Origin of the sequence: Thalassospira lucentensis, from assembly GCF_032921865.1 — a bacterium.
Lineage (GTDB): Bacteria > Pseudomonadota > Alphaproteobacteria > Rhodospirillales > Thalassospiraceae > Thalassospira > Thalassospira lucentensis_A.
Map to the genome: position 1 here is coordinate 4,192,501 of NZ_CP136684.1, position 56,678 is coordinate 4,249,178.

At 54.7% G+C, this 56,678-nt stretch carries 52 protein-coding genes, 3 tRNA genes and 1 pseudogene (1 of these 56 running past the window's edge); 24 read left to right on the forward strand and 32 right to left on the reverse strand.

All coding sequences use genetic code 11. From position 1 onward, the window contains the following. The first annotated feature begins 271 nt into the window (after positions 1-271). On the forward strand, positions 272-721 hold the full coding sequence (locus R1T41_RS20260) for a hypothetical protein (RefSeq protein ID WP_231858228.1): 450 nt from the start codon (positions 272-274) through the stop codon (positions 719-721). 78 nt (positions 722-799) lie between these two features. On the opposite strand, the gene upp is transcribed toward R1T41_RS20260, so the two are convergent. Together upp and R1T41_RS20270 are read right to left on the reverse strand one after the other, a co-directional pair. After that, entirely contained in the window at positions 800-1,450 is a 651-nt protein-coding gene (gene upp / locus R1T41_RS20265) for a uracil phosphoribosyltransferase (protein WP_062951457.1), read from the reverse strand. Positions 1,451-1,718: 268 nt separating this feature from the next. Beyond that, positions 1,719-2,747, reverse strand: coding sequence for an SPOR domain-containing protein (locus tag R1T41_RS20270; protein ID WP_317338847.1), 1,029 nt, complete (start codon positions 2,745-2,747; stop codon positions 1,719-1,721). Between the two features lie 690 nt (positions 2,748-3,437). Between R1T41_RS20270 and R1T41_RS20275 the strand changes: the two genes are divergently transcribed. Continuing rightward, positions 3,438-5,723, forward strand: a complete 2,286-nt coding sequence (locus tag R1T41_RS20275) for a methyl-accepting chemotaxis protein (RefSeq protein WP_317338849.1) — start codon at positions 3,438-3,440, stop codon at positions 5,721-5,723. Between the two features lie 100 nt (positions 5,724-5,823). Here R1T41_RS20275 and R1T41_RS20280 read toward each other — a convergent pair whose 3' ends face one another. Next, the gene (locus R1T41_RS20280; RefSeq protein WP_317338851.1) at positions 5,824-6,972 is read right to left on the reverse strand and encodes an alpha-hydroxy acid oxidase; all 1,149 of its coding nucleotides are present in this window, start codon (positions 6,970-6,972) and stop codon (positions 5,824-5,826) included. Between the two features lie 4 nt (positions 6,973-6,976). Next, positions 6,977-7,594, reverse strand: coding sequence for a helix-turn-helix domain-containing protein (locus R1T41_RS20285; RefSeq protein ID WP_114111882.1), 618 nt, complete (start codon positions 7,592-7,594; stop codon positions 6,977-6,979). Positions 7,595-8,000: 406 nt separating this feature from the next. Here R1T41_RS20285 and R1T41_RS20290 point away from each other — a divergent pair, with 406 nt between their 5' ends. The 5 genes from R1T41_RS20290 to R1T41_RS20310 all read left to right on the forward strand — a co-directional run bounded on the left by R1T41_RS20290 (position 8,001) and on the right by R1T41_RS20310 (position 13,387). After that, positions 8,001-9,035: a TRAP transporter substrate-binding protein gene (locus R1T41_RS20290; RefSeq protein WP_114111876.1), complete on the forward strand. Its 1,035-nt coding sequence runs from the start codon at positions 8,001-8,003 to the stop codon at positions 9,033-9,035. Between the two features lie 133 nt (positions 9,036-9,168). Continuing rightward, positions 9,169-9,687 carry a TRAP transporter small permease gene (locus R1T41_RS20295; protein WP_114111875.1) on the forward strand — a complete coding sequence of 173 codons (519 nt, stop codon included), beginning with the start codon at positions 9,169-9,171 and terminating at the stop codon, positions 9,685-9,687. Positions 9,688-9,695: 8 nt separating this feature from the next. Continuing rightward, positions 9,696-11,000 carry a TRAP transporter large permease gene (locus R1T41_RS20300; RefSeq protein WP_114111874.1) on the forward strand — a complete coding sequence of 435 codons (1,305 nt, stop codon included), beginning with the start codon at positions 9,696-9,698 and terminating at the stop codon, positions 10,998-11,000. Between the two features lie 30 nt (positions 11,001-11,030). After that, a complete protein-coding gene (gene dapA, locus R1T41_RS20305; protein ID WP_317338854.1) occupies positions 11,031-11,930 on the forward strand; it encodes a 4-hydroxy-tetrahydrodipicolinate synthase in 900 nt (299 codons plus the stop codon). 83 nt (positions 11,931-12,013) lie between these two features. Further along, complete coding sequence (locus R1T41_RS20310; protein ID WP_317341600.1) at positions 12,014-13,387, forward strand: FAD-binding oxidoreductase; 1,374 nt, start codon at positions 12,014-12,016, stop codon at positions 13,385-13,387. Positions 13,388-13,455: 68 nt separating this feature from the next. Here R1T41_RS20310 and pepN read toward each other — a convergent pair whose 3' ends face one another. Further along, complete coding sequence (gene pepN, locus R1T41_RS20315) at positions 13,456-16,083, reverse strand: aminopeptidase N (RefSeq protein ID WP_317338857.1); 2,628 nt, start codon at positions 16,081-16,083, stop codon at positions 13,456-13,458. A 419-nt stretch (positions 16,084-16,502) separates the two neighbouring features. Here pepN and R1T41_RS20320 point away from each other — a divergent pair, with 419 nt between their 5' ends. From R1T41_RS20320 to R1T41_RS20340, 5 genes are all read left to right on the forward strand, one after another. Beyond that, the gene (locus R1T41_RS20320; RefSeq protein ID WP_317338858.1) at positions 16,503-17,174 is read left to right on the forward strand and encodes a response regulator transcription factor; all 672 of its coding nucleotides are present in this window, start codon (positions 16,503-16,505) and stop codon (positions 17,172-17,174) included. Between the two features lie 129 nt (positions 17,175-17,303). Then, positions 17,304-17,822 carry a hypothetical protein gene (locus tag R1T41_RS20325; protein WP_317338860.1) on the forward strand — a complete coding sequence of 173 codons (519 nt, stop codon included), beginning with the start codon at positions 17,304-17,306 and terminating at the stop codon, positions 17,820-17,822. A gap of 119 nt (positions 17,823-17,941) precedes the next feature. After that, on the forward strand, positions 17,942-19,111 hold the full coding sequence (locus tag R1T41_RS20330; RefSeq protein WP_317338862.1) for an AI-2E family transporter: 1,170 nt from the start codon (positions 17,942-17,944) through the stop codon (positions 19,109-19,111). Positions 19,112-19,243: 132 nt separating this feature from the next. Beyond that, a complete protein-coding gene (locus R1T41_RS20335; RefSeq protein ID WP_317338864.1) occupies positions 19,244-20,041 on the forward strand; it encodes an outer membrane protein in 798 nt (265 codons plus the stop codon). A 61-nt stretch (positions 20,042-20,102) separates the two neighbouring features. Continuing rightward, entirely contained in the window at positions 20,103-20,936 is an 834-nt protein-coding gene (locus R1T41_RS20340; protein WP_317338866.1) for an AraC family transcriptional regulator, read from the forward strand. Between the two features lie 12 nt (positions 20,937-20,948). Here R1T41_RS20340 and R1T41_RS20345 read toward each other — a convergent pair whose 3' ends face one another. Next, positions 20,949-22,004, reverse strand: a complete 1,056-nt coding sequence (locus tag R1T41_RS20345) for a sulfotransferase (protein ID WP_317338867.1) — start codon at positions 22,002-22,004, stop codon at positions 20,949-20,951. Between the two features lie 134 nt (positions 22,005-22,138). On the opposite strand from R1T41_RS20345, the gene R1T41_RS20350 reads away from it, so the two are divergent. After that, complete coding sequence (locus R1T41_RS20350; RefSeq protein WP_317338870.1) at positions 22,139-22,753, forward strand: LysE family translocator; 615 nt, start codon at positions 22,139-22,141, stop codon at positions 22,751-22,753. Between the two features lie 45 nt (positions 22,754-22,798). Here the strand turns inward: R1T41_RS20350 and R1T41_RS20355 are convergent, their stop codons facing one another. The 3 genes from R1T41_RS20355 to R1T41_RS20365 all read right to left on the reverse strand — a co-directional run bounded on the left by R1T41_RS20355 (position 22,799) and on the right by R1T41_RS20365 (position 28,396). After that, a complete protein-coding gene (locus tag R1T41_RS20355; protein WP_317338873.1) occupies positions 22,799-23,560 on the reverse strand; it encodes a hypothetical protein in 762 nt (253 codons plus the stop codon). A 197-nt stretch (positions 23,561-23,757) separates the two neighbouring features. Next, positions 23,758-23,910 (reverse strand): hypothetical protein, encoded by a 153-nt coding sequence (locus R1T41_RS20360; RefSeq protein WP_317338875.1) that lies wholly within the window; start codon positions 23,908-23,910, stop codon positions 23,758-23,760. A gap of 508 nt (positions 23,911-24,418) precedes the next feature. Then, positions 24,419-28,396, reverse strand: a complete 3,978-nt coding sequence (locus R1T41_RS20365) for a NahK/ErcS family hybrid sensor histidine kinase/response regulator (protein ID WP_317338877.1) — start codon at positions 28,394-28,396, stop codon at positions 24,419-24,421. Between the two features lie 134 nt (positions 28,397-28,530). Here R1T41_RS20365 and R1T41_RS20370 point away from each other — a divergent pair, with 134 nt between their 5' ends. Next, positions 28,531-28,923 (forward strand): hypothetical protein, encoded by a 393-nt coding sequence (locus tag R1T41_RS20370; RefSeq protein WP_062951433.1) that lies wholly within the window; start codon positions 28,531-28,533, stop codon positions 28,921-28,923. Between the two features lie 100 nt (positions 28,924-29,023). On the opposite strand, the gene R1T41_RS20375 is transcribed toward R1T41_RS20370, so the two are convergent. From R1T41_RS20375 to R1T41_RS20385, 3 genes are all read right to left on the reverse strand, one after another. Beyond that, positions 29,024-30,118, reverse strand: a complete 1,095-nt coding sequence (locus R1T41_RS20375; protein WP_062951431.1) for a TRAP transporter substrate-binding protein — start codon at positions 30,116-30,118, stop codon at positions 29,024-29,026. Between the two features lie 253 nt (positions 30,119-30,371). Then, positions 30,372-31,466: a TRAP transporter substrate-binding protein gene (locus tag R1T41_RS20380; protein ID WP_317338880.1), complete on the reverse strand. Its 1,095-nt coding sequence runs from the start codon at positions 31,464-31,466 to the stop codon at positions 30,372-30,374. Positions 31,467-31,607: 141 nt separating this feature from the next. Then, positions 31,608-32,084 carry a hypothetical protein gene (locus R1T41_RS20385; protein WP_062959843.1) on the reverse strand — a complete coding sequence of 159 codons (477 nt, stop codon included), beginning with the start codon at positions 32,082-32,084 and terminating at the stop codon, positions 31,608-31,610. A gap of 289 nt (positions 32,085-32,373) precedes the next feature. Between R1T41_RS20385 and R1T41_RS21970 the strand changes: the two are divergent. Further along, positions 32,374-32,829, forward strand: a pseudogene (locus tag R1T41_RS21970) (protoglobin domain-containing protein); the annotation flags it as partial. Here R1T41_RS21970 and R1T41_RS21975 read toward each other — a convergent pair. Then, positions 32,826-33,074: an SCO family protein gene (locus R1T41_RS21975; protein WP_411045568.1), complete on the reverse strand. Its 249-nt coding sequence runs from the start codon at positions 33,072-33,074 to the stop codon at positions 32,826-32,828. The pseudogene R1T41_RS21970 and the gene R1T41_RS21975 sit on opposite strands and share 4 nt — an antisense overlap. Between R1T41_RS21975 and R1T41_RS21980 the strand changes: the two genes are divergently transcribed. Continuing rightward, on the forward strand, positions 32,968-33,699 hold the full coding sequence (locus tag R1T41_RS21980) for a methyl-accepting chemotaxis protein (protein ID WP_363928461.1): 732 nt from the start codon (positions 32,968-32,970) through the stop codon (positions 33,697-33,699). The genes R1T41_RS21975 and R1T41_RS21980 overlap by 107 nt on opposite strands. An 11-nt stretch (positions 33,700-33,710) precedes the next feature. On the opposite strand, the gene R1T41_RS20395 is transcribed toward R1T41_RS21980, so the two are convergent. After that, positions 33,711-34,718 carry an AraC family transcriptional regulator gene (locus R1T41_RS20395; protein ID WP_317338883.1) on the reverse strand — a complete coding sequence of 336 codons (1,008 nt, stop codon included), beginning with the start codon at positions 34,716-34,718 and terminating at the stop codon, positions 33,711-33,713. Between the two features lie 163 nt (positions 34,719-34,881). Between R1T41_RS20395 and R1T41_RS20400 the strand changes: the two genes are divergently transcribed. The 3 genes from R1T41_RS20400 (at position 34,882) to R1T41_RS20410 (ending at position 38,525) form a co-directional block, all read left to right on the forward strand. Then, entirely contained in the window at positions 34,882-36,927 is a 2,046-nt protein-coding gene (locus R1T41_RS20400) for a TonB-dependent receptor domain-containing protein (protein ID WP_317338885.1), read from the forward strand. A 120-nt stretch (positions 36,928-37,047) separates the two neighbouring features. Continuing rightward, positions 37,048-38,184 (forward strand): ABC transporter substrate-binding protein, encoded by a 1,137-nt coding sequence (locus R1T41_RS20405; RefSeq protein ID WP_317338887.1) that lies wholly within the window; start codon positions 37,048-37,050, stop codon positions 38,182-38,184. Positions 38,185-38,234: 50 nt separating this feature from the next. Beyond that, positions 38,235-38,525: a DUF2218 domain-containing protein gene (locus R1T41_RS20410; RefSeq protein WP_062959830.1), complete on the forward strand. Its 291-nt coding sequence runs from the start codon at positions 38,235-38,237 to the stop codon at positions 38,523-38,525. Between the two features lie 69 nt (positions 38,526-38,594). Here the strand turns inward: R1T41_RS20410 and R1T41_RS20415 are convergent, their stop codons facing one another. The 10 genes from R1T41_RS20415 to R1T41_RS20460 all read right to left on the reverse strand — a co-directional run bounded on the left by R1T41_RS20415 (position 38,595) and on the right by R1T41_RS20460 (position 47,135). Further along, complete coding sequence (locus R1T41_RS20415; RefSeq protein WP_062959829.1) at positions 38,595-39,536, reverse strand: energy transducer TonB; 942 nt, start codon at positions 39,534-39,536, stop codon at positions 38,595-38,597. 3 nt (positions 39,537-39,539) lie between these two features. Next, positions 39,540-39,956 (reverse strand): ExbD/TolR family protein, encoded by a 417-nt coding sequence (locus R1T41_RS20420; RefSeq protein WP_097052300.1) that lies wholly within the window; start codon positions 39,954-39,956, stop codon positions 39,540-39,542. Continuing rightward, the gene (locus R1T41_RS20425) at positions 39,953-40,342 is read right to left on the reverse strand and encodes an ExbD/TolR family protein (RefSeq protein WP_062959827.1); all 390 of its coding nucleotides are present in this window, start codon (positions 40,340-40,342) and stop codon (positions 39,953-39,955) included. Before R1T41_RS20425 ends, R1T41_RS20420 begins: the two co-directional genes overlap by 4 nt. Positions 40,343-40,368: 26 nt before the next feature. Continuing rightward, positions 40,369-41,247, reverse strand: a complete 879-nt coding sequence (locus tag R1T41_RS20430) for a MotA/TolQ/ExbB proton channel family protein (RefSeq protein WP_062951409.1) — start codon at positions 41,245-41,247, stop codon at positions 40,369-40,371. A gap of 265 nt (positions 41,248-41,512) precedes the next feature. Continuing rightward, a tRNA-Lys gene (locus R1T41_RS20435) sits at positions 41,513-41,588 on the reverse strand. Between the two features lie 231 nt (positions 41,589-41,819). Then, positions 41,820-41,895: transfer RNA gene (locus R1T41_RS20440), tRNA-Lys, on the reverse strand. 152 nt (positions 41,896-42,047) lie between these two features. Beyond that, positions 42,048-42,578, reverse strand: coding sequence for a peptidylprolyl isomerase (locus R1T41_RS20445; protein WP_062959412.1), 531 nt, complete (start codon positions 42,576-42,578; stop codon positions 42,048-42,050). A gap of 61 nt (positions 42,579-42,639) precedes the next feature. Further along, positions 42,640-43,167, reverse strand: a complete 528-nt coding sequence (coaD, locus tag R1T41_RS20450) for a pantetheine-phosphate adenylyltransferase (RefSeq protein WP_317338893.1) — start codon at positions 43,165-43,167, stop codon at positions 42,640-42,642. 12 nt (positions 43,168-43,179) lie between these two features. Then, positions 43,180-45,981, reverse strand: coding sequence for a DNA gyrase subunit A (gene gyrA, locus R1T41_RS20455; protein ID WP_317338895.1), 2,802 nt, complete (start codon positions 45,979-45,981; stop codon positions 43,180-43,182). Between the two features lie 191 nt (positions 45,982-46,172). Further along, positions 46,173-47,135: a DMT family transporter gene (locus tag R1T41_RS20460; protein ID WP_317338897.1), complete on the reverse strand. Its 963-nt coding sequence runs from the start codon at positions 47,133-47,135 to the stop codon at positions 46,173-46,175. Between the two features lie 312 nt (positions 47,136-47,447). Between R1T41_RS20460 and R1T41_RS20465 the strand changes: the two genes are divergently transcribed. Continuing rightward, positions 47,448-47,666, forward strand: coding sequence for a hypothetical protein (locus tag R1T41_RS20465; RefSeq protein WP_142994519.1), 219 nt, complete (start codon positions 47,448-47,450; stop codon positions 47,664-47,666). Positions 47,667-47,684: 18 nt separating this feature from the next. On the opposite strand, the gene R1T41_RS20470 is transcribed toward R1T41_RS20465, so the two are convergent. Next, positions 47,685-48,071: a DUF547 domain-containing protein gene (locus tag R1T41_RS20470; protein ID WP_317341601.1), complete on the reverse strand. Its 387-nt coding sequence runs from the start codon at positions 48,069-48,071 to the stop codon at positions 47,685-47,687. Next, the gene (locus R1T41_RS20475; protein ID WP_317338901.1) at positions 48,064-48,528 is read right to left on the reverse strand and encodes a DUF547 domain-containing protein; all 465 of its coding nucleotides are present in this window, start codon (positions 48,526-48,528) and stop codon (positions 48,064-48,066) included. Before R1T41_RS20475 ends, R1T41_RS20470 begins: the two co-directional genes overlap by 8 nt. Positions 48,529-48,666: 138 nt before the next feature. Here R1T41_RS20475 and R1T41_RS20480 point away from each other — a divergent pair, with 138 nt between their 5' ends. Next, positions 48,667-49,461: a putative metalloprotease CJM1_0395 family protein gene (locus tag R1T41_RS20480; RefSeq protein WP_317338903.1), complete on the forward strand. Its 795-nt coding sequence runs from the start codon at positions 48,667-48,669 to the stop codon at positions 49,459-49,461. A 70-nt stretch (positions 49,462-49,531) separates the two neighbouring features. On the opposite strand, the gene pyrC is transcribed toward R1T41_RS20480, so the two are convergent. Next, complete coding sequence (gene pyrC / locus R1T41_RS20485) at positions 49,532-50,587, reverse strand: dihydroorotase (protein WP_317338905.1); 1,056 nt, start codon at positions 50,585-50,587, stop codon at positions 49,532-49,534. A 136-nt stretch (positions 50,588-50,723) separates the two neighbouring features. After that, positions 50,724-50,800: transfer RNA gene (locus R1T41_RS20490), tRNA-His, on the reverse strand. A gap of 318 nt (positions 50,801-51,118) precedes the next feature. Here R1T41_RS20490 and R1T41_RS20495 point away from each other — a divergent pair. Beyond that, positions 51,119-52,120: a Gfo/Idh/MocA family oxidoreductase gene (locus R1T41_RS20495; RefSeq protein WP_317338907.1), complete on the forward strand. Its 1,002-nt coding sequence runs from the start codon at positions 51,119-51,121 to the stop codon at positions 52,118-52,120. 81 nt (positions 52,121-52,201) lie between these two features. On the opposite strand, the gene R1T41_RS20500 is transcribed toward R1T41_RS20495, so the two are convergent. After that, positions 52,202-52,438, reverse strand: coding sequence for a 4-oxalocrotonate tautomerase family protein (locus R1T41_RS20500; protein WP_317338909.1), 237 nt, complete (start codon positions 52,436-52,438; stop codon positions 52,202-52,204). A gap of 52 nt (positions 52,439-52,490) precedes the next feature. Further along, entirely contained in the window at positions 52,491-53,204 is a 714-nt protein-coding gene (locus R1T41_RS20505) for an SDR family oxidoreductase (RefSeq protein WP_317338911.1), read from the reverse strand. Between the two features lie 169 nt (positions 53,205-53,373). Between R1T41_RS20505 and R1T41_RS20510 the strand changes: the two genes are divergently transcribed. After that, positions 53,374-54,300 carry a LysR family transcriptional regulator gene (locus R1T41_RS20510; RefSeq protein WP_317338912.1) on the forward strand — a complete coding sequence of 309 codons (927 nt, stop codon included), beginning with the start codon at positions 53,374-53,376 and terminating at the stop codon, positions 54,298-54,300. Between the two features lie 12 nt (positions 54,301-54,312). Here R1T41_RS20510 and R1T41_RS20515 read toward each other — a convergent pair whose 3' ends face one another. Then, positions 54,313-55,179, reverse strand: a complete 867-nt coding sequence (locus tag R1T41_RS20515) for a LysR family transcriptional regulator (protein ID WP_317338913.1) — start codon at positions 55,177-55,179, stop codon at positions 54,313-54,315. Between the two features lie 116 nt (positions 55,180-55,295). Here R1T41_RS20515 and R1T41_RS20520 point away from each other — a divergent pair, with 116 nt between their 5' ends. Further along, complete coding sequence (locus R1T41_RS20520; RefSeq protein ID WP_317338915.1) at positions 55,296-55,634, forward strand: rhodanese-like domain-containing protein; 339 nt, start codon at positions 55,296-55,298, stop codon at positions 55,632-55,634. Positions 55,635-55,714: 80 nt separating this feature from the next. Here R1T41_RS20520 and R1T41_RS20525 read toward each other — a convergent pair whose 3' ends face one another. Then, positions 55,715-56,678 carry the 3' portion of an aminotransferase gene (locus R1T41_RS20525; protein WP_317338916.1) on the reverse strand. 209 nt of this gene lie beyond the right edge of the window, so only the last 964 of its 1,173 coding nucleotides appear in the window; its start codon lies beyond the right edge, outside the window — the gene reads right to left on this strand; it ends in the stop codon at positions 55,715-55,717.

Here is a 56,678-nt window from a genome sequence, read left to right on the forward strand (position 1 = left end):
CGATCCGCTTCATTGATCCCGATCAGATGATCGATGGCAATTTTGATGCTTTATATATGGTGTGTGCGGTGCAATGATCGCGTGTCAGCGATAGAACCGGCATCAATGCCCGGACAATGAAATTGCCATAAAACCGGACGGGATACGCAATATTGCCAATTGGCCTTTGAAAAGATGGACAAAAGGCAATATGTGAACCTTTCTTTTACATAATGACCTGATTATGGGGCGAGATAACAGTGCCTGAACGGCATTAGGGGACCGAAGGAAGATGATGAGACTGCGACATTCATTTATTTGTGCAGCCGCACTTGCAAGCCTTGCGCTTGCCGGGTGCTCCGGTTCGAACCTTGTTCCGAATACCGCATCAGGTGGCGGCTCCGACAGCAAGGGCGGCGGTCAGCCGATCCCGTCCTTTACCCAGTTCACCGATATTCCGATGCCATCCAATTCATCCCTGGATATGGATCGCAGCATCATTTTCGGGGCATCCGATGCCTGGCATGGCCGCCTCGTGATGAATTCCGGTGGCACACCCGCCCAGATGTATGACTTCTATGAACGCGAAATGCCTAATTTCGGCTGGAGCAAGGTCACCGTCGTGCGTGCCGATATTTCGGTCATGGTCTATGACCGCGAAAGCCGCGTTGCGACCATCAAGCTGCAGGGCGGATCCTTTGCCGGATCGACGGTGGATATCACGGTATCGCCCAAAGGCTGATTACAGCCTGACCTGAAAAAGACCAAACAAAAAGGGCGCCCGATGGCGCCCTTTCGTATTTTGATATCGCAATATTAATCAGCGGGTGCCAAACAGACGGTCCCCGGCATCGCCAAGGCCTGGCACGATATAGGCCTTTTCATTGAGCTTCTCGTCAAGGCCCGCGGTATAGACCGGCACGTTCGGATGCGCATCATGGAAGACTTTCACCCCTTCGGGGGCTGCGACCAGCGCCATGAAACGAATGTCTTCGTCCTTAACGCCATATTTGTTCAGCGTATCAATCGCCGCCACTGCCGAGTTGCCGGTTGCCAGCATCGGGTCAACCAGAATGAAGGTACGGCCTTCGACTTCGGGCAGCTTCACCAGATATTCGACTGGCATGTGGGTTTCGGGATCACGATACAGGCCGATATGGCCGATGCGCGCGGAGGGCATCAGTTCGATCAGGCCATCGGCCATGCCAAGACCGGCGCGCAGGATCGGCACAACGGCCAGTTTGCGGCCCTGGATCATCGGCGCCTTCATCGGGCAGATCGGGGTGACGATGTCTTCATAGCTGACCGGCAATTCGCGGGTGATCTCGTAGCCCATCAGCAGCGCAATTTCCTTCAGCAGCTGGCGGAAGGTCTTGGTCGAGGTATCGACCTTGCGCATATGCGTCAGTTTGTGCTGGATCAGCGGGTGATCGAGAATATGAAGATTGGGAAAATCGTTCTGTGTGGTCATGTTTCTGCCAACCATCCTGATGTGCAAAGCGGCCCGCGTGGCACGTCACGGCTTTGCTTTCCGAAAAACTCTGGCGTACCGCCTAAAGCCTTTGCCCTGTGAAGGCAAGTAGAATGCCGCAAAGACGGCGCAAAAACAAACCCGTTCATCAGAAAACGGAAAGGGCCGATGCAGCATCTGCACCGGCCCCGGTATCGTATCTTGCGACACTATATATATGTGTCAGTTGACTTCGCGATCATTGGGTTCGGCCCGGACCGGGAAACCTTCAAGATTTCTGGTCCTTTTTGACCGCAACCGCCTTGTCGCGTGCTTCCTTCATGGTCGTGTATCTGCCAACCCGGACATAATACCAGGTGGCATCACCTTCCGGACCACGGGCAACAACCGCAACCTCAAGGCCAAGCTTGCGCAGTTCCTCGGCGCGCTGGCTGGCATTTTCATGCACCTTGAAGGCACCGACCTGAACCGAAAATGGTGCCGCCGCCCCCGAAGAGGCTGCTTTCGCGGTAGATGTCGCAGCTGGTTCGGGCTTTTCCGGAACGGCCGCGGTTTCAGCCGGGGCCGCCGGGGCCTCTGTCGCGGGCGGTGCGGTTTCGGCCGCGTCCGATGACTTGATTTCCGGTGCCTGCAATTTGCGCGGGGCATTTGCCGTCTGCTCGGCACGGGCCGCGGCCTTTTCGGCGTCACTCATTTCCGGGGCAGCCGGGGCTGCCGGCGTCGTGGTATCGCTTTCGGCATCTCCCGTATCCTCGGCGGCCGATGCATCACCATTTTCCGTGGCATCAGAAGAACCATCGCCCTCAAGGGCCGCACTGCGTTCGGCGATCAGGTCACCGACCGGATCATCTGTTACCGGGGCTGCCGGGGCAGACGGTGTTGCAGATGGCGTTGCCGTCCCCGATGCACCGCCCGGAATATTGCCGGTCGTTCCAGTCTCGGGCAAGGCTGTCGATCCCGCCGGTTCTTCCGGCAGGGTTGCAAGAATTTCCGCCTGTCCGGCCGGTTTTTCATTGGCTGCCATCTGTTCGTCAGGGTCCATGAACAGCCCTGCGCCGACCAGCATGCCGACAAAGAACAAGACCAGACCGAGCATGCCGGCACCGGTTGCGAGACCCAGTAAGGTTTTGCGATCCATTTCTGCTATCCGCCCATTTTGTGACTGTCGATGACGCCCGCCGTCCTCGCCATGGCCATTGCGGCCATAAATAAACGCCGGTAAGGGCGCGTCTTTCTGCGGTTCCGGTTTCGGGTCCGCATGCAAATCGGTGCGGTTGTTTTCGTCTTCGCCAGCCATTTTTTGCCGGTCCTTTACGACTGATTACCTGTAAATATCGTGGGCATCCGTCATGGTGATGTCACACCATCACGGGCTACCCTGCTTCTTTTAGGGCACAGGCCGTTTATAAAACGCTAAAAACATGCGTGCCTGTCGCGCCTCGATATGCAGATTGCGGATGTCATGAAACTTTGGCGATTTCAAAGCACGGATGTCACAAACCCGGCATGCAGGACAAAAAAAGGGAGGCTGGTATATAGCCCGGAATTGTCCCGCACAATTTCCGGATACCAGCCCCCTCGAGTGAGAGAGATCGACCTTCGGGGAGAGAGAGTCCCGAAGAACAGTGATCATCAGGTACGCCATGTGAGCCTGATGACCCGTCGCAAACGACGTTGCCGTCTGCATTTGACAAACACAGTCATAGAGCATCAAAAAACTAATTGCAAACGATTATCACACACATTCGCAAATTTTTTTGTGTTTTTTCAATAGCCCCTGAAAATCATGGGGATTTTCAAACCCTCATGGCGGTTTCAATCCCATATATAAAATACTGTATACCGCGAAAAACATGGGCTTGGCGGCAACAGCGCTATTGTGTTTGCTCCCAAGCTCTGTTTGGATCAGTGCAATTGCCCTTAAAGAGGCTAACCGGGGAACGAAGCACCAAAAGAACCATAAAAAACTGGCTCTGGAGTGTAATGAATGACGGGAGATAAAGCCGCGAAGACGGCTATTGCAGGGGGTGCCACGGGCCTCCTGACGTTACGGCGTATTCTGCTCGTAACAGGTTTGCTTTTATCGGGTGCAGTCACATGGATGTTGCTGTGGACCGGGGATACCTATCGAAACTTTGCCGTCGAGACGCTGAACAATTCGGTCGGCGGCACAGTAAATTTCTTTGTCCGTTCACGCGTCGCACAGGATTACGCAGACAAGGTCACGCCGATTGTCAATGAATGGTCGCGCCTTGGCAGTCTGGTCAAAAGCTATCAGGATAACGATCAGGCCCGCATGAAGGCCGAACTTAACATCCTTTCCAATGCCAGCCAGGTCGTTCAGGGCGAACTGGTTCTGGTCGAAACCATCGCCTATGACGCCGATTTCAACCAGCTTGCGACCTCGGATGCCAATCTGGGTGCCAGTGTGACCGATGACCCGGCGGTCATGGATTACCTTAAAACACGCGACAAGGCCGATGCCCGCAAACCGGTGACCTATATGTGGGCAACCCCAACCGGCAAACCGGTTTTCAGCACCATTGTTCCGGTTGGCGGTTTTCGCGCCGTCGGCTTTATGGAAGTCATCACCGATCCGCTGCCGACCCTGGCCGGGATCGGCAAGGTCCTGGGCGGCAATTTCCGCATTCTGGGCAGCGACGGCAATGTGCTGTTTGAAAGCCTTGAAGACGGGGATGCCAGCGAAGGCGGCGAAGCCCTGGCCCCAACGGCCGATAGCGATGCCCCGGCAGAGGCAGAAGCAAAACCGGTCGAAACAGCGGGCGGCACCCATCGTGCCACCGTCGATATTTCGGTTGGAAACGGCCGGGGCGGTGTCTGGGCGACCGCCACGTTTGACCGCGACATTACCGACTTCTATTCCCAGACCGACGATCTTCGAACGCTGTCGATCGAAATTCTTGTGGCCGTTCTTCTGGTCGGCTGGATCGCTGGCTGGATATTGCTTCGGACCACGGTATTTCGCAATCTGCGCGCCTTTGCCGGGGCGATGACATCGATCTCGAACGGGGACACCAATGTCCGTCTGCCCCGTGTCGGGTCCGATGAAATCGGTGAAATGCGCAAGGCCCTTGTCGGCCTGCGTGAAGCTGTGCGTCAGGCGATGATCCTGCAAAACATGGTCGAAAACACCCCGACCATGACGGCCCTGATCACGCCTGAAGGCGAACTGACATATCTTAATGCCAGTGCGCAAACCTATGTCGGTGGTGATGCCAGATCGGTTTCGGGCGATTTCCTCAAGGTCGGTGCGGAATTCCAGAAACGGCTTTCCAATCCGGCCAACCTGCCCTTTACCGAGGTGGTCCAGACCGAACGCGATCACCTTGAACTTCTGGCAGCCCCGGTGCGCGACAAGGACAATGTCCTTCTGGGCACCATGCTGGCCTGGAACGTGGTGACCGAACGCGAAGAAAGCCGCATCGCGGTTACCGAAATGATGGCCGAGGTCGCCCGCGTTGCGCAATCGGTCACCGAACAGTCCGAAGGGCTTCTTGGCCTTGCCCGTGATCTGACCAGCCAGTCGGAAAACACGGTCGATCAGTCGGGCAGCGCGCTTGACGTCTCGCGCGAGGCGGCAAGCAACACCCAGAACGTCGCCACCGCGGTCGAGGAACTGTCATCCTCCATCGCGGAAATCAACCGTCAGGCAACAGAGGCCGCAGACGTGACCAACCGGGCACGCACCGAGGCCGAAGAAAGCCAGCGCAATATCGTCTCGCTTGAGAAGGCAAGCTCGGAAATCGGATCGATCATTGATCTGATCAACGATATCGCGCATCGCACCAAGCTTCTGTCGCTAAACGCGACCATCGAAGCCGAACGTGCGGGCGAACTGGGGCGCGGCTTTGCCGTTGTCGCAAACGAGGTCAAATCGCTTGCCGATCAGACCGCGAGTGCGACCGGCCAGATCGGCGATCTGACTACTGCAATCCAGCAGGAAGTCCAGAAAGCCGCCCATTCCATCAGCACGGTGGGCGACGTTATTCATCAGGTCAACGACATCCAGTCGACCATCACCCATTCGGTGGATGAACAGCGCCGTGCCACCAGCGAGATTTCGGAAAACGTGCAGCGCATTGCATCGGGGGCCGGATCGATGGATCAGATGATCCGGTTTGTGAATGACGGTGCGCAAAGCACGGGCCGCTCGGCCCATGACCTCAACACCGCCAGCCGCGAACTTTCCGACATGGCGCGCAATCTTTCCGAACGTATGAAGGAATTCAGCGAACGGATGAAACTGACCTGATCAAAGCCTCGTTCAAACAGGCGACGACACAAAAAGGCGGCACATTACGTGCCGCCTTTTTTCATTTGCATCAATCGGTTTTGCCGCACCACCTGCCCCATCAGGCAATGGCGTTTTCTTTGAAATCTTCCACACGGCCAATACCGGCAAAGATCAGGTTGCTTTGCATTTCATCAAGAAGCATCGCAAGGACATCTATCGCCCCCTGCTCTCCGCCAGCGGCAAGGCCATAAAGCGGCAACCGGCCAATCAGAACCGAACGGCTGCCCAGCGCCAGATATTTAAGAACGTCACTGCCGCGACGAACGCCACTATCGGCCATAATTTCAAGCCTGCCACCGACTTTGGCCACAATTTCCGGAAGAACCGTCGCCGGTGCTGGCGCAAGATCAAAGTTCCGCCCGCCATGCGCCGACACCACAATGCCATCGGCACCGATCTGGGCGGCACGTTCGGCATCAACCGTCGACAATATGCCTTTAAGGACAAGCCGCCCCTGCCAGCGATCCCGGATTTCCGCAATGTCATCCCAGCGGAGCGTCTTTTCGATTTTGACATCGTCCGCCACCGTTTGGCTGGTAATCGCAGTTTGGTATTCAGGTGGGTAATGCGCATAGCTCGGCATGCCCGTCGTCGTCAGATACCGCAACATGACCGAACATAACCAGCCCGGATGACGCAGCACATCGGAAATGCCACGCACGGTTGGGACAAAGGGAATGGCAAATCCGTTACGCTGGTTATAGTCACGCTTGGGCCCCTGCGGCGTATCAACCGTCACAATCAGGGTTTCCGCATTGCAGCCCTGTGCCCGATCCAGCAAACTCCACGTCAAGGCCCGGTTCTGCCAGACATAAAGCTGAAGCCACAATTCCGCATCGGGCGCCCCTTTGCGAATGTCTTCGATCGTCATCACGGACTGGGTCGAAACACAGAAAGGTATGCCGAACGTTCCGGCTGCCCGGGCAAGCTTCGCCTCCCCGTCATGCGACACCAGACCGGCCAAAGCTGTCGGCGCAATGATCAGCGGGCAGGAATATCGGCGATCAAACAGCAAAACCGACAGGTCCACATTGTCATGCCCCGCCAGAACAGCCTGTTGCAATTTAATACGGTCAAGGGATTGGCGGATATCGGCCATGGCCAGTTCGGCCTCGGTCCCGCGATCGATATATTCAAACAGCCCTTTGGGAAGCCGTTTGCGCGCTACCGCACGATAATCGTCACCATTCAATAACCCTGCTACCATGCGATCAACTCGTCAGAACCCACAGGACAACCGCTTCTTCCGGGCCACTTCGGGTCCAGACATGCTCTGCACTGGCGTCGTAATACATCGAATCGCCTTCGTGAAGCTCCAGCGGTTCATAGATTTTGCTGTGCACGATGACCGTTCCGCTCAGCACGGTCATGAAAATCTCGGCATCCGTCTTGGGCCAGACATCGTATTCCTCGACATCTCTGGCAACGACACGGGTTTTGATCGGCGTCATGCGCTTGTTTTTCAGATCAGAACACAGAAGCTTGTTATCGCAGCTTCCCGAAAGGTGGGGTTTACCTTCGTTCGCGCGTGTAACACTTCGACGTCCCAACAGGGATGGCTGTTCATCCGGATCAGCCAGAAGGCTGATGACATCCATACCAAAACCCCTCGCGATCCGCTGGATCGTCGAGATGGTCGGCGACAGTTCGCTACGTTCAATCTTTGAGAAAGCGGATGCCGAAATCCCCGAAGCCTTGCTGGCATCCTGTAATGTCCAGTTGCGCGCCTTGCGCAATTGATGCAATCGCGGACCAAACGCATCAGGCCTGTCACCCGATGAACTCGTCTGTCGGCGGTTGGACTGGAAATCTTCCAGATCGACGTTCATGCCTTGATATTCCCCTTGTTCATAATCAATGCCCTTTCGTGTCAGAAGCAGCTGCCTGTTGAACAACCGAAGCCTGAACACCCCCTTCGCTTTTTACAGCATCAGTAGCATATACCATATCGGAAAATATGCCACATTTGACAAAAAATATACTATAGGAAATTTTTTGTCGTATTTTATTGACTTCGATCGTATCGGATATATTCTGATTTGACCGGATGCATCCGAACCACGCGAAAACTCTCGCCCAAACTTCGCTGCACAACCTTTCGCGATGCATCCGGTACTAAACCGGCTTTGCGACAATGAAGAAATTCAGCGCAACTGACCAAAAATCTTATCAGGGAATACCAGGCCGACACCGAAGTACCATTGCTCTGTGCGCTACCTGGTATAAGGAGAAAAAATGACCATCACTCGAAAGCTTCGGCATGTCACCCTCGCCGCCACCGTTGGCCTGAGTGCATTATTTTCCATGTCTGCGCATGCACAAACCATCGTCAAATTCGCCCATGTAGACGGCGAAGGCGACTTGCTTGAAAATCCCTATTGGGCCTTTACCGAAGTTTTTGACAACGTCCTTCAGACCCAGTCCGGCGGCCGTTTCAAACTTGAAGTTTATCCGAACGGCCAGCTTGGCGATCTTGAATCCCTTGCCGAACAGAATGCCATCGGTCTGGTTGACATGGTTGGCGGTCTTAATGCCGGGCACCTCGCCGCGTACTATCCGCCCGCACAGATCCTTGAAATGCCCTATACCTTCCCGACCACCGAAGTCGCGCGCAAGGTTCTGAACGAGGGCCCGTTTGGTAAAAAACTCTCGGACATGATTGCCGAAGGCAGCGGTGTGCGCGTGCTGAGCTATCTGACCGGCGCATTCCGCAACTTCTCGAACTCGGTCCGTCCGATCCACACCCCCGAAGACATGAAGGGCCTGAAAATCCGGACCCAGACCGTCCCGCTGCATATGGAAATGGTCAAGGCACTGGGTGCCTCCCCGACCCCGATCGCATGGGCCGAACTTTATAGCGCCCTGCAGACCGGCGTTGTCGATGGTCAGGAAAACGCGCCTTACACCATGCTTCTGACCAATCTTCAGGAAGTCCAGAAGTACTACACGCTTGATCACCACCTGATCAACATGCCGCTCATCACCATTAATGATGACTTCTATCAGGGGCTAAGCGACGAAGACAAAGCGATCTTCGACAATGCGGCCGCCAAGGCAACCTTTGCGATGCTGGGCATTATCGAAGCCAAGGAATCACAGGACCTCAAGGTCATTCGTGACGCTGGCGTCGAGATTTATCAGCCGACCCCGGAAGAGTTCCAGAAATTCGTCGATGCCACCAAACAGCCGATCCGTGCTTTCATGGAAGAAAAGGTTGGGGCTGAATTGATCGACGAACTCGAATCTGCGGTCAAAGAAGCACAGAAATAATATGTCAGAACCCGGCTGTTTTTCAGCCGGGTCTTATGCGTTTCTGCCTGTTGCGCGAATTGCGCCCGCTCATTCGCACGGCATTCCGTGATCCGTGTTTCTCTTTCAGACACGATCCGAAAAAGGATCCATCATGCTTCAGACCCTCGATAATTTCTCATCGATTGTCGCCCGTATAACCTCGGTCGCAGCCCGGCTGATGCTCGCATCCGTCGCGGTTATCCTGTTCATACAGGTCGTTTTGCGGTTTGGCTTCAACTTCTCCCTGCCCTGGCCCGAAGAAGCCGCACGCTTCCTGATGGTCTGGGTGGTGATGCTGGGCGGCAGTCTGCTTGTCCGTGACGAACAGCTTGTCTGCGTTGACTTCTTTGACAGCTTCTGGCCGCGCCGCTGGCTGGGTTACCGCAACGCTTTCTTCCGTCTGCTGCTCGCACTGCTGCTGGGCGTGCTTCTGGTCAAAGGGATTGATTCCGCCATCTTCGGTCTGCGGCGCACGTCTGCAGCACTGAACCTGTCATGGTTCTGGATCTATCTTTCGGTCCCGGTAGGTGCCGCCCTGATGCTGTTTCACATGGTCATCCTTGCCATTCGCGACCTCCTGAGAGGCCCCGACACCGAGCAGGAAGCCTCACTTCTGCGTGCCGAGCTCTAGGGGTTATTATGGATTACGCACTTCTTACCATGATCGGGTTGCTGCTACTGCTGATGTTCCTTGGCAGCCCCGTGATCTTTGCGATTGGCTTTGCCGGCCTTTCCTATTTCTTCGTCAAGCCTGGCATGGTCGACATGCTTCACATGTATTCGCATAAATTCTTCACTGGGATGGATGTGTTTATCTGGCTCTCGATCCCGCTTTTCATCATAGCCGGTGAAATCATGACATCGGTCGGCATGACAGAACGGCTGGTGCAGTTCTCCCGCCTTCTGGTCGGTCGCTGGCGCGGCGGACTGGCCTATGTCAACGTTGTCGGCTCCATGATGTTTTCGGGCGTGTCCGGCTCGGCACTGGCCGATATCTCGGCCCTTGGCCCTGTCGAAATCGACATGATGAAAAAGGATGGATACCGCGCGGACTTTGCCGCCGCTGTCACCGTCAGCTCGGCCATTCAGGGGCCGATCATTCCGCCCTCGATCCCACTAATCATTTTCTCAAGCCTGACCAACACATCGGTTGCGGCCCTGTTCCTTGGCGGGGCTGTGCCCGGCGCAATGATGGGGATCGCCCAGATCATCGTCATCTATTTCATCGCGCGCAAAAACAACTTCCCCGCCAACCCGATCAAGGCCCTGACGCTGGCGCTTGCATTCAAGATTTTCTACAACGCGTTCTGGGCGCTGTTCATGCCGCTGATCATTATCGGCGGGATCATTTCGGGCATCTTCACCGCGACCGAGGCCGCCTCAATCGCCGTTGCCTATGCCATTCTGGTCGGCATCTGTGCCTATCGCACCCTGTCTCTCAAACAGATATGGGACATTCTTGATCGCGCGGTCCGCACGTCGGCTTCGGTCTATCTGATTGTCGGCTTTGCCAGTGTGATCAGCTGGATTCTGGCAACCGAACGTGTGCCGTCCGAACTGACCATGCTGGTTGAAACGCTTGATATGCAGCCCTGGATGCTGCTGCTGTGCCTGAACGTCTTTTTCCTGATCAATGGACTTTGGATCGGGGATTCCGTTCAGTTGCTTCTGTTTGCCCCGCTTTTCACCCCGATCGTGGCTGCCATGGGTGTCGACCCGGTACAATTCGGTGTCATCATGGTGGTTAACGTGATGATCGGGCTCATGACACCTCCTTACGGACTGGGACTTTACCTTGGCTCGGCCATAAGCGGCCAACCGCTTGCCGCGATTGTCCGCAAAAGCTTCCCGTTCCTGATTTCCAATATCGTCGTTCTGTTGATCGTAACCTACGTGCCTGCTGTCTCCCTGACGCTGCCGCGCATGTTCGGTTTCCTGAACTGATCGCCACCACCCGAAAGACACGAGACTGAAATGACTCTTACAAAAAACGATATCTCCGGCCTTTACACCGCGATTGTCACCCCGTTCAAAAGTGACAAATCCATTGATCACAAGGCACTTGCCGACCTTGTCACCCGGCAGCTTGCTGCGGGTGCAACCGGCATCGTTCCGATTGGCGGTACGGGTGAATATCCGGCCCTATCGCGCGAAGAACGCAAGGACATCGTAAAAACCTGTGTCGATGCCGCCGGAACCGCCCCGGTCATTCCGGGCGTTCTTTCCACCGGCTTCCCCGACGCCGTCGAAGCTGGCAGGGACTTCGCAAAAGTCGGGGCTGCCGGGGTCATGACCGTGACCCCCTATTACGCGGCCGGTACCCAGGACGGCATGCGCGAATATTTTGCCAATTATCGCAACGAAGTTGGCGTCCCGGTTCTGCTTTATGAAATCCCCCGCCGCACAACCGTCTCAACCAAGGCCGAAACCATTCAGGCAATGGCCGAAGACGGTTCGATCATCGGCATGAAATGTTCAAACTATGACATGCCGGAATTCATCAAGACGATGAAACTGGCCGGTGATAAAATGGCTATTCTCAGCGGCGAAGAACCGCTGTTTGCCACCCATGTAACCCTTGGTGCCAAGGGCGGTGTTCTGGCATCCGCAAACGTCTATCCGAAAATCTGGATCGAGATTTTCAACCTTGCGCGTAACGGCAAACTGCACGAGGCGCTTAACCTTCAGAAGCAGCTCGATAACGCAATCGATGCCATTTTCCGCGAAACCAACCCGGGCCCCTTGAAAAAATACATGGAAATGGCCGGACAGCCGGTTGGCGGTGTGCGCCTGCCCCTTGAAGACCCGTCGGAAGTCACGATCAAGGCGCTGAAATCCGCCTTTGATACCGCTTCTCTTGCCAATGTAGCCTGATCTCTTCTTACCAAGGACCTGCCATGATTAATCGTCTGCACCAAATCCTCGGCGATAAAGGTTTGATCACCGATCCAAAGGATATGCACCCTTATCTGATAGATTGGCGTGATCGAAGGAAAGGCAAAGCCCTGTGCGTTGCCCTTCCAGCCAATGTCGAGGAGGTCTCCCGGACGATGAAAGTGGCGGCCGAGGAAGGACAGCCTGTATTCCCCCTCGGGGGGAATACAGGCCTCTGCTACGGCGGCGTCCCCGAAAGCCCCGCGGATGACAAACCGGGCATCGTCATCAGCCTGCAACGCATGAAGCAGATCCGCGAATTTGACGCGGCGGCAAATATCGTCACCGTCGATGCCGGCGTCATCCTTGCCGACCTTCATGAAAAGAGTAAGCCCTACAAACGCCAGTTCCCGCTCTATCTCGGCAGCGAAGGCAGTGCGCAGATCGGTGGCCTGATCTCGACCAATGCCGGGGGTACCGGCGTTGTCAAATATGGCCCGATGCGTGATCTCGTCTGCGGGATCGAGGTTGTTCTGGCCGACGGCCGAATTCTAAGCGATCTTGAGGGGCTCAAGAAAAACAATACCGGCTATGACCTCAAACATCTGTTCATCGGGGCTGAAGGCACACTTGGCATTGTCACCGGTGCGGCATTGCGCCTGCATCCGGAAAACACCAATGATGCGCATGCCTGGGTTTCGGTGGATTCCCCCGAAACCGCCGTCCGCCTGTTTACCGAATTTCAGGATAAATGCGGCCCCTACATCGAAGCCTTCGAACTCGTTTCCGGCACCGAAATTGACGCGGTTGTCCGCCACATTGACCGCATCCGCGTACCTTTCGATACCGTTCCCGACTGGTCTCTGATGATCGAACTGACTGCAACCGATCCATCGGTCGATCTGAACGGCATCTTTGAAGAGGTTCTTGGCGAAAACCTTGAAAACGGATCGGTCCTTGATGCCTTCATCGCCAGCAACGCCCAGCAGGCCGAACAGATATGGCACGTCCGCCATTCCGTGACCGAGGCCAACAAGCTCGAAGGCATGGGACTTGTCCACGATGTTGCGGTACGCGTCTCAAAGGTCCCGGCCTTCATCGCCAGGGCCAAGGAAGTCACTGCCGAAAAATTCCCGATGGCAACCCCGCTTCTGGTCAACCATCTGGGCGACGGCAATGTGCATTACATCCTGATGTTCCCGCATGATTACTGGAACCAGCTTTCCGATCCCGAACAGGTCATGCATGACGTCCAAAGCTGTGTTCACGACATCGCCGCAAGCTTCGGCGGGACCTTCAGCGCCGAACACGGCGTTGGCCGCAAGCTGACCGATGAACTCGAACGCCTGTGCGATCCGCTGCGCTATGAACTGATGATCGGCATCAAAAAAAGCCTTGATCCGGAAAACAGGATGAATCCCGGCGTTCTTTTCAGGAATCTGACCACAGGCTGCTAAATACCAGTCCAAAACAAAAAAGGCGGCACCTCACGTGCCGCCTTTTTCATTACATATCGAACCGCGTCTTAACTTGCCCGCGATTTCGATGCGATTTCATACAGATCGCGCGAAATATCCGGCTTGGCGAGGATACGATCAAGCGCTTCCTTCATCAGGTCGGCCCGCGCCTCGTCATATTTCGCCCATTTGCCAAGCGGCGCACAAAGACGCGCCGCAACCTGCGGGTTGATATCGTCAAGTTCGATCAGGCGGTCGGTATAAAACGCATATCCGCTGCCATCCGCTGCATGGAAGTGCCGCGGGTTGGCCATGGCGAACGCGCCGATAAGCGATCTGACCTTGTTCGGATTGCGCATGGTGAAGAGCGGATGGCTCATAAGGTCCTTCACGCGTGCCAGCGTATCATCGCGCGATGACATCGCCTGAAGCCCGAACCATTTATCCATCACCACGGTATCCTTGCCAAAGCGCGCCTCGAAATCGGCAAGCGCTTCGGCCCGGCCCGGATGATCCAGATGGTTCAGCACCGAAAGCGCTGCCATCCGATCCGTCATGTTATCCGCCGTGCGATATTGCTCGGCCGCCAGATCGGCAAATTCGCCCTCGCCGCTTGCGACCAGATAGGAAAGTGCGGTTGCGCGCAAGGCCCGCTGCCCGGCCGATTCCGCATCCGGGGTAAAGGCCACGTTTGACGCGTTCTGGTGATAGGCATTGTCAAATTCAGCCCGCAAATCCGATCCGATCCGTTTGCGCAGCGCGTTGCGCACCTGATGGATCGCGTCCGGGTTGGCGGGTTTGCGCTGCTCGGAAAGAAATTCTTCCCCCGGCAGGACAAGCGCATCGGCGCGAAACGCCTTATCCAACCCGTCATTGATCAGGGTCGCACGCATCGCCGCCACAAATTCGGTCACATCGCCCAATGCCGCGTCCGCATCGCCACCATTCTTTTCAAATTCGGCAATGGCTGAAAGCATCAACGCGGTCGCGTATTTCTGCCCCGCTTCCCAGCGATTGAACGCATCGCTGTCATGCCCCATCAGGAACACAAGCTCCTCATGCGGCTGCTCGGTCGCGACATTCACCGGGGCGGAAAAACCACGGTTGAACGAAACCACCGGCACCTGATCGATATTGTCAAACACGAATTCCTGCTCGGCCTCGGTCAGTTGCACGGTGCGCGAAACAAGTTCCTTGCCATCCCGGCCCAGAAGCCCAATCGCGATTGGCATATGAAGTGCAACCTTGTCGGGCTGCCCCGGTGTCGGTTCGGTTTTCTGCGCAACTGTCAGGTGGAACTGCTTGGTATCCGCATCATGTTCGCCATGCCAGCTAAGGCTCGGCGTGCCTGCCTGCGAATACCAGATTTTAAGCTGGCTCAGGTCAACATCATTGGCATCTTCCATCGCCTTGGCAAAATCATCGCAGGTCACCGCCTGCCCGTCATGCCGGTCGAAATAAAGATCAATCCCCTTGCGATAGCCATCTGCGCCTAAAAGGGTATGCATCATGCGGATAAGCTCCGCCCCCTTTTCATAGACCGTCGCGGTATAGAAATTGTTGATTTCCATATAGCTGTCCGGGCGGACGGGGTGGGCCAACGGCCCGCCATCTTCGGGGAACTGGCGCGCACGAAGCTGCGCGACGTCCTTGATACGCTGCACCGGGCGGGATCGCTGATCGGCGGAAAATTCCTGATCGCGGAAAACCGTCAGGCCTTCCTTAAGCGATAACTGGAACCAGTCCCGACACGTCACCCGGTTGCCCGACCAGTTGTGGAAATATTCATGCGCAACAATCAATTCGATCAGTTCATAATCCGTATCGGTCGCGGTATCGGGCTTGGCCAGGATGTATTTGGCGTTAAACACATTCAGGCTCTTGTTTTCCATCGCCCCCATATTGAAGTCGGAAACCGCGACGATGTTGAACAGGTCCAGATCGTATTCAAGGCCATAGACCTCTTCATCCCACTTCATCGACCGTTTCAGGCTGTCCATCGCGTAATCGCAACGGTCCTCATTGCCATGTTCGACAAAAATGCGCAGCGCCACATCACGACCCGACATGGTCTTGAAGCTGTCCTCAACACAGGCCAAGTCCCCCGCCACCAGCGCAAAAAGGTAACTCGGCTTCGGGAACGGGTCTTCCCACACCGCAAAGTGCCGGTTGCCGTCAAGATCACCGCTATCAATCAGATTGCCGTTTGAGAGCAAAACCGGGCAGTTCGCCTTGTCGGCACGGATCGTGACCTTATAGGTCGCCATCACATCCGGGCGATCCGGGAAATAGGTAATGCGCCGGAACCCTTCCGCCTCGCACTGCGTGCAGAACGCGCTTTGCGACACATAAAGCCCTTCAAGCCGCGTATTGGCGACGGGCGAGATCTGGGTTTCGATATCAACAACAAAAGTGTCGCCCGGCGCGGTAAAGCTAAGCCCCGATTTATCGACATTATATTCATCAACGCCAAGCTTGCGATCATCAACCGCAATCGAAACCAGTTTCATGTCTTCGCCGTCAAGATGGACCATGTCACCGCCGCCGGTCCCGCGAACAGGATTCGCGTGAACAAACAGCCGCGATTTCACATTTGTGACATCCCGATCAAGCTCGAATACCAGTTCGACCTTCTCGATCAGAAAGGCCGGTGCGGTGTAATCTTCGCGGCGAATGACTTGCGGTTGATCAGACATCAGATGGTCCTTTTTCCCTTGGTCTGCGCGGCGTTGCCGGTGATTGTATAAAATCGCGAATGCTGCAATGCGGCGCAGTTCTTCAAAACTGAATTTCGTTCATTAACCCAACAGATAAGGTAAATTTCACTTTCGGACAAATGCAGAGTTTACGAGCCCGATTTTAGTCGTCATAATCATCAGTGGTGGCGCGAGGGGGGCCGAAGTTTCACATTTCGTGGGGCGAGAGTGATCTTTGGTTTCCCTCACTCCTTTCTGCCAAGGCAGCAAGGACGCATCAGGGTCGCACCACACCAGACAAACAATGTCATCCCGGTTTATCGTCCCCTCACCTTAATATTATCGTGAGACGCCGTTAAAAGATAACGGGATGGAATAATCGCGACCTTTCGGGGAAATAACTTCCGGGGAAATCGCCAATGGCTGACAGCTTCCAGATTCTGATCGCAGACGATCATCCGCTTGTGCGCGGTGCACTCAAACAGGCCCTGTCATCAGAATTGGAAAATGTCACACTGTACGAGGCCGGAAGCCTTTCCGAGGCCATCGAACAGATCGAAGCCCATAGCGGCGATATTGATCTTGTCCTGCTTGACCTGCACATGCCCGGCATGAACGGCTTTACCGGCCTGTTCACCCTGCGTGCCTCCTATCCCGACATTCCCGTTTCCATCGTCTCGGCCAGTCAAGAACTGCCGGTTGTCCGCCGTTCGATTGAATATGGTGCGTCGGCCTTCGTGCCAAAATCCGCCCCGGTCGATCAGATCGGGACGGCCATCCGCACTGTTCTGAATGGCGATATGTGGATGCCCGACTGGGCGCGCGACGCCATCGAAAACGGCCCTGCCGATGACGAGGCCACCGGCCTTGCCGAAAAAATCGGTCAATTGACGCCACAGCAATTGCGTGTGCTCAACATGCTGACCGAAGGCAAACTGAACAAGCAGATCGCCTACGAGCTTGACGTGACCGAGGCCACCGTAAAGGCCCATGTTTCCGCCATCCTGCGCAAACTGTCGGTCCATAGCCGCACCCAGGCCGTCATCATGGCCCGCGAACTGCAATTGCAGGAACCCGCGATCGAGGCATAAGGGTTAACGCCCGTCGCACTGCAAAGCCCGAACTGTCACGCCCCTGCCAGACCGGCACCAATTTATCACCGTAATTGCGCGTGATGCTTCCTGTGCAACACCTCTCTGCCCCGCACAGGAGATCACCCGATGAAGAAATCCCTTTCGCTATCTGCCGTGGCGGTTGCCGCCTCGCTCGCCGTCGCGGCCCCCGCCCCGGCCTTTGCCCAGCAGGACCCGCAAACCACCGCCGCCATGGCCAAAATTCTCGGCGACGTCATCGGCAATACCATCCGAAAGGCCGCCGAAGATGTGCGCGCCAATACCGGCATTGATCCGCTGGCGCGTGGTTATGGCAATGATGCAAACGCGGCATCTGCACCTGTCCCCACCAATCCGTCCGATGACCTGCGCCGTGAACTGGCAACCCTGAATGCCGCCCATGATCAGGCAATCACCACCCATCTTGAAGACCTGCATGGCGAACTGGAAAAGGCCGAACTGGAATTTCAGAACTTTGCCGAACGCGCAGATAATGCCGACGAAGTACGCGACAGGCGCGACAGCCTTCAGACCAGGGCCGACACCGCCTATGAAAATTTCACCAGAAACATTGCCGCGGAAAATGCCCGCTTCGATGAAAAACGTGCCGCCATCCTTCAGGGATAGCTCCGCTTTGCCCGGTCTTGCAATGTAAACGGAACATCGCCCGGTCACAGGGCGTTACAGGAAGGCACCCCTCCTGCCGTTTGCATCCAGCCCGGCAGAAACACCGCCGGAGCACCTGAATGAGCGATCCGATCAAAGCACCTGACAACACCAGTAATGAAGATGGTGCTGCGGATATTGTCGACGAAGCCGACGAAGCCCAACAAAGAATGCTGAGCGCGCGTGCACGCGCCTATCGCCGGGCGCGCACGGTATCGGTCATCGGCACCTTCGTCATTCTGGCTTTCGGGTGTTTTTATGTCGCCCAAAGCCTGCTTTTGCCCGTGATACTGGCCTTCTTGCTGGCACTGGTATTCTCGCCGGTGGTGCGCACACTCGCGCGCTATCGCGTCCCGCAAAGCCTGACCGCACTTGCGATTGTCCTGACCCTGACGACATCGGTGATTGCCGGCGTTTACGGGCTAAGCGATCCGGTATCGAAATGGATCGACGACGCGCCGCAGATCGAACGCCAGTTGCGCCTGCGCCTTGCCGATCTTGGCGGGCCGCTTGAAAAACTGCGCGACGTGCAAAAACAGGTCGAACAAGCCACCAATCAGAATAACGAAGCCGATACGCAAAAGGTCGTGGTTCAGGAACCCAACATGATCAGTCAGGCCGCCCAGGGCGCACCGGAAATCGTCGCCGGAATTGCGCTAATGCTTGTGCTGTTGCTGTTCATCCTGTCATCAGGCGACATGGTCTATGAAAAAATGGTCCGCGCCCTGCCGACCTTTGGCGACCGGCGCAAGGGCCTGCGCATCGCACATGATATCGAACGCGAAGTTTCGCGCTACCTTCTGACCATATCGGCGATCAATATCTGCCTTGGCATCCTGATCGGCACCCTGCTTGCCATTGTCGGCATGCCCAACCCGGTTTTGTGGGGCATTGTCGCAGGCGTGCTCAATTTTGTGCCGTTGCTCGGTGCCGTTGTCGGTGTCGGAATTGTCGGCATGGTGGCACTGGTTTCCATGCCAACCACGACAGCCGCCATCCTGCCACCTGCGATCTATCTTGCCTGCACCGCGATCGAGGGCCAATTCCTCACCCCGGCCCTTGTCGGCAACCGGCTTCGCATCAATTCGGTGGCGGTGATCCTTGCCATTGCCTTCTGGGGCTGGATCTGGGGCTTTATTGGTGTGCTGGTCGCCGTCCCGTTGCTCATCGTCACCAGCGTCTTTGCCAAGCATGTCGAAGGTCTGGGGGGCTTGCGCGAAATGCTCGGCCCCAACAATAATCTGAATTGATTTTTGATTTATAAAAAACAACCTGAACGTTTAACCATGCAACCATTGCGATTAAAGCCATTGAAGCCCCGGCTAATATAAAATACTGTTCCCTCAATTTCAGCTTATGAAACAAGAAATTAGGGGACAGGCATGCTTTGTAAAGCCGGATTTTCAGGCACCTTTGCCTCCGCCGCAGTGATGGCGTTCTCCATCACAACATTTGATGCGAAAGCATCGGAAAATCCTGATTGGCAGGGCTTTTACGGCGGGTTTGCGCTTGGCGGCATGTATGGCGCATCCAATCCCGATAGCGAAGCCCAAAGCAGCGGCTATTTCAGCGAACAAAGCGACCTTGATCAGCTGCGCCCGGGCTTGCAGGAAAAAATAGACGGCTATTCTGCCTCCGGCTCCGGCCTGTTCGGATATGACCACCGGCAGGGCAACATGATCTATGGCATCGAAGCCGACCTGACGGTTATGGATTATTCCGAAACCTCAAACGCCGGGCCGGTGACTTTCACCTCCTCTCCCACGATAGACTTTTCGACGCAAACCACCGTCAAAACCAACTTCGCTTTCAGCATCCGGCCGAAAATCGGCTATGCGTTCGATAACTGGATGATCCATGCCGCCGCGGGTCCATCGCTCAGCCAGTTCAAATACAAGTTCCGTTATGTTGACGACAATGGCAGCGGCCAGCCCGTTGACTTTGATGAAACAAGCTGGGCACTTGGCCTCTCGTCGAATGTGGGGGCAGCCTATAATCTCGGAGATGGCTGGTCGCTGCGCGGGGATTACGTTTTCAACTACTATCCCGAAATCGTCGACAAGAGTCAGTCCTTTGACAGATTTGTTCCGTTGGCGGCGGCCTCCTTTACCGGCTCGTTCAAGCACGAAGCCGATTTTCAGTCGCACACGATCCGTTTTGGCCTGATCAAACGCTTCTAAGCCATCCCGCACTTGTGCCGAATTGATTGCGAAACGGATCGGAAACTGCCAATCTTTTGGCATGTCAGACGAACCGTTTCGCATCCTGTCTCATGACTGCACCGGCGTTTTGGCCCTCAAGGCCAGGACATGCCACAGCTTTGCCAAACACAGTCATGAACAGTTCGGCATCGGCTTCATGTTTGAGGGCGCACAAAAATCGCTTTCGGGGCGCGGTATGGTCGAAGCCGGGGCTGGCAATATCCTCACGGTCAATCCCCGCGAAGTCCATGACGGCACCCCGATTGGTCAAAGCCCGCGTGGCTGGAACATGCTGTATCTGGACCCGGACCTGATCCGTGATGCGGCGCGTGACATGACAGATGGCAAATCAGACCATTACGAATTCACAAGTCCGGTCATAACATCGCCCGATGTCGCGCACTGCTTTGCTGATCTTTTTGCCGCCATCATCAAAGGCGATCATGAAAATGCAGGCCTGCGGCGCGAAGAAATGCTGTTTCTTCTGCTCCATCACGCGATCATTGTCCCGGGCCAACCCGATCATTATCGCTACCGGCCGCAAAGCGGTGCCGATGCCAGTATCGCGCGCGCCATATCCATGATTGACGATGCCCCGGACGAAAACCTGTCGCTGGCCGATCTTGCCAGCACGGCGGGGTTAAGCCGCTTTCAGACCGTCCGCCATTTCACGCGCGCAACGGGGCTCACCCCGCATGCCTATATCATCCAGCGCCGCCTTGACCTCGCCCGCCGCCTGATCGCAACCGGCACCCCTCTGGCCGAGGTCGCTGCCACCGCAGGCTTTGCCGATCAAAGCCACCTGAACCGGCATTTCATCCGCGCCTATGGCCTGTCACCGGGTCGTTATGCCAAGGCGTTGCAGAACCACTAAATCTGTCTGATTTCAGGACGCGTAACCGTGGCGCTCTTTCCAGCCCCCCAGAAGGCTGTTGACCGCGTCCGCAATCTCCGGATTTTCATCGGCACGGCCGATATTGGCCGCCTCGCTACTGACAAAACTATGATTAAACCTGTTTTCGACCCCAAGGAACGAGGCGATCTTTTCCATTGTCGCCTCTGTCTCGCCAACCAGATCTTCCATCCGAACCGTCAGGAAACTTCCAGCCGGAAGCGCCTTTTCAAGCTTTTCGGTCTTCAGCAGCATCGATGAAATCTGCTTGGCGGCCAATCCGACATCGCTTGGGAACCAAACCTGTTTGACATAGGAACTGACAACGTCGGCCGGGTTGCGGACCATATGGATGAACTTCATCTTGGGGAAAAGTTCATGCAGGAAATCGACATGCAACGCATTTGTCGGCGTATCATCGACCCAGCGCGTCGGACCGGATTTGGCATAAAGCGCAAAAAGAAACTCGCGGCACATCGCCAGAACTTCCGCCCGTTCCAAATCCTTGCCAAGGAAGAACGGCCTTAAAAGCCCCTCGGTATTCACGATCCCGTTCTGATCGATATGAGCGACAAGCTGGTTGAGGAATACCTTGACGCATTTCTCAAAATACTCGGCACCAAACGCCTGCCCGATGGCATGAATGGACCCGCTTGCCTGCGGATTTTCGCGCTGTATCAGCTCGAACGCCTGCTGAAAGCCCATACCCTTGTTTTTGCACAGATCGGAAAGCTTTTGGTTAAGCGCGGCATCACGGAACCCGAAACGGGTCATGGATGCAGCACGGCCAAAGAAATTGACGATGGCAAAATGGCGGCGAATGATATCGGATTTGTGGGAAAACACATCGGCAACATCGCGCAGGCCGTTATATTCCGAAATCAGCTTGTTCTCATGGCAGGCAAAATAAAGCGCGCTATGCGTACCCAGAATATCGGCCAGAATGGATGTCCCGCTACGACCCGTTCCACCGACAAAAACCGGCGCATTGAATTTCACATCGTTTTGCGCATCCGACACGTTCACATTCTCCCCGATATCGCTGATCATCCTGAAATTTCCGGACCACACTATGTCTTGCGGCTCCGCTTTGACAAGCATCTTGCAATTCCGTTCAAGAATACCGGATCAAAACGCGCTTAACTGGGCTGATCAGGTCAAACCAGAAACGGAACCATGCCATTATGATCAGCCCCGAATATCTTCTGACTTCGCTTGTTGTCGTTCTGCTGCCCGGCACCGGGGTGATCTATACCCTTGCCATTGGCCTTGGGCGCGGCATGAGGGCGAGCATCTGGGCAGCCTTTGGCTGCACGCTCGGCATCCTGCCCGCCATGGGCGCAAGCATCCTTGGCCTTGCGGCCCTGCTGCATACCAGTGCGCTTGCCTTTGAAACCCTGCGCTATCTTGGCGTGGCGTGGCTGCTTTACATGGCGTGGGGCATGTGGCGCGGCACGGGTGCGATGAAAGTCACCGCCAAATCCGATCCGGTCCATGCCGTCAAAATCATCCGCGACGCCATCCTGATCAACGCGCTCAACCCGAAACTGTCCCTGTTCTTCCTGGCCTTCCTGCCGCAATTCATCACCCCGAATGCCGGCGGAACCACCACCCAGATGACCCTGCTCGGCCTGACCTTCATGGCACTCACCTTCGCGGTTTTCATCGTCTATGGTTTGTTTGCCAGTGCACTTCGAAGCCACGTCATCGAACGGCCAAGGATCATGAACTGGCTGGGGAAAAGTTTTGCGGGGGTGTTTGTTCTGCTGGGGGCAAAGCTCATGGTCGCAAACCGGTAGCATAGGAAGTAGTGAAAGCACACCATTCTGTGATTCACTTGCTCCTTAAGCTTCTTCCAAGCAAGTGAGGAATAAGTTCGCAAGAACGGCAATTGTTTTGATGTCCGCAACTAGGTTTGCGTGGAAAACAGCAGGCTCAGCTTCTTCCTCAAACGAGTGCATAATGCAGGGTACAAAATAGTGCATTTCTTCATACTGCTGCTTCAAGCGCACATGCAATTCTAAATCGCCATTTCGAAGCGCTTCGTTTGCTTGCTTAGCAAGCTGATTATATTGTTCGGTGTCCCGAACACAGTAAGGCGGAATGTACAAAGGGATTCGGTGTACTAACGCGTCACGCCACTCAGTAATGTGAGTAAACCAATCTCTAAATTCGACAATCTGGTCTCGAAATCTTTGTGGTAAGTCACGCCACAGATCACGACAATCTCTGGAGAGCTTTACTTCCCTCGTTCTAAATGTGCTACCATCTCGATGTTTTAAATTACGCTCATTAATCCAAATCCAAGCTAAATTATCCAGACAACCGATTATATTGGAAATACTTGCTTGGATGTGGATAGTTGCTTCCTTGACATCACCCCTTGGCGGTATGTCGTCAATATCGGGAGGAAGCAATTCATAAACGCGGTCCACAGCATGATCTAGGGTTTCCAGCCGCCGACAAAGTCCATGATGAGCGTGTTCACGGGCCTCGCGAGTTGCAAACTCATGCAGAATAAAACGTTCTTTGCATGCATTTAGATGCTCTCTGGCTTCAACAAACCCTTCAATCAACTGATCAATATGCTCTTGCGTAAAATACATTTTAAAGACCACCCTACCCCATCACGTCCCACCTCAGCCAACAAAGAGCCGGTGTTACTATGACACGCAGAATAACATTGGACACAAACCCAAGTTAGGTACTGTTGTGATCTAGTGGAAACTTATTCTGCCACATCGGTTGGGAGAACAATGCGAAAGCCTGAGCCCGTATCACATCCGCCGTTTCGGTGCTTCAGTTATTCGGACCACAGCATCGCGAATGTCGAAGCAATTTTGACAAGACGGGCTAAAGAGCACGACAGCGCCTTGTCCGGCAACAATAGTCGCCCCCGATCCACCTGCCGATGACACAGGATGATCGCACCAGTGACGATTGACGAACGCATCATGGCGCACTTCACGCCGTCGGTGACTGGCCTTCCGACATTTCCGAACGCAATCATCGGCCCCGTAGTCAAGTCAAGCCGGATGATCCCGGGTATTGCCTCGCCCCGGATCACCTCGCTCCGATCAGCCTGCTCTCACCCAAAGGGCACATCTCTCCCGTCATGATTCACACCAATTTTCCGCAAATTCTCCACGGGCTCATCACCCGGACGCACCACCGCCGTAATGACTTTTCCACGCGCTATTGATGCCCATTTGGCGATGTCGCCGCCGTCCTTTCGACCTGTCAGATCGTTGCACTGTCATCGTCATACTCCTGTCTTTGGCCCAAAACGCAAAAACCCGCGAAAGCGAATCACGCTTTGCGGGTTTTGGGTCCGGGTGCATTTCTCCCGTTGACTTTGTCTTTATGCCACAAACAAAAGAACAAATCAAGAACAATCTTTAGGAAACTTGCAAAAAATCCGAATCCCTTAAAAAGATGTTATTTTTCAAAACCCTATGCTGCCTCTACTCCGCCGCATCCGAGCTTTGCCGGTTCAATGCACGTGTCATCAATGCGCGCAGTTTCGCCGGGCGGAGCGGCTTGTTCAGCAGTGCGAATCGCTGGGCGCGGATCAGCTCCGCCGTATCGGTACTGCGATCCGCCGTAATCACCACGCCGGGAATATCAAAACCGTGTTGGTCCCGCAGCCTGATCAGGACATCAAGCCCGGTTTCGCCGGAACTCAGGTGATAGTCGGCAAGGATGATATCGGGGGCAAAAACAGGTTCGAATCCCTCCTTGTCCGCCACTACTTTCTGCGGAACCAGAAGCTTCTCAGCATCAATCCCTGACCGCGCAGTCGCCACCACGCAATTCCAGTTTTCCAGCATGGCGCGCATGCCATCCAGGATATCGGGTTCGTTATCGATGCAAAGGACGCGCAAACCGCCCAGTTCGCCTGCCATCCGGCGGCGCGGTTTGGGCATTGCGGCCTCGTCAACAATGCCAATCGGCACATCGACCGAGAAAACCGTCCCCCGCCCCGGGCGCGACCGCACCGAAACCGTATGATCCAGCGACCGGCCAAGGCGATCGACAATCGCAAGGCCAAGGCCAAGCCCCTTCACATCGGTGGTTTCCGGGCCCTCAAGGCGATGGAATTCGCGGAAGATGATTTTAAGCTTGTCCTCGGGGATTCCCGGCCCGCTATCCCAGACCTCGATCCTGATCTTGTCCCCCCGCATCCGGCATCCGACCACCGCCCCGCCATGGCGGGTATAGCGCAGCGCGTTGGAAATAAAGTTTTGCAGGATGCGGCGCAAAAGCCGGCTGTCGCTTTTAACCCAGACATCACGCGGATGAACCGCAAACCGAAGCCCGGCCTTTTCCGCGACGGGTGTAAATTCGGTCTTGAGCGCATTAAGCACATCCGAAACCCGGAAATCACGGATGGTGGGTTGCATGGCCCCGGCATCAAGTTTGCAGATATCCAGAAGCTCGTTGAGCAGTTCCTCAACCCCCTTAAGCGACAGATCAACCTTGTTGACCAGATCATGGATATCGTCGCGAAGCTCCTTGCCCCCCAGCGCCACGGTGAACAGGCGCGCGGCATTAAGCGGCTGCAAAAGGTCATGGCTGGCCGCGGCAAAGAACCGGGTTTTGGTATCGTTCGCGGTTTCGGCCTGTTCCTTGGCAACGGAAAGTTCCGAGTTCAGTTCCTCAAGCGCGTGGGTACGTTCGGTTACTCGGGCCTCAAGCCCCTCGTTGGCATCCTTAAGCGCGCGTTCGGCATTCCGGCGTTCGGTGATGTCGTGATAGATACAGAAATAACCAAGCACTTCGCCGGTTTCGTCAAAGTGCGGGATATATGTCCCCTCGGCATAGCGGGCTTCGCGTTCGCTGCCATCACTCGCCCCCCAGCCTTCCTTGGGGGCGGGAAAATCGATCTCGAAGCTCTGGCGATAGCCTTCCAGTACCGCGCGGATCATCGGCTCCAGCCGGACATAACGCTCCTCGCCCACCGCTTCGCGCACCGCCATGCCATGCGCCTCGATCCGGCGGATGCCAAACATCCGCTCATACGGGCGGTTCGTAAAACGCAGCCGCTGGTTTTTGTCTGCATAGGCGATCATGACCGGGATGTTATCGGTATAGATACGAATATTGCGCTCGCTTTCGCGCAATGCCTCTTCGGTCCGGACACGGGCGGTGATGTCGGCAATGGTCGCAACAAACCCGCCATCGGGCATCGGGTTGGTCCGCATTTCAAGCACCATGCCATCCGCCCGCTTGCGCTCATAGGTATGGGGCAATCTGCGCATCTGAGGGGCGGCATTGCGGCCCAGAAGGATATCGATATCGACCGCACGCGCACCATTGTCGCGGCAGATATCCACAAGTTCCGATAATGGCAACGTGACCTGAATGTCGCTTGCAGTAATGCCCAGCAGATCAATAAAGCGATGGTTCCATGTCGCCAGACGCAAATTCTGGTCAAACACCCCAACCCCTTGCGAAATGTTTTCAAGCGTGTTGAGCAAAAGGTCCCGGTTGAATTTGATCGCCTCGGACGCTTCATCCAGAAGCTCCATCGCATCGCGCCGCGATACGGCCTTATCGGGCAGCAGAAGCGCCATCACCACGCGCGACGACGCCGCCCCGACCGCGCCCGATAATAGATGTTCGGTAAAATTCGCCGCATCAAAATCGGCAATGTCGGATCGTTTGCTGTCATCCCCGCGCTGCTTGAGGTAAGTGCGAAACGCACGTTGCGCCCAGTGCTTGCCAAGGAAGCGCGCGGCAAGGTCTTCAAGATCGCCAAGGGTCACGCGGCCGGGCCATGTGTCATTGCGCGCCTTGGTATCCTTGCGATAGATATCGACAAAAAGCTGGGCCTGGCGGCGCTGGGTGACACCCTGCACACCAATCGCCGATCCGACAAACATCAGGACGAAATTAACCCCAAGCGACCAGACAACCCCATGGGTCAGATGATCCTCGATCCCGACGCCGAGCAACGCCTGCGGGCGCAGGATACCAATGCCAAGCGGCCCGTCCGTCAGGATCGACATCGGCAACAGGCCGCTTTGGATAAAGCTTGGCAGAAGCAGGGTATAGGTCCACAGCACAAAACCGGAAATCAGACCGATGCGAACCCCGGTGCGATTGATCGATTTAAGATAAATCGCCGCCAGAACCGCCGGGCCAAATTGCGCCACCGCGGCAAAGGACAAAAGCCCGATATCGGCCAGCGCGTATTTTTCCGACAGGAACCGGTAAAAGCCATAGGCCAGAAACAGGATGGCAATGATCGCGGCCCGGCGAACTTTAAGCAGAACCTGGCTGACATCCCCGGCAAACCGCCCCTGCAATTTCTGCGACCGCAGCAAAAGCGGCATGACCAGATCGTTACAGACCATGGTCGATACCGCGACACAGGATACGATCACCATGCCGGTACTGGCCGAAAGCCCCCCGACAAAGGCAAACACCGCCAGCCAGTTTTCCCCGCCCAGCAACGGCAGGGTCAGAACAAACGTATCGGGATTGACCGCCGGATCACCGCCAAACAGCAGAATCCCGGCAATCGCAATCGGCACGACGAAAATATTGATCGCAATCAGATAGCCCGGAAACAGCCAGCGCGCCGATTTCAAATTCCGGCTGTCGTCATTTTCAACAAATGTCACATGGAACTGGCGCGGCAGACAGAAAATCGCAAACAGCGCCAGCAGGGTCGAAATGAAGAAATGCGATGTCAGCCAGGCATCGGGCTTGAACATTTCGGTAATGTCGGGATTGGCTGCGGCCCGAATTTGCATGTCGCCAAAACCGTCAAACAGGCCGTAAACCACAAACAGCCCGACGAATAAAAGCGCCACGAGCTTGACCAGGCTTTCGAACGCCACTGCAAGGATCAGCCCGTCATGATGTTCGGACGCATGGATATAACGCACCCCGAACAGGATCGCGAAAACCGCCATCAGAATGGTGACGTAAAACGCCGTATCCTTGGAAAAATCTGCGGCACTGTGGCGCACGATCTGTTCGCCGACCTCGCCGATCAGAACATCGAATGACAGCGACACGGCCTTAAGCTGAAGCGCGATATAGGCCAGAACCCCGATCACGGCAATGATCGCCACAAGGGCTGCCGAACTCTGGCTTTTGCCATATCGCGAGCCCAGAAAATCGGCGATGGAGGTGATGTTCTGTTCGCGACACACGGTGGCGATCTTGGTCATCACACCAAAACCGACAACCATCATGATGATCGGACCGATATAGATCGGCAGGAACGCCCAGCCGCGTGTGGATGCGGTCCCGACCGACCCGAAAAACGTCCAGCTCGTGCAATAGACCGCCATCGAAAGCGCATAGATGCTGGGCTTCAGGCGAGATGCCCGCCATTTTTCGGCATATTTGTCACCATAATGCGCAATCGCAAACAGAAGCCCGATATAGGCCATGGCAACAATGAAAATAAGTCCGCCCTGAAGCATCCGGCTTATGGCTCCGCGTATCGATAATGCCGCCAGATCAGGCGGTTGGCGTTTAGACTATACCACGGCGCGCTTATGGACTAAAACGACGCAAATCCAAACCCGACCAAAGACCAAGAACGATCAGGATCGACATGCCTTCCGATTATGGATTTTACGCCGGAATTCTGCGCTTTGTCGCAAAGAAAACCGAAAGCGACGACCGCGAGATAAAGGTCATGATGGGCCATCTTTCCGGCATCGCGACCGCCATCGAACATTCCGGACGCTTTGTTGTTGAACGTGCCAATTGCGAAAGTGCCGCCCGTGCCTTTGCCGGGGTTGCCAAATTCCTGCAGGAACGCATCCTCCCCGAAGCCCTCGCCGCAGGTAACGAAGGGGCGGTAAATCAGCTTAAATGGGCGATTGAAACCTCGCTCGCACTGGGTTCGGAACTGGTCAAGCGGATCGCGCTTGAAGAATATGAAGGTCAGGACAAATTCACCTTCGACCTTCCGATGCCCCCCGGTTCGCCAACCGTGCATTAGGCATCTGCCCCGGTTCTATTAGCCGGTTCCATCGGCATGAAAAAAGCGGCACCCGAAGATGCCGCTTTTGTTTTTCGCCGACTATCAGATCGAACGCCTGTTACGCATCGGCCCAGACATTGGCGCGCTGCAAAAGGCCGGTGGCTTCGAACTCTTTGCCATATGGTGCAGCCTTTTTCACGAAATCCATGTAGGATGCATGAATACGGCCGTTCAGTTCGTTCTGATCGGCGATTTCCTTGACCGCTGCCTTGACCTCGGTCGCAAGGGCTGCAATCACATCATCGCTGAAATGACGGATTTCCGCCCCCTTGGCCAACACCGCCTGATAGGACTGGATGTTGTGGAAGGTGAAATCTGCCAGCGTCTGTTCAAGATTGGCCTGCGCGGCGACGGCAAAGATTTCCTGAAGGTCTTCGGGCAATTCCGCGAATTTGTCCTTGTTGACAAACACTTCAATACCCGTGCCCGGCTCGGCAAAGGCCGGGGTGTAATAGTATTTGCCAACCTGCGTCAGACCAAACGCGTAGTCATTCCACGGGCCAACCCATTCGGCGGCATCAATCGCGCCAGACTGCATGGCCGGCAGAATTTCGGCTGCGGGCAACATCGTCACATTAGCACCCAGGCGACGCATGGCTTCACCACCGATCCCGGCATAGCGCATCTTGATGCCCTTGATGTCCTCGACGGTGTTGATTTCCTTGTTGAACCAGCCACCAGCCTGCAAACCGGTATTCCCGGCTGCGAACGGCTTGACGTTGAACTGGGCATAAAGCTCATCCCAAAGCTCCTGCCCGCCGCCAAAACGCAGCCAGCCCGAAAGCTCCCAGCCCATCAGGCCGAACGGGATCGTCGAAAAGAAGTTTACACCGGCATCCTTGCCCGCCCAGTAATAGGGGGTACCGTGTGCCAGCTCGGCAACGCCCTGCTCGACCGCATCCATGCATTCGAATGCCGGAACAAGTTCGCCTGCGCCGTAAACGGTGATCTTAAGGCGGCCGCCCGACATTTTGGTCACGCGCTCGGCGAATTTTTCGCCATTGGCACCAAGGCCCGGCGTACCTTTCGGCCAGGGCATCACCATGCGCCAGTGGATCTGTTCATCGGCTTTGGCAATTGAAGGTGCGACACTGCTGGCGGCAAAGGCACCGGCGGCCATGCTGGCACCCGTCAGGAACTGACGACGTTTCATTGTGGGGCTCCCCAATTCATATTGGCAATTTTTTGCGCAAAACAGCTTCGAATATTACATTCGTAACTTTGCAAGCGTTCGAAGTTAGCGTTTTTGCCGCCCCCAACAATTCATCTTTGCGGGATGCAGCATCCCGCCACACGCATGGCTTGTATATAAGGCCGGTCAATTTTCACCCCTAAGTGTGACAAACAAAAACGGGGCCGCCCGAAGGCAACCCCGTTTTCCGATGATTATATTTCCGTATCCGAACTTAGTAGCCCCAGACCTTTGCACGCTGCAAAAGACCGGTCGCCTCGAATTCCTTGCCATACCGGGCGGCTTTCTTGACCAGCGCAAGATAGCTTTCAGCGATACTGCCGCTTAGATCATTCTTGGCGGCAATCTCTTCAACGGCGGCATTCGACTGTTCGGCCAGTGCGAGAATGACATCGTCGGAGAACTGGCGCACTTCAACCCCTTTGTCGATCAACGGCTGATAGGATTGCAGGTTATTGTAGGTAAAGTCGGCCAGCGTGTTTTCGGCAATCGCCTGTGCTGCATAACGGATGATCGCCTGCAGATCGGTGCCAAGCGCATCAAACTTTTCCTTGGAAATAAAGATTTCAAGGCCCGGTCCGGGTTCATGGAACGCCGGGGTATAATAGAATTTGGCAACCTGATAGAGACCGAATGCAAGATCGTTCCACGGACCGACCCATTCGGCGGCATCAATCGCACCAGACTGCATGGCAGGCAGAATTTCGCCCGGCGGCAGCATGGTGATGTTTGCACCCAGGCGACGCATGGCTTCGCCACCCAGACCGGCGTAACGGGCTTTCAGGCCCTTAAGGTCCTCAACCGAATTTATTTCCTTGTTGAACCAGCCACCTGCCTGCATGCCCGAGTTACCGGCATAAAACGGCACAACATTAAACTCGGTATAGGCTTCTTCCCAAAGCTCCTGCCCGCCACCAAAACGCAGCCAAGCGGAAAGTTCCCACGCCGTCAGACCAAACGGAATGGTCGAAAAGAAGTTCAGCGCCGGGTTCTTGCCCTGCCAGTAATAAGGGGTACCGTGCGCCATTTCGACCACGCCCTGTTCGACTGCATCCATGCATTCGAACGGCGGGACGATTTCGCCAGCACCAAAAACCGAAATGCTCAGACGGCCATTGGACATTTCCTTGACCATGGCGGCAAATTTTTCGGCATTGGTGCCAAGGCCCGGCGTCCCTTTGGGCCACGGCATGACCATCCGCCAATTCAGGCTTTCCTGTGCAGATACGATGGCCGGTGCGGCAACACTGGCCGCAACCGCGGCACCGGCACCAATACCGGCCCCTTTAAGGAACTGACGACGTTTCATTGTAACCCCCTAAACTCTTTTACTTTGGTGATTTTTTGCGCAATCACCGCTAAGCGTTGGGGGATTTTGGCGAAAAGATCGCGCATATGCCACTATTTTTGCGTAGAACAATGCGGATTTTTTCGCCGACGTTACGGCAGCTTAGCTGCCGCCAAGGTAACGATTGTAATTGGCGATAAACTCGTCCGTCGTCCCCTTGCCACCGGCAGTGTTGTAATACTGCTTCCAATAGGCAGCGAGACCGGGGATATCATTTGCATCGGGCAAGGCGGCACTGACCCGCATATAACGAACCCGGCACATGGCGGCAGCATAGGCATTGTTGGTTGCCAACTGCGTTGCCTTGTCCGGTTGCGGCGCCAGATAGGCATCAATCTTGGCCTTCAGATCGGCTCGGTAATCCAGAAAATTGACATAGCAATCATTCAGGGTTGCCGGTTCCATCTGGAAAATCCCGCGGGCCGGACCACCGCCGACCTGTTCAACATAGGTGCCAAGGCCACTTTCCTGGGCGGCGGTTCCCATGATCAGATTTTCCGCGGCCTGCGACCACAGACCAAGATTTTGCAGAACAGGTCGAACAATGGATTGACGCAACTGGTTGGCATTGATCGGCATGATGTTTCCTTTGCGTTCATCAGGGACAGAATTGATCTGCCTGACGACGTACCAGAAACACATTCGTGATCTTGGCCACACAAAACACCCGCGATAGTTGCATTTGTTGCGCCATATATTATTAGATAATGCTGCAAACAATTGGCAGAAAACGTTATATTTTGAAAGTTCACTTCAAAACCGAACCTTCCCCACCCTTTTGGATAGTTAACATTATAATCTTAATATCCAACCTAAGGTACTGCCACGCACCCCGGAAATTTGTGATAGCGAGCGACGAGGGACAAGAATGCATCAGGAACTTAAACGCCGTCTTGAATTCATCGATTTTGATGACAGGAAAGCGGCTCATCTGAAAAAGGCATGGCCAATAATCGAAAAAAATCTGGCCCCGATACTGGACGAATTTTACCGCAAGGTGATGGCCCGCGGTGATCTGGCAAAAATTATCGGTGATCCATCAAATATCGAACGCTTGAAAAATGCACAGCGCAAACACTGGGCAAAGCTGTTCGACGGTACATTTGACCAGGTCTATTACGACGATGTACGCCGGATCGGGAAAGCCCATGAAATCATCGGGTTAACACCTGAATCCTATGTTTCGGCATATAACTTTCTGCTCGCCCGGCTTTGCGATATTCTTTATGCATATTTCCGCAAAGATTCAGCAGTTTCCCAAATCGTGACGGCCTCAACCAACGCCATTCTTGTCGATATGGAAATGGCAATCACCGTCTATTACGAGGAAACCCAGAAAACATACAGCAACCGTCTGGCGAAAATGTCGGGCGAGTTCGAGGCAACCGTCTCCAAGGTCGTCGAAGCACTGGCAAGTTCGGCAGAAGACATGTCAAGCGCCTCGGAAACCCTGATCAGCAGCATGGGACAAACCACCGAACAGGTGGAAAATGCAAAATCCGCCGCCGAGATATCGGCTTCAAATGCATCGACAGTGGCAGGATCGGCCGAAGAACTTGACAGTTCCATTCGCGAGATTTCAAGCCAGATTTCGCGTGCCTCGACCGTATCAAACGAAGTTGAGAGTTCCGTGCAGGCGACGTCGGATGTCATTGAATCGCTAAATGTCTCCGCCGAGCAAATTGGAACGGTTGTCGATCTGATCGACAAAATTGCAAATCAGACCAACCTGCTGGCTCTGAACGCCACCATCGAGGCGGCACGCGCCGGTGATGCGGGCAAAGGCTTTGCCGTGGTCGCAAGCGAGGTCAAAAACCTTGCCAACCAGACCGCAAAGGCAACCGGCGATATCACTACCCAGATCAACAATGTGCAGCAGAATACATCGGCCGCAGTTACAGCGATCCGCGAGGTTGCAGGCCAGATCAGTTCAATTGTTGATTCCATCACCGCCATTTCGGCGGCCGTCGAACAGCAAGCCGCTGCAACCACGGAAATCAGCACGAACATCACATCCGTTTCGTCGGCAAACGGCAATGTCAACACCAGCTTGGAATCGGTCAGCGGCACCGCGCATCGCACCGGAACGGTCGCAGAAGAAGTTTACAAGGTTTCGCAGGTTCTTAAACAGCATTCCCGCCAGCTTAAGACCGATGTGAACAACTTTGTGTCTCGATTGACAGAAACCAGTTGAGCGAAGCGGTTTTACCGATCCCTTGCATCGGAAGGTGATATGCCAAAGACCCGTTTGAACGCGGTTGCAAAATTTGCCGGACTTGAATATCCAGCCATCCAGGCGGCCTGACCAATCGTCAGGCCGTCTTTTTCCATGGCATCGCGCGCTGCGATCAGGCGGCTCTCGCGGATGAAATCCTTGACAGTGGTGCCATAGGCATTCTTGAAAATGCGTTGCAGGCTGGCAATGCTCATGCCGAGCTTTTCAGACAGCCCTGACAATGTCAGATCATCAAGAATATGGTCTTTGATATAATCGCGAATTTCCTGGGCCTTCTGGTGATGTTCAAGTGCGTCGGGTTCGGCACTTCCCTCCGCGATAAATTCAGCGTCCGGGCGCAGCGAACCGAGTGCCTCGGCGAGAATTTCCAATCCACGGCTTTCGGCATATAAATCGCGAAACAGCGGATCATCGGTTGGCGGGTACAGCAATTGATCGGCAAGCGCGATTGCGCGACGCGATGGTTGCCATTGGCGTACGGAAATCCCGGCATGAATGAAATCGTTGATGGCTGCATGTCGACTGTCACCGTTGCAAACCCGTTTGACGACCCAGTCATACTTTGCGGAAATCATCACCTTGCTGACATCGTCACCCTTTTGCAGTTCTCGATGCAGCATGACCGGTTGGGATAACGCCCAGATAAACCCGACCGGCTGTATGCGGGCATCAAGGTCAAACGGGACATTATCGAACGCACCGCGTACCCGGCCCCGCAATACGATCGCCACAGTTACCGCCGGATTGACCGGAAATTTCACCGCAGCATCCCGCATGCTAACGGTATCGGTGGTGTGAATGTTCAGGAATGACTGAAGATTGTCGTTGGATAGCCATCCGCTCATCATCGGGCGACCGTCAGCCGCGTTTCCAGGCAACGCTGTTCCAAAATCCTCAAGCTGCTGGCCAGTGATGGTTTCGCGCCGTGTCACATTACGCCGCACCCGTTGCGGCGCATGCTGCTGATCAAACGCCATATCGAAGCCTTTCCAAGTCCTGATTTCCTGCCACGCGCGATATTTGTGTTTTCGCAAACATCAATGGCGATCTCGCAAACGGTATTACGATTGCCCGAACCACCCAGCTAATAATATTCAAAATCATTCGCATTTGGCAAATTTATTTGATAAGGAAATCAGCATGTCGCAGTCATCCAGACCGGTATTGCCGGGCAAATGCCGTCAACCGGTTTATGGCCTGTGCCGCGCAACCCTGCTTGCCGGCGTTGCCCTGACGGTATTGCCGGTCGCAGCCATCGCACAAGAAACCAAAGCCGAAAACGAAACCATCCTGACGCCGATCGAAGTCACCGCTGGCCGGGATACCGCCCAAACGGCAGCAGGTGGTGTAACGATCACCCAGGAACAACTGGACCGCACCAATCCCCAGGACATCAAGGATGTCTTTGCAGGAGAAGCCGCAGTAACTGTTGGCGGACCAACCAAGATTTCCCAGAAGGTCTATGTGCAGGGCATCGAAAATACCAAGCTCAATGTCCAGATTGATGGCACACGTCAGGTTGACTCAACCTATCACCATATCGGCACGGCACTGATTGATCCGGGCATGCTCAAAACCGTGCGCGTTGAGTCCGGTGTCGCGCCTGCCGACGCGGGACCGAACGCGCTTGGCGGATCGATGGCATATGAAACCAAGGATGCACGTGACGTTCTGTCACCGGACGATCCTTTCGGTGGATCGGCCAAAATCCAGTATAACAGCAATACAAAAGGCTTTAGCGAATGGCTGACGATTGCCGGTCAGCATGATGGGTTTGAAGCACTTGGCTATGTCCAGAATAGCAATCAGGGCAACTACAAGGATGGCGACGGCGACGAAGTCGTCGGCACTGCAGATGGCAGCAAGAATGGGCTTGGAAAATTTGCGTTCACCGGGAACGAGGGATCGCGGATCGAAGCCTTTGCCAGCCATTTTGAAGACGAGGGCGTGCGCCCTGCCCGGCCGAACTTCGGATCGCTTGCTGGCGGGCAACTGCCACAATGGATTTCCTACAAGGATACATCGCTGGGTGTCAGCTATGTCGATGAAATGCCGGGAGACCTGCTGGCACCGGAATTCAGCCTGAATTACAGTAAAACCAATCTTGATGTTCCCCGCCTTCAGGGCGGTCCGAATTTCTATCATGTACAGTCCGAGATCGAGACCATCAACGGCAAAGCTGCCAATACATTTGATGTCGGCATGGGCGATGTGACGGCCGGTCTGGATTTCTATCACGATGAAGCTACCGGCACCCATGACCGCACGCCCCGCGACGGAAGCTATAGCGAAACCACAACCAATATCGGTGCGTTTTCGCAAGCCCGACTGTCGCTGACCGATGCCTGGCGCGTATCATTTGGTGGCCGTGCAGACCGTCAGTGGTTCGAAGGCGTTGACGGAACCGATTTCGAGGAATTCGGACTAAGCGGCAACGTGAATACCGAGTACGATGTCGTTGAAACGGTAACTGTTTATGGCGGGGCTGGCACACAGTTTGGCGGACTTCCACTTGGTAAATCCGCGATCTACAATTTCAGTGGCGTCTGGAATTATGACGGATTTTCGCCTTCCCGCTCCAAAAACTTCAAGGCCGGCACACGTTATTCCGACGGTGGTTGGTCGCTTGACGGTAACGTATTCTACAACAAGATTGATGATTCCCACGATCTGACCGGATCCGTGGTTGGCAGTACGGTTTACCGCAACACCACCATCGATCTCGTTACACAGGGCTACAACCTGTCAGCGGCTTACAACTACGGTCCGGGTTTCGCCCGTGTGACCTATTCCCACACGGATGTCGAAACAGATGGTGATGCGCCTCTCAGCACCAATGCATCCTATCAGGGCGTTCTGCAGGGCGATATCTTCACCTTTGAAGTTGCACACGGATGGGATGACCTTGGTGTGCGGGTCGGTACAACGTCCGAACTTGCTCTGGCAAATGATGATCCCGAGGAAAACGGTTTCCCGAAACTCGATACCTATTTCGTGGCCAATCTTTACGGGGAATGGACGCCGGAAGCTTTGAATAACGCGGTGACCCTGCGCGTTGATGCCCTGAACATTTTTGATCGCGACTATATCGACCGTGCAACCCCGGGATATGACAGTGCTCAAGTCGGAGAACCATATCACGAACCGGGACGCACCTTCCTTGTTTCTGCAAAGGTGACGTTCTGATCAGACAATTTTCCAGCCGGTTTGAAATCCGTGATGGGTGGCATTCGTGCTACCCATTTCGGCGTTTCAGAACGTATGCCACCCCATAAATACTATAAATACTCCAGCAGGACTTTTGCCATGAAATTCAAATGCCTTCTTGCTCTGGCGACCCTCACGTCGATGATCGGCGGATTGGCCCAGGCCAAAGAAACCATCACGCTGACCGATGTCTCGGGTCGCGAGGTCACCATTGAGGTCCCCGTTAAACATATGATCCTTGGCGAAGGCCGCTTTTTGCCAAGCCTTGGCATCCTTGATCCCAAAAATCCGGTCCGTTGGGTTGCCGGAATGATGGGCGAATTTAAAAACCTTGATCCCGCAACCTTTGCCCAATATCAGGCAAAATTTCCCGAAATTGACGATATTCCGCTGGTCGGACGCAGTGGCGAAGCAACATTCAGCGTCGAAAAGGCGATTACAGTTGAACCCGATGTTGCAATTTTCGGTATAAACGGTGGTCACGGCCCCGGATCGGATAGCCACGAGGTCCTAAGACAATTCGGGGCGGCCCATATCCCGGTTGTCATGATCGACTTCCGCAGTGAACCGTTTGAAAACACCCCCAAAAGTATTCGCATTCTTGGCAAACTGATGGGCAAGGAAGATCAGGCCGAGGCATTCATCAAATTCTACGAAGACAATCTGGCCAAGGTCACATCCGGCCTACAAGGCATCTCTGACAAACCCAAAGTTTTCCTTGAGAGCCGGGTTGGCCTGCATGGTTCCTGCTGCGAGGCGATGGGCAACCAGATGATCGGAAAATTTGTTGAAATGGCGGGAGGGCAAAACATCTTTGCCGACCGGATTCCCGGGGTCATCAGCCAGATTTCAGTCGAACAGCTACTGGTCGATCAACCGGATATATATGTGGCGACCGCAATTGGCGGGGCAACAATGACCGACGAGCAGAATGTGGGCCGTATCATACTTGGAACCTACGCCGATGCCGAAACATCACGCGCGTCCCTGGCCAAAAACATGGAACGCACCGGCTTGCCACAGCTCGACGCTGTTAAAAACGGCAAAGTCTATGCCGCGTGGCATCATTTCTATAACACGCCGATGAATGTGACACTGTTACAGGCGATGGCAAAGTGGTTCCATCCCGATCAGTTTTCCGACCTTGATCCAGACGCGACCCTTGCCGAATTCTTTGACCGGTTCCAGCCGGTGGCACTGGATGGGGTTTACTGGATCGGCCTTGATCAACCTTAAGCCCCTGCAATCAATTTCCTCATAAGAAACCATCAGAGATCGGTAAATCCATGTTCAAAACCAAAGGATCGGTTCAGACCGAACATGCCAGCAAATATCTGCAACAACTGTGCAAGCACTTTGCCCATAAGGTAGAAGTCGATTTTACCCCCGATAAGGGGCATGTGAGCTTTCCGATGGGCCCATGCATCATTCAGGCCGATAACACCACCCTGCGCTTTGAGGGACAGTCAGAGAAAGCCGACGGGATCAAGGCCATGAAAGGCGTCATCATTTCACATCTGGATAAATTCGCATGGCGCGAACAGATTGAATATGTCTGGGAAGACAGTTCGGACTAAGCCCGCCATTCTGACACAAAAAATGCCAGTCCTAAAAAATGCCAGTCTTCCGGACTGGCATTTTTCTGTTTAGCGAAGGTCGTAGATCACCGGGATCGTCAATGTCATTTCTGTGCGCGCCATATCCTCGGGGAATGGCGGAAAACGTTTAACCCGTTCGATCATATCCTGCGTCGCACGATCCAGAATGGATGAGCCACTCGGGCTAATCATTTCAAAGAGGGAAACCGTGCCATCGCGCTCGATAATCAGGCGGACCATATTCTGCCCTTCGATCCCGCGCCGTTTGGCGCGATCAGGATATTCGCGATAACGCATCAGCATCTGCACAACAGCTGTCTGGTAATCGACAAAGGCTGCGCTGCTCATTGCAGCACCACCGCCACTGCCCGACGCGGAACTTGCGGCCTGGCTTTGGGTTGCTTCGCCAACCGTCCCCTGGGATTTGACTGAATCCACCGGGCCGCCGGATGGCTGCTCGACCGGTTCGGCCGCGGCCTTTTCAACAGGCTTGGGCGCTTTTGCCGGTTCCGGTGTCGGTTTGGGTGGCTCGGGCTTTCTGCGGACCGGCATAACGTCTGCCAAAAGAGGACTGACTTCGGGGACCGGTTCAGGTTCAGGTTCGACCACTTCCTCGACAACAGGTTCGGGAACAGGTTCCGGTTCAACGACCGGTTCGGGCTCGGGCTCAGGCACGGTTTCGACAACCGGTTCCGGCTCTGGTTCGGGCTCCGGCTCAACAACCGGCTCGGGAACGGGTTCCGGTTGAGGCTCTACTTCCTCGACCGGTTTTTCACCCTGTTTGCTGTCTTCGGAATCGGCACTTTCTTCCGGTGTTTCAGCTTCACCCTCGGTCGCCTGTCCGCTGCCTAGCGAGATGCTAATGCTTTGCACGGCCCCCGCCCCGCCCCAACCGGCAGGCTGTGGTTCAGGCATGGCAAGAACAATACCCCCGGCAAGAACAATGCCGGTCAACCCGGTCGCGATCAGGAAATCAATGCGTTTCGACATTTTCTATCCGTCTTGGCCCTGATCTGCTTCCATGGCGGTCATCAACTGGACCTTTTCAATGCCAAGCTCTTGCAACCGTTTCAAAAGGGCAACGACACGTGCGCCTTCGGTGGTGCGATCGGCCCGGATTTCGACTGGCCGCCCGGCATAATCGGCTGGTAGCAAAGCCGCCAGATCAGCAATCTTGCCCTGACGATCATCAATGCCAATTTCGGCATTCTTGCCAAACCACAGCACAATCGTATCTTCGGGCTGGCTTTCGGCCGTGGAACTTGCCGGCGGGTCCACATCAAATGGTCCCAGCTTTTGCAAGCTTCCGGCAATCATGAAGAAAATCAGCAAAAGAAAGACGATGTTGATCAAAGGCAACATCGGTTCCTGTGCCGGGCTGTCATCGGAGACCTGGATACGACGCTTCATTCGATCAGATCCACATCAGTCACACCGCCGCGTCCCAGCGCATCCATGACAACAATCAGATGCTGCAAATCGGCACCGTTGACCGGGCGCAGATGAACACTGGCACCAGCATGTTTGCGTAAAATGGCCGCGGCAAGATTGGAAATCGGCACGGCTTCGCCATTCAGCGACAAACCACCATTTGCATCAACATTGACCGTTACCGGACGGACGTCGCTGCTGCTGCGCGCCTGACCGTCTGTGACAGTCACCGACATCTCGAAACCCTTCCAGTCAAGGAAACTGGAGGCCAGCATGAAAAAGATCAGCAGGATAAAGACAACATCAATCAGCGGTGTCAGGCCGATCATCGGCGAAGCACCACGATTTCGATCGCGCAATTGCATAGGGCGTATTCCGACCTTGTTCGGGCTTATTCCGCCGCTTGGCGCAGCTCGGCGATATTCGACGCGCGAAGCGCCCCCTTCTGAGCCAGTTCACCACGATTGATCACCATGGTGCAGACATCTTCCATGACCGCAGCGGCACGGGCGATAACGCCCTGCATCCACATGTGAAACGCGGTCGCCGGGATGGCGACAACAAGGCCGATTGCCGTGGTCAGAAGTGCAAGCCAGATACCGCCCGAAAGCACGGATGGGTCAATGCGGCTTCCGGCACCTTCCATCTTCTGGAAGGCTTCAATCATGCCCATAACGGTACCCAGCAGGCCCAGAAGCGGGCTAAGCACCGCAATCGCCGACATAATTCGCAAACCGCTGTTCAGACCATCAATTTCCTTGCGCGCGTGCGAAGCAATAATATCGGATGCCGCTTCGCGGTTTTCGGAATTGGCAACGGATAATGTCATGCCAAACAGACCGATGCGAGCAGCAGGATGACGGCGGCGCGACAGAATCTGCGCGACCTGCTTATCGTCACCATTGGAAAGATGACGTTCGACATCCTTGGCAAAACCGTCGGCAAAAATTCCACGCCGGATAAAGCCGACCAGCTTGTAGAAGAAAATCAGCATTCCGATTAATGCAAGTGCGGCCAGAACCCAACCAACAACCCCGGCACGATCGACAAGGTCATAAACCGGCAGGCTGCTGATGGCATCCGGCACGATGGTGCTTTCGGTGGTGACCAACGCACCATCTACCGGCAGACCGGTTTCGGGATCCAAGGTTACCGCCCCATCTGCTGTTTGCGTAAGCACACCGTTAGCGGCATCCGTGGTGGCACCATCAAGGCCGAGCGGGGTCTGCGCATCTGGTGATGCGGACAGCTGGTTTACGGGTTCAGGCATGTAACTCTTCCGATCCAAAATACGATCAACGCCGGACGTCCTGCTCCAGCGCGTTTGAAACTGATTTGCATTACTTACAAGAAATCACATTGCGATGCAATCGCAACTGCGAAAAGATGCGCTTTTTTCGCGCATGGCCGCATTGCATCACCCGAAAAACGGTACCCATCGCATGCCCTGAAACTGGGCGGAATCGGTTTTTGAAGGTAGAAAAGACCACGGAAAGCAAAACCCCCGGAACATCTGGGTTCCAGGGGTTTTGAAATGGTGAGCCCGACAGGATTCGAACCTGTGGCCAACTGATTAAAAGTCAGTTGCTCTACCAACTGAGCTACGGGCCCTCAACGTTGGTGAGCGGCCTTTTAATGCGCTGATCGCGAAGGGTCAACCCCCCTTTTTCGATCAAACTGCATGACAGCCATTCAAATGGTAAAAAACGTCAAAAACCGGCCTGTTTCCGATCCGTCAAAAAATGACACAGGTATCGAACGGAAGGTAATATGATAGTGACCACAACAGGAAATCCGGAAAAAGAAAAAGCCCCCGAAACCGATTGGGTTTCAGGGGCTTATTGGTGAGCCCGACAGGATTCGAACCTGTGGCCAACTGATTAAAAGTCAGTTGCTCTACCAACTGAGCTACGGGCCCTCAACGTTGGTGAAGCGCGTTTTAATGGGACTGGCGGCTGCGGTCAACACCTGTTTTCCATATTTTCCGGGTTTTTATGCTTTCTGGCCCCAAAACGCGAAAGCCGCCCTGATCAAGGACGGCTTTCGGTTGCATTATGAGGACCAAAACGCTTATTGCGCGTCAGCCGCGACCTGCATTTTTACAATATGGTCCGGATCAGCAACCCGGCCATTGGCCCACGGAGCCCCGCGCTTCAGACCATCAACATATTCCATGCCCGATACGACCTGCCCCCAGATGGTATATTGTCCATCAAGATGCGGCGCGTCGGCAAAGACGATGAAGAACTGCGAATCAGCACTGTTCGGATTGGCAGAACGCGCCATCGAAACAGTGCCGCGCACGTGATGTTCGTTTGAAAACTCCGCCGGAAGCTTCTGGCCAGATCCGCCGGTACCGTCCCCTTTGGGATCACCGCCCTGCGCCATGAAACCTTCGATCACACGATGGAAGGTCAGGCCATCATAGAAACCTTCTCGGGTCAGTTCCTTGATACGCTCGACATGCTTGGGCGCCAGATCCGGGCGCAGCTTGATCACAACGCGACCTGCTTCAAGATCCAGATACAGGGTATTTTCCAGATCCTGCGATGCATCGGCCGACTGGGCCTGAGCACCGCCGCCGATTCCACCGTTCGACATGGTCACTATTCCTAATACGAGTATAAAAAGAGATGCGAGACGAATAAGACGCATGGGTGCGCTATTCCTTTTCTTCGGCCAGCTTTTCGTGCAGTCGCTTCAGCACGTTTGCCGGCACAAATTCGGTAACATTACCGCCTAGACGGGCGATTTCCTTCACAAAGCGTGAGGACACGAATTGCTGTTTATCCGACGCCATCAAAAAGACCGTCTCGACCTTGGGGGCAAGACGGGCATTCATTCCGGCCATCTGGAATTCATATTCGAAATCCGAAACGGCCCTCAGACCACGAATGATGATGCTTGACCCATTTTCCTGGGCAAACTGCATGAGAAGCGATCCGAACGGCTTCACGATGGTACAGGCAGCAACTTCGCCACCCGCAGCCTTAAGAGCCTCTTCGACCAGTGCGCAACGTTCTTCGACCCCAAACATAGGGCCCTTTCCCGCATTAACCGCAACGCCGACAATAAGCCTGTCAACGATGCGGGTCGCGCGACGAATAATGTCCATATGCCCCTGGGTTACCGGGTCAAACGTGCCCGGATAAATCCCGATACGTGAGGCGTTTGAAGACTGTTCGTTCATTGATCTTCCGTTTTATTCGTCGATGTCGTCAGAACCGGTTTCCACTGCCTCGCTGCTATCATCAGCAACGATCGGTGCATCTTCGCCTGCTGCGATTTCGATGCCTTCTGCACCTTCTTCGCCTTCAAGCTCCTCATCACCATTATCGCCCAGATTTGACAGACGTTCGACAGCAACAACCTGTTCATCTTCGGCCGTACGGAACAGGGTAACCCCCTGTGTCTTGCGACCGGCGATGCGGATATCGTGTGTCGGCATACGGATGACCTTGCCACCATTGGTGACCATCATCAGCTCGTCGCCTTCTTCAATTACGAAGGACGCCGCGACATTGCCGTTACGTTCCGACATCTCGATATTGGCAAAGCCCTGACCACCACGGCCCGTAACACGGTATTCATAGGCAGACGTACGTTTGCCATAACCGTTTTCGGTAACCGAAAGGATCAGTTGATCGCCCGCCAGAAGTTCGCCGTAACGTTCCTGCGAAAGGATTTCCAAAGGCAAAGCATCATCAGCCGAGATTTCCTCACGACGCAGCTTGCTTGCAATCGAAAGATACTCGTCACGTTCTTCCATGGAGGCATGGTTACCAAACAGGACGGACATCGCGATGACCGCGTCCTCTTCCGCAAGACGAATACCGCGTACACCGACCGAGTTACGGCCAGTAAAGACACGAACGTCCCCGACACGGAAACGAATGCATTTACCCAGACGGGTCGTCAGCAGAATATCGTCATCATCGGTACAGGTCTGAACCGCAATCAGTTTGTCACCACGATCTTCTTCAAGTTTCATGGCGATCTTGCCGTTTGATTTCACATTTACGAAATCGGCAAGACTGTTACGGCGGACGTTACCGGTCGAAGTCGCAAACATCACATGCAGGTTTGGCCATTCTTCCTCGTCAGGAAGCGGCAGAACCGTTGTGATATATTCGCCTTCGGACAGCGGCAGCAGGTTCACAAGCGCCTTGCCGCGCGATTGCGGCGTGCCCAGCGGCAGACGCCAGACTTTCATCTTGTAAACCATCCCCTCGGAGCTGAAGAACAGAACCGGGGTGTGGGTGTTGGCCACGAACAGTTTGGATACGAAATCCTCTTCACGCGTTGCCATGCCCGAACGGCCTTTGCCACCGCGACGCTGTGCGCGGTAGGTCGACAGCGGAACTCGCTGGATATAACCGCTGTGCGAAACGGTCACGACCATTTCTTCGCGGGCAATCAGGTCTTCGATGTCGTGTTCGAATTCGGCTTCCTGAATTTCACTGCGACGTTCATTGGCAAACTCGTTACGCATTTCCGTCAGTTCATCCTTCAGGATGATCATCTTGCGTTCGCGTGAACCAAGGATATCAAGGAAATCTTTGATCTTCTCGCCCAATTCGGTCAATTCGGACGCGATTTTATCACGTTCCAGACCGGTCAGGCGATGCAGACGCAGTTCAAGGATTGCGCGCGCCTGCGCTTCGGACAGGCGATAATTGCCATCGTCCGAACCAACCTGGTTCGGATCGGCTATCAGCTCGATCAACGGAACAATATCGCCCGCCGGCCAACTGCGTTCCATCAGCTGTTCACGTGCAATCTGCGGGTCAGCAGCGGCACGAATCAAACGAATGACTTCGTCGATGTTGGCAACAGCAATACCAAGACCTACCACCAGATGGGCACGTTCACGCGCCTTTTTCAGCAGGTGAATGGTCCGGCGTGTAATGACTTCTTCGCGGAACTCGACGAATGCCTGAATGATGTCTTTCAGGTTCATCAATTCCGGCTTGCCACGGTTCAGCGCCAGCATATTGACACCAAACGAGGTCTGAAGCGCGGTAAAGCGGAACAACTGGTTCAGAACGACATCGGCAACCGCATCGCGCTTGATCTCGATAACCATGCGAACGCCCGAACGGTCAGACTCGTCACGCAGATCGGAAATGCCTTCGATCTTTTTGTCGCGGACCAGTTCCGCGATTTTTTCCATCAGCGTCGCCTTGTTCACCTGATAGGGAACTTCGGTGACGATAATGGCCTCGCGATTGGCGCGGATTTCCTCGACATGGGTACGTGCCCGCATAACGACAGAACCACGACCGGTCTTAAAGGCCGAATGAATACCCGAACGGCCAAGGATCAGCGCACCGGTTGGAAAATCTGGACCATGCACGAATTCCATCAGACCTTCGACGGTAATGGCCGGATTATCAACATAGGCCATGCATCCATCAATAACTTCGCCAAGGTTGTGCGGCGGAATATTGGTGGCCATACCGACTGCGATACCGCCCGCACCATTGACCAGCATGTTCGGAAAACGTGCCGGCAGAACCGATGGTTCCTTGGTGGTTTCGTCGTAGTTATCGCGGAAATCGATGGTTTCCTTATCGATATCGTCGAGCAGAAAGTGGGCTGATTTGGCCATACGGGCTTCGGTGTAACGCATGGCGGCGGCCTTGTCGCCGTCCATCGAACCGAAGTTCCCCTGCCCGTCAATCAGCGGCAAGCGCATGGAGAACCCCTGCGCCATACGAACCATTGCGTCGTAAATAGCGCTATCGCCGTGCGGGTGATATTTACCCATAACGTCCCCGACCACACGGGCCGACTTGCGGAACGGTTTGTTCCATTCAAAGCCGTTTTCATGCATCGCATACAGAATGCGGCGGTGAACCGGTTTCAAACCGTCACGGACGTCTGGAAGCGCACGGCTGACGATCACGCTCATCGCGTAATCGAGGTAGCTGCGGCGCATTTCTTGTTCGATGGATACCGGGAAAATATCGCGGCTATCTGGGTTGGTCTCTTTGGTGGACAAAAGCCGTGACCTCTTAAACGCTTGATCAGAAATGCTTCAATCGGCGTGACATATGGACATATGCCTGACCAGTGAGCCGGAAAGTATCAGGTTTGTCCGGCACAAACAATATTGACAAATCTGCCTGTCCCGGCATTAGGCACAAACGACCGAAATAATCGTATTTTAAGCAAAATTGCCCGGCCTGAAGGCTACTTTTTACCATTGGGTGCGGTCATGATCGGTGCTACCGGGTCACATTCAATCTCGGCAACATCCTTATCCCTAACAGTCTTTCGCCCGAAACGTATCTGCGAAACGGCAATCCCGGCCAGAATAACGCCAAGCGCGATCACGCTGGTGGGCTGAGGTACTTCCTGAAGCACAAGAAAACCGACCATCACACCGACGGCTGGCACAAGGTAATTGTTAAACACCACAAAGCTCGCGCCGGCACGCGCAATCAGATACAGAATCAGGAACATGGCAATGCCGGTCGGGAAAATCCCCAGATACAGGATCGATAGCGCCCCATCAACGTCCCATCCCATATTCCAGGGCTGATCAACAAACAGCGCAAAGGGGGCGAGCATCAATGCGGCAAAAGTCAGAATCACCGCCGCAGATCCGACGCGGGGCTGATCGCGCAGATTGCGCGCAACCAGCGATGAAATCGCGTAGCACACCGCCGCGATCAAAACAGCCAGCTGAAAAACAAGCTGTCCGCCAAGCCCGGTCAGGGTTTCCGGTCCGACCAGAACAATTACACCGATGGTGCCAAGAACCACGCCAAGCGCCTTGCCCGTCGAAAGTTTTTCATCATGCGTCACGAAATGCGCCAGCGCCACCGTTGTCAGCGGCACGACAGACATCAGGATTGCCGCCAGCCCTGCATCGATTTCCGTTTCGCCATAACTGATCAGGAAAAAAGGGATAGCATTTCCCAGCAACGCAACAAAGAAGGTAGACCACCACGCGCGCCGCCCCTTTGGGAGGTCACTTTTCCGGATAAAAGCAAAGGCCCAAAGCACGAGTGCGGCAACGCTCAGCCGCCCGGCTGCGACCACCAACGGCGAATAGGCATGCACACCGATCTTGATGAAGGTGAATGAGCTGCCCCACATCAGCGCCAGCAAAAACAGCAACGCAAATTCACGAATTCCCGGACGTGTCATCTTCCCAGCCTATTCTTGCCACAGTTTTTGGGCTTTATCGAACATCGAAAGCCAACTGACAGCGTTAGAGCCAGAAAACACGAGAATCAAGCGAATAGCTGAAAATCAGCCGCCCCATAATACGGCCTGCAATCGGCACCACCTAAAAATAAAGCCCCATCTTGTCTAGCGCGAAATCGCCTGCCGGGCTTTGACGCAGCACAACGCTTTTGCAGCGAAAAGATGAAAAAAGACAATGGACACAACTTAATTGTTGCGAATGATTTTCAATCGCTTTACTGTGAGCGCAACAATATGAATGGGATGCGAGCAATGAAATATGTGGATCAGGAACTGACCATTGAGGAAATGCTGGCCGATCCGATCGTCCAGACATTAATGCGCTACGATGGTATTTCTGCCAGTGACGTTCGTCACACGATTGATCAGGTTCTGCAAAATCGCCTGCCATTGCGCCCTGTCCGGGTTCGCAGCAGCGGAGCAGCCCCCCATGACTGGCGTATGACCGGCCTGCGTCCGGATGCGGCCTGATGCCTGAACGACCGCGACTCACGGACCGCTATCGTTCAATGACCAGTCGTAATGATAGCCGCTGATTGGCAAGTCATCCCCGTGGACGCTCAGCCATGTTGCGAATTCCAATCCGGCATAGCGCGCCAGATGATCGGAAAACGCGGCATCGTTTTTGCCAAAATCGGATCGATACCAGTCAAAAAGCGATGAAAACTCCACCTCTGATCCATCTTCTGCCACTCGCACCGCGCGCTCATCCCGAATGAACGCCAAAGCAGCCTTATCAAGTTGCTCTTCTATACGGCTGCCGTCATAGGCCGTTGCCATCAGTGCCGGACAGCCAATCGACGCACAGTTAAGCGCATAATGAATGCGGGGATCCTGCCAGATCGGACGCAGGATGCGATGTTCAATATCATTCAGAACTCAGTGACCGTCCCTCGACCAGCAGAAGTTTTTTGTCCCACGGCCCCACCGAGAACCAGCCAGGCGAAATATTGATGCCGCGAATACTGTCGACCGGATAATGATCCAGGACCACCGCAACTGTTTGCGCATTATAAAGATTGATCCAGAATGCCATTTGCTGTTCGCGGCTGTATCCATCGATTTCAACGGATTGCATTGCGGCAAGGTAGTCTGAAATTTGTTTACGGCTTGATGATTTGGCCCCGGCATAATCGAACTTTGTGACACCCGACGAAACCACAATCAGGTGATGATCAAGAATCGTTTGCCAGGGAGAATGATCAATTTCTGCTTCGTTTGAAGTGTCATGGGTCTGCCATGCCGGCCAAAGATCAGCATCCGGTGCGGCGAATGCAACCACCGGCAACATAGCCCAAAGCACGGTCACGACCGGCATCCATAAACGTTTCAAAATGTCATTTCCCCGGCACCATCCATCCGCGATCCTGCATTCTATGGTCGACGGGCCGTTCAAGGTCACATCAAACTGCCGTGATGGCAGCACCGCCAATTATATACACCTAACCACAAGTTGATATATAATGATCCCATGACACAGGCCGGTGCAATTCAGCTTATCCCCGGCAGTGGCGGGCAATTGGGGCAGGTCATTGCCACCCGAGCCCTCCTCGGTGCCGGACACCAATCGGCAGATTCTGGTTCTGCCGGTAATGGTTCTGCTGGGCCACAATTAAGGTCTGCCGCCGTTTCGATCCGTCCGATCAACGAAGCCACCTCTGCCGCACAGGCATCCGATATAGCGGCAAACGCGCCTTCTTCGCCGGTCAACAGCGCAGCATCAATTGTAACCATCATTCAGCAGCTTGATCCTCGCACCCTGCCGGGGGCAGCAGCACCCGACACCCGAAGTCCTGCCACGCAACAACGCGAAGCGCGCGAGGAAACACCTGAAAGTGCGCGCAGACCAACAAGCAACCCAGCCCTTCTGACCGACCGCGAACGCGAGATTGTACGTGAATTGCAGGCACGGGACGCCAATGTCCGGACCGAAGAAGAAAGCCATCAGACCCTTGCCGGCGCGAATGCCGGAATGATCAGTTACAGCTACACCGCCGGTCCCGACGGGCGGCTTTATGCCACGGGCGGCAAGGTCAGCATTCATCCGCTTCAGGGCCTTGACGGGATTGCGGCGATTGCCAATCAGGCCGCCATATCGCGCGCCGCCTCTATGCCCGGAACATCATCGGCCGACTTCAATGTTGCGCAGGGCGCCTCACGTAATATCAGTGCGATGATCGCAACACAGGCGATTGCGGCCGCAGAAAGCTACCGCATGACACTGGGACTGAACGCGGCACCGGGCAATATCGATATTACGGGCTGACTGTATTCTCGGAAGCCACGAAAAAAGGGGCCTACATGGCAAGCCCCTTTTGAACATGATGGGCGCAACCCTAATCGGCATAGTGCCAGTAAATCGGGAAACCCGGATCAAACACTGTGACGGGACCCTCACCGGTTTCAATTCTGGCCGGGAATGCTGCCGCCTCATCGCGCTTTTCCAGCGTGATCTTGTCGCCATTCAACGGCAGACCATAGAATTGCGGCCCGTTGACCGAGGCAAAGCCTTCAAGCTTGTCTAGCGCCCCTTCTTCCTCGAACACATGGGCCAGAAGCTGGACCGTGTTATTGGCGGTAAAGATACCGGCACAACCGCATGCGCTTTCCTTGCGATCATCGGTATGCGGCGCTGAGTCAGTCCCCAGAAAGAAGCGCACATCACCGCTGGTCGCGGCCTTGCGCAATGCGAGGCGATGCTTTTCACGCTTGGCCACCGGCAGGCAATAGAAATGCGGATGAATGCCGCCAACCAGAATGGCATTACGGTTGATGATCAGGTGGTGCGTCGTGATCGTCGCGCCAAGATTCTTGTCAGAGGCCTTGACGTATTCAACGCCGTCTTCGGTGGTGATATGTTCCATGATCACGCGAAGTTCAGGCAAACGCTTGCGCAGCGGATCAAGAACGCGATCGATGAACACGGCCTCGCGGTCGAAAATATCAATCTCGGGGTCGGTAACTTCGCCGTGCACGCAAAGTGGAATGCCAAGACTTGCCATGCGTTCCAGCACAGGCATCGCCTTGTCGAAATCGCGCACTCCACTTGCCGAATTCGTCGTCGCCCCGGCCGGATACAGCTTCAACGCCGTAATCACGCCATTTCGATATCCTTCTTCGACATCGTCGGGATTGGTGCCTTCGGTCAGGTAAAGCGTCATCAGCGGCGTAAAGTCGTGACCCTGCGGGATGACCGCGTTAATCCGGTCACGATAGGCAATCGCATCAGCGGTCTTGACCACCGGCGGCACAAGGTTCGGCATAATGATCGCACGCGCAAAATGTTCGCTGGTTTCGCCAATAACCCCTTCAAGCATCGCGCCATCGCGCAGATGCAGATGCCAGTCATCGGGACGGCGAAAGGTAATGCGATTTACTGAATTTGCGGGCATGGGGGCGACCTCCTCGGAACCGGAACAAACGAATGGGCGCGAGCGCAAAGGCTAACTAACAGATCAGTCCCGGTTTTGGAATTGGAAAGCGGCCCGAAAGACAAAAGGTCAGGCATTTCTGCCTGACCTTTTCACATGGGGCGAGTGATGGGACTTGAACCCACGGCCCCCAGAGCCACAATCTGGTGCTCTAACCACCTGAGCTACACCCGCCGTCGTGTGGCGCGGTTTTTATCGCCGGGAGCCCCGGACGTCAAGCGCATATTTTTACTTTTTTGCCCTGTTTTCCCCGGAACTTCGCAAAGTCGCACAATCCGGGGGACTGCGGGTTTTAACATCGGGTATATCATTGCATCCAATCCAACCGAACAGGCATCCCATCCGTTTGAACATCTTGCGTGATCGCGCAAGTGGCCTAATTAAACCAATTCAATATCTTGAACACGCCCGCCATTCCGGGCGAAATTAACACGGCGCACCGGCCTGAACCGTCATGTGCGCCACAAAGAGAAAACAATACGGAGTATCGGAATGAAGTGGGGCGTCATCAGCACGGCAAAGATCGGTACGGAAAAGGTCATTCCGGCCATGCAGGAAAGCGACAAACTTGAAATTCTTGCCATTGCCGGACGTGATCTTGAAAAAACGCGCGAAACCGCCCAAAGCCTGCGCATTCCGCGCGCCTATGGTTCCTACGAAGAACTGTTGGCCGATCCGTCAATCGAGGCAATCTATAATCCCCTGCCCAACCATCTTCATGTGGAATGGACGATCAAGGCGCTGGAAGCAGGAAAACACGTACTGTGCGAAAAACCGATCGGACTGGACACCGAAGATGCCAAGCGCCTGATTGCGGCGCGCGACAAAAGCGGCAAGCATGTACTTGAGGCCTTCATGGTCCGTCATCATCCGCAGTGGCAGGAAGCACGTCGGCTCGTTGAAAGCGGTCAGATCGGTACGATCACCACGGTGCAAAGCATCTTTACCTATTTCAATGCCGATCCGAACAATGTGCGTAACAAAAAGGATATCGGCGGCGGCGGTTTGCTTGATATCGGCTGTTACTGCATCGTCGGCCCGCGCTACATCACCGGCAAGGAACCGGTGCGTGTGGTTTCCCTGATGGACAAGGATCCGAAATTCGGCACCGACCGGCTTGTTTCGGGCATGCTCGATTTCGGAAGCGGCATTCAGGCAAGCTTTGTTTGCGGCACACAGTCGGCTGCCGTGCAACGCGTTCATATCCTTGGCACCGAAGGCCGCGTCGAAATCATTATGCCGTTCAACCCGATCCCTGAAAATCCGGCACTGATACGTATCGGCACGCAAAAACAGCCCGGTTTTGACGAAGCACGCGAAATCAAATTCCCGATCTGCAACCATTATACCCTGCAGGGAGAGAATGCGACGGCGATCTTTAATGGCGAAAGCCCGATCGATTATCCGATCGAGGACGCCATCGCCAATATGCAGATCCTCGATGCTCTGAGCCGCTCTGCACGTACTGGAAGCTGGGAAATGGTCAGTTCCTGATACCTACCGAAAAGAAGACGAAGAAAAGGGCGCAGCTATTCGGCTGCGCCCTTTGTACTTGTATTTGGCTTGAAACCGATTTCAACCGGCCTTTGCCGCAGCCTGTTTTCGATGCTCGGTAACCGGAATACCGCCAACGCCCCAGTTATCTGTCTCGACTTCGTCGATGACAACGAAGGTGCTGTTATGCGGTTTGCCCAGAACCTCGAACAAAAGGTCGCTAATCCCCTTTATCAGGGCCTGCTTTTCTTTGACCGTGGTGCTGATTTCTCCCTTGGTGGTTCCCTCACGGGTGATCTTGATATTCACATAAGGCATCTTGTTCTCCTTGGGCATAGGCCCGGCTCGACAATTAGGATCAACATCGGAGTTACCAGCGACCGGCGTGCTGACCACCATCGACATTCAGGGTTTCACCGGTAACGAAGTCGGCCAGTTCGAGATAACGAACAGCATCAGAAATGTTTTCAACCTCGCCCATTCGTCCCATCGGATGAAGGCCTTCGAAGAATTCGAAATGTTCGGGTGCATGCATCGGTGTTTTGATGATGCCCGGCGCAATGGCGTTCACACGAATACCCTGCTTGGCATACTCAATCGCAAGCCCACGGGTTACCGAGTCCAACCCGCCCTTTGTAAGGGTTGCCAAACCGGATGGAACACCGGCCAGAGCCTGATGAACCAAACCAGTTGTAATCTGGACGATATGACCGCGCCCCTGCCGCAGCATCAGGGGAATGACACGCTGCGTGATGTGGAAGAACCCGGCAACATTCACCCGTAGAACATTCTCGAAATCTTCGGCAGAATATTCATGAAATGGCTTGCTGATAAAAATGCCCGCATTATTGATCAGGGTATCAATCCGCCCAAAACGGTCTTCCGCAGTTTCAACAATCTTTGCCGCAATCACCGGGTCGCTGATATCACCGGCAACAGTCACGACTTCGTTATCTTCACTAGCCGCGATATTGCGTGAGTTGGCAACCACCGCATATCCCAGTTCACGATAGGTTTTGACAACACCGGCACCAATGCCCTGGGAAGCACCGGTTATAATGGCAACTTTCCGTTCGTTACTCATGACTTCATTCCTAAAAAACTGAACGATGCAGGCATCATGACCATACTTTCCGTTCAGGAAATTTGAATTCGCCCATTGGGCAACAGCGTTACCAATGGTTTAATTAATTGCGCCATTCGAAGGAATTAGCGAAAAATGCAATTCAGTCTTTCGATTTGAGGAACGAACAATGGACCGCATTGATGCAATGAAGGTTTTCATCACCGCCCTGGATGAAGGCAGTCTTGCCGCGGCGGCACGAAAGCTTGGCCGGTCCCCCGCTGCAGTCACGCGGGCTTTGACATTTCTGGAAAATCATATCGGTGTGCAATTACTGCACCGTTCCACACGTGCACTTCGTCTTAGCGAGGCGGGTGAACGCTATGCCTCTGCATGCCGTCGCATCCTCATTGATATCGAAGAAGCCGACCTTCTGGCAGAAAGCGAGACAAAGGCACCACGCGGTCTGTTGACCGTAACCGCCCCTATCACCAGCGGGGCCGGTATCCTGCGCCCGATACTTGATGATTATCTTGACCTGCACCCAACAGTACGGGCGAAGCTTCTGTTGCTTGACCGGATTGTCAGTCTTGTTGACGAAGGCATTGATGTGGCATTGCGTATCGCCCATCTGACTGACTCCAACATGATAGCCATCCGCGTGGGCGAAGTCCGGCGCCTGCTGTGTGCTTCGCCGTTCTATCTGGATAACAATCCACCGATCCGCGAGATCGTGGATTTGGCTGGCCATCAATGCATTGCCAATTCCCAGTTAGGCGAAACCGGATGGTCCTTTCCCTCCAGAACAGCCGACCGTGCGCCTCGGGTCGTGCGTTTTACACCCCGCCTGATCGCCAACGGCATTGCTGGCACCCTGCCCTCTGCCGTGGAAGGCAAAGGGGTTACGCGGGCATATTCCTATCAGATTGCCGAACATGTCGAACGGGGCGAATTGCGAATATTACTGCCAGATGACGAAGAACCGCCCATCCCGGTTCATCTTGTCATCCCCGAGGGACGGCTATCCACGCCACGTGTGCGCACCTTTGTCGATTATGTGGTTCCCCGCCTGAGGGCAGAATTCAGCCGCAGGAATGCTATTTGCGCCAGAAGATAACAAGCTGTTTGTTCATGCCCCACCGGCAAACAGTGCTGATTTGGCCTTTAATCTTGCAAACATGAATTCATTGAATACCCGGATACGCGGCACGGCCTGCAAATCATGATGGATCAAAACCCACAGATCATTATCCAGTCCGTTGATCGGTTTACCCAGTGCCCGGATATTGGCGAAAGCCTGCGCCAGAAAATACGGTAAAACGGCCACGCCCGCGCCGCTATCAACAAGACGCGCAACGTTCAAAAGTGAATTGCTGCGCAACGCCACCCGGCCATCAGCGAAGTTTTTATCACGCCATCGGGCGGCAGCGATATGCGCGAGGCTTTCATCGCAGGTGATCCAGGGTGCGTTTTCGCAATCATCAAAAACATCCGATCCACAAACCACCGATGTGATCGCACCAATTCTGCGTCCGACAAGGCTGCCGTCCGGTGCGTTCGCCGGGCGGATGGCAATATCGGCGTCATGCCGGTTCAAATCATAAAAACGGTTATCGGTGACAACCTGCAACGTGATTTCAGGAAAAGCCACCCCAAACGCCGCAAGATCGGGGGCCAGAACCGCATGAAGCAGTGTATCGGTTGTGGTCAGCCTGACTGTACCGCTCGGGCGGATATCCGTCCCGGCCAGCTTGCGCGACAAAATTGACAATTCACCTTCCAGCTTTTCAGCGGCCTCGATCGCCACCTGCCCGGCATTGGTTGGCTGATAGTCGCCCTGATTACGCTCGAACAGTTTATTGCCCAATCGCCCTTCGATATCTGCAAGACGCCGAAACAGGGTTGAATGATGAAGTCCGGTTTGGCGCGCAGCCTGCGTCACACTACGTGCCCGCGCCACAGACAGAACCAGTCGCAGATCATCCCATTCCAGCATCCAAATCACCGTTCGCTTTTGTGCACACAATATGTGATTTATCACAAATTTACTTCGCAAAACAGCGCATCAATAATCAAGGAATCAAACACTACGTCACATAAAGGAGACGGCAGATGGCTGTTAAAATCACCCGCGACGAACTGAAAACCGCCCTTGCCGGGCCAAACGCCCCGACCCTGATCGAAGCACTTCCGGCAAAATATTATGTCGATGCCCATTTACCGGGTGCGATCAACATCCCCCATGACCTGATCGCCGAAAAAGTCACGCAGGTCCTGCCCGACAAAACAGCCCCCATCGTGGTCTATTGCGCGAATGGGCCGTGCCGCAATTCCGGGCTTGCAGCCGATACCCTGTCCGATCTTGGTTACAGCAATGTCCGCGATTACCACGAAGGCAAACAGGATTGGCGGGATGCAGGTCTTCCTCTGCAAGGTCAGGGCACGCTGTAGCAGATCCCTGTTCACCCCCTCCTAAAACGCAAACAGGCCGACAATTGTCGGCCTGTTTCATAATGCGCCAAGGCATTTCTCTACTTCGCAAAAGCCTTTTTCATCCGTTCGATGGCTTCGGTCATTTTTTCTTCGTGCTTGCAGAAGCAGAACCGCACAAAGTTCCGCACCCCGCCATCTTTACCCTGATAGAAGGCTGAAACCGGGATCGCGACAACACCGGCTTCCTTGATCATTATCTGGCAAAACTCGACATCGTCGCAATCATATCCGAGCGGACGGAAATCGCAGGTAATGAAATAAGTACCCTGAGAGTCCAGAACGCCAAAACCGACTTCCTTCAAACCTTTCATCAGGAAATCGCGCTTTGCCTGCATTTCGGCCGTAAAGCCTTCAAAATAATCATCACCCTTGTTAAGCCCGTAGGCAACACCGTGCTGCAGCCCCGGCGGGACAGTGAAAACAAGGAACTGATGTGCCTTTTTGATCGGCTCCATCAGTTTGGCACATGCCGTGATGTACCCGATCTTCCATCCTGTCAGCGAGAATGTCTTTCCTGCCGACCCGATCCGCACAGTGCGGTCGCGCATACCGGGGAAAGTCATCAGCGGTTTGTGTTTGCGCCCGTCAAAAACCAGATGTTCATACACCTCGTCACAGAGCGCGATGACGTCATGCTTGATGCAAAGATCGGCAATGAACTGCAATTCATCATCACCATAGACCTTTGAACACGGGTTCTGTGGCGAGTTGATCAGGATCAGCTTAGTTTTCTCGGAAAATGCTGCGGCAAGCTCTTCGCGCGGCAATTCCCAATGCGGCGGGGTAACACGCACCAGCTTGGGAATACCCCCTGCCAGCTTCACCATAGGAAGGTAGCTGTCATAAAGCGGTTCGATCAGGATCACCTCATCGCCAGGAGCGACCAGACCAAGGATCACATCTGCCAGCCCCTCGGTCGCGCCCACAGCAACAAGGACTTCTTTTTTCGGATCAACCTCTATGCCATAAAAACGCTTGTTATGGTCGGCAACCGCCCGAAGC

Excerpts from the sequence above, each read along its gene's own strand:
- R1T41_RS20260 (WP_231858228.1), top strand. The coding sequence starts at position 272 with ATGATGAGACTGCGACATTCATTTATTTGTGCAGCCGCACTTGCAAGC.
- upp (WP_062951457.1), bottom strand. The coding sequence starts at position 1,450 with ATGACCACACAGAACGATTTTCCCAATCTTCATATTCTCGATCACCCG.
- R1T41_RS20270 (WP_317338847.1), bottom strand. The coding sequence starts at position 2,747 with ATGGCTGGCGAAGACGAAAACAACCGCACCGATTTGCATGCGGACCCG.
- R1T41_RS20275 (WP_317338849.1), top strand. The coding sequence starts at position 3,438 with ATGACGGGAGATAAAGCCGCGAAGACGGCTATTGCAGGGGGTGCCACG.
- R1T41_RS20280 (WP_317338851.1), bottom strand. The coding sequence starts at position 6,972 with ATGGTAGCAGGGTTATTGAATGGTGACGATTATCGTGCGGTAGCGCGC.
- R1T41_RS20285 (WP_114111882.1), bottom strand. The coding sequence starts at position 7,594 with ATGAACGTCGATCTGGAAGATTTCCAGTCCAACCGCCGACAGACGAGT.
- R1T41_RS20290 (WP_114111876.1), top strand. The coding sequence starts at position 8,001 with ATGACCATCACTCGAAAGCTTCGGCATGTCACCCTCGCCGCCACCGTT.
- R1T41_RS20295 (WP_114111875.1), top strand. The coding sequence starts at position 9,169 with ATGCTTCAGACCCTCGATAATTTCTCATCGATTGTCGCCCGTATAACC.
- R1T41_RS20300 (WP_114111874.1), top strand. The coding sequence starts at position 9,696 with ATGGATTACGCACTTCTTACCATGATCGGGTTGCTGCTACTGCTGATG.
- dapA (WP_317338854.1), top strand. The coding sequence starts at position 11,031 with ATGACTCTTACAAAAAACGATATCTCCGGCCTTTACACCGCGATTGTC.
- R1T41_RS20310 (WP_317341600.1), top strand. The coding sequence starts at position 12,014 with ATGCACCCTTATCTGATAGATTGGCGTGATCGAAGGAAAGGCAAAGCC.
- pepN (WP_317338857.1), bottom strand. The coding sequence starts at position 16,083 with ATGTCTGATCAACCGCAAGTCATTCGCCGCGAAGATTACACCGCACCG.
- R1T41_RS20320 (WP_317338858.1), top strand. The coding sequence starts at position 16,503 with ATGGCTGACAGCTTCCAGATTCTGATCGCAGACGATCATCCGCTTGTG.
- R1T41_RS20325 (WP_317338860.1), top strand. The coding sequence starts at position 17,304 with ATGAAGAAATCCCTTTCGCTATCTGCCGTGGCGGTTGCCGCCTCGCTC.
- R1T41_RS20330 (WP_317338862.1), top strand. The coding sequence starts at position 17,942 with ATGAGCGATCCGATCAAAGCACCTGACAACACCAGTAATGAAGATGGT.
- R1T41_RS20335 (WP_317338864.1), top strand. The coding sequence starts at position 19,244 with ATGCTTTGTAAAGCCGGATTTTCAGGCACCTTTGCCTCCGCCGCAGTG.
- R1T41_RS20340 (WP_317338866.1), top strand. The coding sequence starts at position 20,103 with ATGTCAGACGAACCGTTTCGCATCCTGTCTCATGACTGCACCGGCGTT.
- R1T41_RS20345 (WP_317338867.1), bottom strand. The coding sequence starts at position 22,004 with ATGATCAGCGATATCGGGGAGAATGTGAACGTGTCGGATGCGCAAAAC.
- R1T41_RS20350 (WP_317338870.1), top strand. The coding sequence starts at position 22,139 with ATGATCAGCCCCGAATATCTTCTGACTTCGCTTGTTGTCGTTCTGCTG.
- R1T41_RS20355 (WP_317338873.1), bottom strand. The coding sequence starts at position 23,560 with ATGTATTTTACGCAAGAGCATATTGATCAGTTGATTGAAGGGTTTGTT.
- R1T41_RS20360 (WP_317338875.1), bottom strand. The coding sequence starts at position 23,910 with ATGATGCGTTCGTCAATCGTCACTGGTGCGATCATCCTGTGTCATCGG.
- R1T41_RS20365 (WP_317338877.1), bottom strand. The coding sequence starts at position 28,396 with ATGCTTCAGGGCGGACTTATTTTCATTGTTGCCATGGCCTATATCGGG.
- R1T41_RS20370 (WP_062951433.1), top strand. The coding sequence starts at position 28,531 with ATGCCTTCCGATTATGGATTTTACGCCGGAATTCTGCGCTTTGTCGCA.
- R1T41_RS20375 (WP_062951431.1), bottom strand. The coding sequence starts at position 30,118 with ATGAAACGTCGTCAGTTCCTGACGGGTGCCAGCATGGCCGCCGGTGCC.
- R1T41_RS20380 (WP_317338880.1), bottom strand. The coding sequence starts at position 31,466 with ATGAAACGTCGTCAGTTCCTTAAAGGGGCCGGTATTGGTGCCGGTGCC.
- R1T41_RS20385 (WP_062959843.1), bottom strand. The coding sequence starts at position 32,084 with ATGCCGATCAATGCCAACCAGTTGCGTCAATCCATTGTTCGACCTGTT.
- R1T41_RS21980 (WP_363928461.1), top strand. The coding sequence starts at position 32,968 with ATGGGACAAACCACCGAACAGGTGGAAAATGCAAAATCCGCCGCCGAG.
- R1T41_RS21975 (WP_411045568.1), bottom strand. The coding sequence starts at position 33,074 with ATGGAACTGTCAAGTTCTTCGGCCGATCCTGCCACTGTCGATGCATTT.
- R1T41_RS20395 (WP_317338883.1), bottom strand. The coding sequence starts at position 34,718 with ATGGCGTTTGATCAGCAGCATGCGCCGCAACGGGTGCGGCGTAATGTG.
- R1T41_RS20400 (WP_317338885.1), top strand. The coding sequence starts at position 34,882 with ATGTCGCAGTCATCCAGACCGGTATTGCCGGGCAAATGCCGTCAACCG.
- R1T41_RS20405 (WP_317338887.1), top strand. The coding sequence starts at position 37,048 with ATGAAATTCAAATGCCTTCTTGCTCTGGCGACCCTCACGTCGATGATC.
- R1T41_RS20410 (WP_062959830.1), top strand. The coding sequence starts at position 38,235 with ATGTTCAAAACCAAAGGATCGGTTCAGACCGAACATGCCAGCAAATAT.
- R1T41_RS20415 (WP_062959829.1), bottom strand. The coding sequence starts at position 39,536 with ATGTCGAAACGCATTGATTTCCTGATCGCGACCGGGTTGACCGGCATT.
- R1T41_RS20420 (WP_097052300.1), bottom strand. The coding sequence starts at position 39,956 with ATGAAGCGTCGTATCCAGGTCTCCGATGACAGCCCGGCACAGGAACCG.
- R1T41_RS20425 (WP_062959827.1), bottom strand. The coding sequence starts at position 40,342 with ATGCAATTGCGCGATCGAAATCGTGGTGCTTCGCCGATGATCGGCCTG.
- R1T41_RS20430 (WP_062951409.1), bottom strand. The coding sequence starts at position 41,247 with ATGCCTGAACCCGTAAACCAGCTGTCCGCATCACCAGATGCGCAGACC.
- R1T41_RS20445 (WP_062959412.1), bottom strand. The coding sequence starts at position 42,578 with ATGTCGAACGGTGGAATCGGCGGCGGTGCTCAGGCCCAGTCGGCCGAT.
- coaD (WP_317338893.1), bottom strand. The coding sequence starts at position 43,167 with ATGAACGAACAGTCTTCAAACGCCTCACGTATCGGGATTTATCCGGGC.
- R1T41_RS20460 (WP_317338897.1), bottom strand. The coding sequence starts at position 47,135 with ATGACACGTCCGGGAATTCGTGAATTTGCGTTGCTGTTTTTGCTGGCG.
- R1T41_RS20465 (WP_142994519.1), top strand. The coding sequence starts at position 47,448 with ATGAAATATGTGGATCAGGAACTGACCATTGAGGAAATGCTGGCCGAT.
- R1T41_RS20480 (WP_317338903.1), top strand. The coding sequence starts at position 48,667 with ATGACACAGGCCGGTGCAATTCAGCTTATCCCCGGCAGTGGCGGGCAA.
- pyrC (WP_317338905.1), bottom strand. The coding sequence starts at position 50,587 with ATGCCCGCAAATTCAGTAAATCGCATTACCTTTCGCCGTCCCGATGAC.
- R1T41_RS20495 (WP_317338907.1), top strand. The coding sequence starts at position 51,119 with ATGAAGTGGGGCGTCATCAGCACGGCAAAGATCGGTACGGAAAAGGTC.
- R1T41_RS20500 (WP_317338909.1), bottom strand. The coding sequence starts at position 52,438 with ATGCCTTATGTGAATATCAAGATCACCCGTGAGGGAACCACCAAGGGA.
- R1T41_RS20505 (WP_317338911.1), bottom strand. The coding sequence starts at position 53,204 with ATGAGTAACGAACGGAAAGTTGCCATTATAACCGGTGCTTCCCAGGGC.
- R1T41_RS20510 (WP_317338912.1), top strand. The coding sequence starts at position 53,374 with ATGGACCGCATTGATGCAATGAAGGTTTTCATCACCGCCCTGGATGAA.
- R1T41_RS20515 (WP_317338913.1), bottom strand. The coding sequence starts at position 55,179 with ATGCTGGAATGGGATGATCTGCGACTGGTTCTGTCTGTGGCGCGGGCA.
- R1T41_RS20520 (WP_317338915.1), top strand. The coding sequence starts at position 55,296 with ATGGCTGTTAAAATCACCCGCGACGAACTGAAAACCGCCCTTGCCGGG.